Below are 55,331 nucleotides of genomic sequence, written 5' to 3'. Positions count from 1 at the left end.
GTCCGGGCCGGTGACCTGGCCTCCACCGCCCCGCGCAGACAGCCGGAGGACGGCGCCGCGGCGGGCGGCGAACTGCCGCGCACCTCCCCGGCGGAGACCCTCGCGACCGTGCAGGCCGCCGTCCTGACCGGCGAGGCCGTGTGGATCGGGTACGTCAACGCCGAGGGCGCCGCCAGCCGGCGCGTCATCGCCCCGGTCCGCGTGGAGGGCGGCTTCGTGACGGCGTACGACCACACCGCGGACGAGGTCCGCACCTATCCGCTGCACCGGATCACGGGGGTCGCGGAGCTCGCCGACGGCGACCACTGAGCCACCGGGCGCCACCGGGCGGACGGACCGGGCGCCCCGCACGCCCCGGGGCCCGCGCGGGATCACCCGTGCGGGCGTACGCCGGGATTCATGCACGCCACGCCGGACACGTCCCACCCATGGGCGACCTTGCCCGGCGTGCCGCATCGCGCCGCGTGTCGGCGGGCAGCCACCGGGTGTCCTGATCAGGCCCGGACGCCCCACGGGGATCCGGGCGCGCACCAGAGAGGAAGTCCCCCATGCGTGCTGCCCGTCGTGTGGCCGCCGTCCTGACCGCCACCGCCCTGATGCTCGGCGCGTTCGCCGCCGAGGCGGCGGCGGTCGGGATCGACATCGCCGGGTTCGTCCTGGAGACGCCCCAGATCTGACGCGTCCCCGCACCCGCGGGCCGGCCCCGGCGTCCCCGGGCCGGCCCGCCGCGGTCCTCCCCTCCCCCCACGTTCGTGAAAGGCCCCCGACCCGATGCGTTCCAAACTTCCCGAACACGCCCGCAGCGCCGTCGCCGTCTCCGCCGCCGCGCTGGTGACCGCCGCCGCGCTCGTCACGGCGCTCGCGCCCGAGGCCTCGGCGGCGCCGTCCCCGCTGCCGCTGCCCCTGCCGGCCGCGGCGCCCGAGTCCCTGGTCACCGAGGGCCTCACCATCGAGGGCCCGCTGATCAACAACGTCGCTCTGCCCACGCTGCGGTAGCCCGGCGGGCGCGGTAGCTGTCCCCGTCGATCCGCACGGTCTCGGCGTGGTGGGCCAGCCGGTCCACCATCGCCGGGACGGCGGGACCGGCGAAGACCTCCTCCCAGTGCTCCGGCGGGCGGTCGCCGGTCACCAGCAGGGAGGCCCGCTCGTAGCGGTGGGCGACCAGCCGGAAGAACAGCCGGGAGGCGTCCGCGTCGAACGGCACGTAGCCGACCTCGTCGACGATCAGCAGCGCGCAGGCGTCCAGCGCGGCCAGTTCCCCGGCGAGCCGGCCCGCCGCGTCCGCCTCGGCCAGCCGGGCGGCCCACTCGGCGGCGGTCGCGAACAGCACCCGGTACCCGGCCTCGCAGGCGCGCACGCCGATGCCGGTGGCGAGGTGCGTCTTGCCGGTGCCGGGCGGGCCGACCAGGACGGCGTTGCGGCGCGCGGCGACGAAGTCCAGCTTGCCGAGCCGGGCGACGGCCTCCCGGTCGAAGACGCGGGGGTGGCCGGCGTCGAACTCCTCCAGCAGCTTGCGGGAGGGGAACCCGGCCGCCCGGATCCGCTCCTCGCCGCCCTCGTCGGCCGGGGACGGCTCCGCCGGGCCGGGGAGAGGGCCGGTGGCCGGGGAGGGGGCCTGGGCGGTGGCCGGGGAGAGGGTCCGGGGGGTGACCGGGGAGGGGATCCGGGCGGTCGCCTGGGAGGGGGGCTCGGCGGTCACCTGGGCGGGGATCCGGGCGGGGACGGAGGAGGGGACCGGGGAGGGGGCCTGGGAGGGGGCCTGGGCGGCGGCCGGCTCGGGGTGGGGGCCGGCCGCCGCAGTCCCGGGGTCGTGTCCCGCCCGGACAGGCGCGTGTCCGTCCCGCACCAGCATCGGACCCGACATGTACGCCAGGATCGCCGCCGACACGATGAAGGCCATGTGGATCACGGTGCCCCACAGCAGGGAGTGCCGGGAGGTGTGCTCCACGTCCACGAACATCTGGAGCAGGTGCACGGAGGAGATGCCCACGATCGCGGTGGCCAGCTTCACCTTCAGCACGTTGGGGTTGACGTGCGAGAGCCATTCGGGCTGGTCGCGGTGGCCCTGGAGGCCGATGCGCGACACGAACGTCTCGTAGCCGCCGACGATCACCATGATCAGCAGGTTGGCGATCATCACGACGTCGACCAGCTTGAGCACGGCGAGCATCACGTACGTCTCCGTGGCCCGGCCGGTCACGCACCGGAGGATTAACGTCCATAGTTCGTAGAAGAATTTGTAGACGTACACGCCCTGCACGGCCACCAGGCCGAAGTACAGCGGCGCCTGGAGCCACCGGGTGGCGAACAGGGCGTAGCCGAGCGTGGCGGTGGGCGGGGAGGGCGTTCCTGCGGAAGGCTGCACGTCCGCCATTCTTCGGAGGGAACCGCCGTCCGGCTCAACCGGCGCCACCCGCAGGGATGAATAGAGATCCTGTACGACGGGTGGCGCACGCCACCGCGCTTACCCGGGCGATCGGGCACACTGGACGTTTGGCCGCGTCGTCTGGCCGCACGAAAGGGTGCCGCGCGTGAATGGTCCGCTCATCGTCCAGTCCGACAAGACCCTGCTCCTGGAGGTCGATCACGAGCAGGCCGGCGACTGCCGCCGGGCCATCGCGCCGTTCGCCGAGCTGGAGCGGGCGCCGGAGCACATCCACACCTACCGGGTGACCCCGCTGGGCCTGTGGAACGCGCGCGCCGCGGGCCACGACGCCGAGCAGGTCGTCGACGCGCTGGTGCAGTACAGCCGCTACCCGGTGCCGCACGCGCTGCTCGTCGACATCGCCGAGACGATGGACCGCTACGGACGGCTGACCCTCAGCAAGCACCCGGCGCACGGCCTGGTCCTGACCACCACCGACCGGCCGGTGCTGGAGGAGGTCCTGAAGTCCAAGCGGATCACCCCGCTGGTCGGCGCCCGCATCGACGCGGACACCGTCGCCGTGCACCCCTCCGAGCGCGGGCAGATCAAGCAGACGCTGCTGAAGCTGGGCTGGCCCGCGGAGGACCTCGCCGGGTACGTCGACGGCGAGGCGCACCCGATCGAGCTGCGCGAGGACGGCTGGGCGCTGCGGCCGTACCAGAAGCAGGCCGTGGAGAACTTCTGGCACGGCGGGTCCGGGGTCGTGGTGCTGCCCTGCGGCGCCGGGAAGACGCTGGTCGGCGCCGGGTCGATGGCGCAGGCCAAGTCGACCACCCTGATCCTCGTCACCAACACCGTCTCGGCCCGGCAGTGGAAGCACGAGCTGGTGAAGCGGACCACGCTGACCGAGGACGAGATCGGCGAGTACAGCGGGACGAAGAAGGAGATCCGGCCCGTCACCATCGCCACCTACCAGGTGCTGACGACCAGGCGGAAGGGGGTCTACCCCCACCTGGAGCTGTTCGACTCCCGGGACTGGGGGCTGATCGTCTACGACGAGGTGCACCTGCTGCCCGCCCCCGTCTTCAAGTTCACCGCCGACCTCCAGGCGCGCCGCCGCCTCGGCCTGACCGCGACGCTGGTCCGCGAGGACGGCCGCGAGTCGGACGTGTTCTCCCTCATCGGCCCCAAGCGGTTCGACGCGCCGTGGAAGGAGATCGAGGCGCAGGGCTACATCGCGCCCGCCGACTGCGTGGAGGTCCGGGTCAACCTGACCGACTCCGAGCGGCTCGCGTACGCCACCGCCGAGGCGGAGGAGAAGTACCGCTTCTGCGCGACGACCCAGACCAAGCGGAAGGTCACCGAGGCGATCGTCCGCCGCTTCGCCGGGCAGCAGGTCCTCGTCATCGGCCAGTACATCGACCAGCTCGACGAGCTCGGCGAGCACCTGGGCGCCCCGGTGATCAAGGGCGAGACGTCCAACGCCCAGCGCGAGAAGCTCTTCGACGCGTTCCGCGAGGGCGAGATCAACGTGCTGGTGGTCTCCAAGGTCGCGAACTTCTCGATCGACCTGCCGGAGGCGACGGTCGCCGTCCAGGTGTCGGGCACGTTCGGCTCGCGCCAGGAGGAGGCCCAGCGCCTCGGCCGGGTGCTGCGCCCCAAGGCCGACGGGCACCAGGCGCACTTCTACTCGGTGGTGGCCCGGGACACCATCGACCAGGACTTCGCCGCCCACCGGCAGCGCTTCCTGGCGGAGCAGGGGTACGCGTACCGGATCATGGACGCGGACGAGCTCCTGGCCGGGAGCTGACGGGCTCCCGGTCCCGGCCGACGGGCCGGTTCACCTGCGGCGGACGCCGGCCTCCTCGCCGTACTCGCCGAGGACGACCACGTCGAAGGCGGCGCCCGCGAACACCCTGACGGCGCGCAGGACGTCACCGAGCAGGTGGCGCCGGCCGCCGGTCACGGGCGTGGCGCCGGACGGGCGGCCCGGTGCCGGGGCGGGGAAGACGGTTGCTGCGCTCATGCCTCCAGTGTGCGAGTGCGGGTCCCGCGCGGGCATCGGTCTGCGGACGGAACCCGCTCCCCCGTCCCGTACGCCCGCGGACGGACCGGCGCCCCTCAGGACGGAGGGCGGCGTCCCTCGGGGCCCCCGGGGGGCGGGAGGCGGAAACGCGGTGGCCCGCGCCCGTCGCGCTCGCCTAGAATCTCCGCTCTTGCCCGCCTCCCCCCGGAGTGCCGCCGCCCGGACGGAAACCGGTCGGCATCCGCAGCCGCCACCCACCGTGCGGCCGTCCACGCAGCAGGTCTTCACGCAGCAGGTCATCCGGAGGCACCCCCTTGTCCACGCCCGGCCCCACGCCCGTCGACGATCCCCTCGCCCGTGAGCGCGCGCACCTCGCCGCGTCCCGGGCCGCCCTGCGCGTGATGCGCGAGGACGCCGAGTCCCTCGACATCCGCGACGTCACCGCGAACTGGGTGAACGCCCAGGTGCTGGCGCGCCAGATCGAGGAGCGGATCAAGTCCCTGGCCGACCTCGCCGGCACCCCGCTGTTCTTCGGCCGGCTCGACTACCTGCACCCGCCGGGCGCCGAACGGGCCGAGGGGGCGGAGGGGGAGCGCTTCTACATCGGGCGGCGGCACGTGCACGACGCCGAGGGCGACCCGATGGTGATCGACTGGCGCGCGCCGGTGTCGCAGCCGTTCTACCGGGCGTCCGGGAAGGACCCCATGGACGTCGCGCTGCGCCGCCGCTTCGGCTACACCGGCGGCGAGCTGACGGCGTACGAGGACGAGCGCCTCTCCGACCCCGCCGAGCCGGCGAGGACCAGCCGGCTGCTCCAGCAGGAGATCGAGCGCCCGCGCGTCGGCCCGATGCGGGACATCGTGGCCACCATCCAGCCGGAGCAGGACGAGATCGTGCGGTCCGGGCTGGGCGGGACCGTGTGCGTGCAGGGCGGCCCCGGCACCGGGAAGACCGCCGTCGGCCTGCACCGGGTGGCGTACCTGCTGTACGCCCACCGGGAGCGGCTGGCCCGCAGCGGCACCCTGGTGATCGGGCCGAACCGGTCCTTCCTGCAGTACATCGAGCAGGTGCTGCCCGCGCTGGGCGAGCTGACCGTGCAGCAGGCCACGGTGGACGACCTGGTCGCGCACGTGGAGGTGCGGGGCGCGGACGACGCGGCGGCGGCGGTCGTCAAGGGCGACGCGCGGATGGCGCAGGTGCTGCGCCGGGCCCTGTACGCCCACGTGACCCTGCCCACCGAGCCGGTCGTGGTGGTGCGCGGCTCGCGGCGCTGGCGGGTTCCGGCGTACGAACTGGAGGAGATCGTCCGGGAGTTGCTGGACCGGGACATCCGCTACGGCGCCGCCCGGGAGGCCCTGCCGCAGCGCATCGCGCACGCCGTGCTGGTGCAGATGGAGCGGGCGGGCGAGGCGCCCGACGACCGGGTGCAGGACGCGGTGGCCCGCACCAGCGCGGTGAAGGCGGCCGTGAAGGCCGTGTGGCCGGCGGTCGACCCGGCGAAGCTCGTGCTGCGGCTGCTGTCCGACGCGGACTTCCTGGCCGGGCACGCGGAGGGGATCCTCACCGCGGACGAGCAGAAGGCCGTCCTGTGGACGAGGCCCGCGCGGTCGGTGAGGTCGGCGAAGTGGTCGCCGGCGGACGCGGTGCTGATCGACGAGGCCGCCGACCTGATCCAGCGCACGCCCTCCCTCGGGCACGTCGTCCTCGACGAGGCGCAGGACCTCTCCCCCATGCAGTACCGGGCGGTGGGCCGCCGCTGCACCACGGGCTCGGCGACCGTCCTCGGCGACCTGGCCCAGGGCACCACGCCGTGGGCCACCCGGAGCTGGCGGGAGGCGCTGGCCCACCTGGGCAAGCAGGACGCGGTGGTCGAGGAGCTGACGGCCGGCTTCCGCGTCCCGGCGGACGTCATCGCCTACGCCTCCCGCCTCCTGCCGCACATCGCCCCGGGCCTCGCCCCGGTCGAGTCGGTCCGCGAGAACCCCGGCTCCTTCGAGATCCGCGCGGTCGCCTCGGCCGCCGACGTGGTCGACGCCTGCCGGGAGTCGCTGCGCCACGAGGGCTCGGTCGGCCTGATCGCCGCCGACGCCCGGGTCCCGGAACTCGCCGGGGCGCTCACCGCGGCGGGCGTCGGCTACCTCGGCCCCGGCGAGGAGACCACCCCCGGCACCCGCCTGACCCTGGTCCCGGCGTCCCTGGCCAAGGGCCTGGAGTACGACTACGTGGTCCTGGACGAGCCCCGCGCCGTGGTCGACGCCGAGCCCGACGAGCGCACCGGCCTGCGCCGCCTGTACGTGTGCCTGACCCGGGCGGTCTCGGGCCTCCTGGTCACCCACACGGCCCCCCTGCCGGAGCAGCTCGCCTGACCGGCCGGGGCGAGGTCCCGCGCCCGGCCCGCCGGCGCGTCCCGGTCCCCTGCCGCACGGGACCGGGCCCGCGTACGCACCCGTCCGGCGACGGCAGCCGCGCCGCGCACCGCCCGGCACGGGAAGCGGCGCGGCGGCCCCCCGGCTCACGGGCCGGTCCGGTCCGGTCCGCCCGTGCCGGAGGAGGCCGGTCGGCGGGGAAGCCCGGCCGGGCGGCCCCGCCGCCCCGTCCCGCACCCACCCGGCCAGCACGGAGAGCACCACAGCGGCCCCTGGCTCACAGGCGCCGCCGCAGCCCGCCGGGCTCTGGCGGTGTCCGACCGCTTACCGGGCCCAGGCGGTGTCCGAGCGCCTGCCAGGCTCAGGCGGCGTCCGGGACCGCCCGCCGGACTCAGGCAGCGCCCGACCGCCCGCCGGACTCAGACGGTGTCCGAGCGCCCGCCGAGCTCAGGCGACGTCCGATACCACTCACCGGTCTCAGGCAGCGCCCGACCGCCCGCCGGACTCACGCAGCGCCCGACCGCCCGCCGAGCTCAGGCAGCGTCCGGTACCGCCCGTCGGGATCACACGGCATCGGGACCGCCCACCGGGCTCAGGCGGTGTCCGCCCCGCACCGGACTCACACGGCATCCGGTACCGCCCGCCGGACCCGCACGGCATCCAGGCCCCCCACCGGACTCACACGGCATCCAGGCCCGCCCGCCAGGCTCACGCGGCATCCGGGACCGCCCGCCGGACTCAGGCCGCGTCCAGTGCCTCCCGCCACTCGGCGACCGCCTCCGTCGACACCGGTCCCGACCAGCCGTGGGGGCGGGCTGCGCCGCCGATGTGGAAGCCGTCGATGCCGGCCTCCAGCAGGGTCGGGACGTGGTCGAGGCGGAGGCCGCCGCCGACCAGGAGCTGCTGCTCGTAGCCGGGGTCGCCGCGCCGGCCGGCCTCGGCGAGCAGGGTGGGGAGGCCGTCGTCGACGCCTCCGGCCGCCCCCGCGGTGAGGTACGTGTCGAGGCCGGGCAGCCCGTCGAGCTGCTTGCGCAGGGCGTCGCGGTCGGCGGCCCGGTCGATGGCCCGGTGGAAGGTCCACGGGCAGCCCTCCAGGGCGTCGACGACCCGCTCGACCGCGTCGAGGTCCACCGCGCCGTGCACGTCGAGGAACCCGAGCACGAACTCCTCGGCCCCGGCCCGGCGCAGTTCGCCCACGGCGCGCACCAGCCGGCCGACGTCCTCGGCGGCTCCGGCCGCGAAACCGTCCGCGAGCCGCAGCATCACCCGCAGGGGGATGTCCACGGCCTCGCGGATCCCGGCGACGGTCCCGGCCGACGGGGTGAGCCCGTCGGCCGCCATGTCGGTGACCAGTTCGAGGCGGTCCGCGCCTCCGGCCCGGGCGGCGACCGCGTCCTCGACGTCGAGGGCGATCACCTCCAGGACTGCACGCTTGCTCATGGGACCCCATTCATCGACGGTGAGACGGCGGCTACAGGTCTAGTCCAATCCCAGCCTACGCCCCCGGCCCCGCCGGATCCCCCTCACCCGAAGATGTTCAGCTCGCTCTCCCGCGCCCCGGCCAGCTCGTAGGACGCCCCGTCCACGGACCGGCCCGCGCAGAGCCGGACGAGGGTCGGGCCGTCCCCGATGTACCGGGCGGGCGGCCGGTCCCCCGCGAAGTCGCCCAGCCGCAGCGGCTCGTCGGCGTCGTCGAGGTCGGCGTGCAGCGGCAGGAGGCCCCGCTCGCGGGTGACCCGGGCGAGGAGGGCGAGCGCGTGCGGCAGCCCGTCGCCCGCGTACGCCCCGGGCTCCCCCCACGCCTCGCGCACGTCCCCGGCGTGCACCCACTCGCCCAGCGCGATCCCGTCCAGCGCCCCGCCCGCCGCGGCGATCACGGGCCCGGCCGCGGTCATCCCGCGTTCCAGCTCGTCGACGATCCGCCCGTTCGCCAGACCGGCCCGCTCGGCGATGTCCCTGTCGTTCGCGGCGGGCGAGAACACCCCTTCCTCGTACCGCTGTTCCACCACCCGGGTGAGCGCGGCCGCGCAGTGCGCCACCACGTCCCGCACCGTCCAGCCCGGACACGCGGCGACCGGCCGCGCGAAGTCCGCGTCGGACCGGGCCCGCAGCAGGGGGACCAGCGCGTCCCGCTCCACGGCCAGCAGCCGGCCGGGCAGTTCGGGGTCTCGTACGTCGTGCACATCCGCTGGAGTCGTCATGCCCTCCACGCTAGGGGCCCCGCGCCCGGCCGGGGGAGAACACCGGCGGCGGATCCGGGGAGAATGGGCGCATGGCCGATCTCGACGCCCTGCGCGCCCGTTTCGTCCGCTCGCTGGTGGCGGCCCGGGGCGGGCCGTTCCCCGGCGCGGGACCCGCCGACCGCCCCGACCCGGCGCCGTACGCCGACGCCCTGCTGGCCCGCTGGCAGGAGCCGCAGCGCCGCTACCACACGCTCGCCCACCTCACGGCGGTCCTCGACCGCGTCGACGTCCTGGAGGGGTACGCGGCCGACCCGGACGTGGTGCGCCTGGCCGCCTGGTTCCACGACGCCGTCTACCTGCCCGACCGCTCCGAGAACGAGGAGCGCTCGGCGCGGCTGGCCGAACGCGCGCTGCCCGAGGCCGGGCTGTCCGCGCGGAAGACGGCCGAGGTGGCCCGCCTGGTCCGCCTCACCGTCACCCACGACCCGGCCGGCGACGACCCGGACGGCCAGGTCCTGTGCGACGCCGACCTCGCGGTCCTGGCCTCGCCGCCGTCGGCGTACGCCGCCTACACCGCCGCCGTCCGCGAGGAGTACCACTTCGTGCCGAACGACGCCTTCCGGGCGGGCCGCGCCGCGGTCCTGCGCCAGTTGCTGGACCTGCCCGCGCTGTTCCGCACGCCCCACGGCCGCGAGCACTGGGAGGCGACCGCCCGCTACAACCTGCGCGCCGAGCTGGAAATGCTGTCGACCTGACGCGGCCCGCCCCCTAGCCTCGCCGTATGCATGCTGTGGGCGCGGATCAGGTGGACGAGGCGGTCGCGGACTGCGTGGCGCTGCTCGGGACGGTCGTGGACCGGGACTGGCAGGCGGCACGGGCCGGCCGGCTGGAGTGGAGCTGCCACGAGACGGCGGTGCACATCGCGAGCGACCTCGTCTCCTACGCCGGGCAGCTCGCGGGCCGCGCCCAGGACGGCTACGTCCCCTTCGACATCACCCTCGACGAGGGCACCGGCAACGCGGGCCTGCTGGACGTGATCCGCACGACCGGCGCCCTGCTCGCCGCCGCGGTCCGCACCGCCCCGCCCGGGGCCCGGGCGTTCCACCCGTACCCGTTCCGCAGCGCCGACCGCGAGGGCTTCGCCGCGATGGGCGTGGCCGAGGTGCTGCTCCACACCCACGACATCGCCGAGGGCCTGGGCGTGCCCCACGAACCGCCGGCCGGCCTGTGCTCCTTCGTGCTGACCCGGCTCTTCCCGCACGTCCGGCCCGGGCCCACCCCCTGGCCGACCCTGCTGTGGGCCACCGGCCGCGGCGAGCTGCCCGGCCGCGCGCCCGTCACCGCGTGGCGCTGGTGCAACGCCCCGGTGCTCCCCACCGACCGCCTCGTCCTCCAGAGCGTCACCCCGGCGGCCGCCATGGAGCTCGCGGCGGGCGACGACGGCGGCTTCACCTGGGTCGAGGGCGGCCCGGTCGAGGGGACCCGGATGGGCTCGACGCTGGTGGTGAAGCAGTACGAGGAGGGCGTGCTGCGCCCCGAGTGGGGCATGTACGCGCTGGTGCGCCGCGAGGACGGCCGGGCGGTCGGCGCGATGGGCTTCCACGGCATCCCGGACGAGGACGGCCGGGTCGAGGTCGGCTACGACCTCGTGCCGGGCGCCCGCGGCCGGGGCTACGCCACCGAGGCGCTGCGCGCGCTGTCGGCGTGGGCGCTGGCGCAGGACGGCGTCACGGCCGTCCTGGCCGTCGTCGAGCGGTCCAACGTGCCGTCGCAGAACGTGGTCGCGCGCGCCGGGTTCACCCGGGTGGCCGACGACGAGGAGCAGTTCCTCTACGAACTGCGCACGCCCTGGGGCTGACCGCGCCGCTTCGGCCGGCGCAGCCCGGCCTCGTGCAGCAGCCGCACCACCTCGCGGCTGCCGACCTCCACCGCCCCGGCGCGCACCGCGTCGGCGTAGCGCTGCTCGGGCAGGTCGTAGTGGTCGCGGTCGAAGGCCCGCCGGGGCACGCCCAGTCCGGCGGCGAACGCGTGCAGTTCGTCGTAGGAGACGTCGCTGACCAGGTGGGACCACAGCCGCCCGTGGCCGGGCCAGGTCGGCGGGTCGATGTAGATCGTCACCGGTGCCTCACGACGCGGGTCCGCCGAGGACCGCGTCCAGCGCCCCCACCGCCGCGACCTTCACGCCCGACTTGTGGCACACCCAGTGCGGATCCGGGCCGAGTTCGGGCTCGACGTCCAGCGCGTGCGGGTCGCCCGAGCCGCACACCGGGCACAGCGGCCAGCGGCCCTTGCGCTCCAGCAGGGCGTCCTGCACGTCCTGGGCGACCAGCCCGGCGACGTACTCCGCGCCCTCCGGCCACTGTTCGACCCACCAGCGCCGCTGCGCGACGGACTCCTCGACCAGGGACACCACGTCCGCCTCGGCGACCTCGCGCGCGACCAGGTCGGCGAGTACCAGGGCGCGTGCGGCGTGCAACGCCTGCTCCAGAGGGCTCACGGGGCTGCCGGTGTGTTCCATGCACCCCATTGTGCGCACTCTTGACCGGGACGCCGACCCGAAAATAGCTTTCAGGTGTGACCCGGCACGTGAAGGAAAGTTTCCCGGCCGCGCGCGGCGGCCCCGGCGGAGCCGGTGGCGCACCGCCCGCGCCCGCCGCCCTGGCGGCCAAGGTCCGCACGCTGGCGCCGTCGATGACCCGTTCCATGCAGCGGGTCGCCGAGGCCGTCGCGGGCGACCCGGCCGGCTGCGCGGCCCTCACCGTCACCGGTCTGGCCGAGCGCACCGGCACCAGCGAGGCGACCGTCGTGCGCACCGCCCGCCTGCTCGGCTATCCGGGTTACCGGGACCTGCGCCTGGCCCTCGCCGGACTCGCCGCCCAGCAGCAGTCCGGCCGCGCGCCCGCCCTCACCACCGACATCGCGGTGGACGACCCGATCGCCGACGTCGTGGCGAAGCTGGCCCACGACGAGCAGCAGACCCTCGCCGACACCGCCGCCGGACTCGACACCGTCCAGCTCGGCGCGGCCGTCGCCGCGGTGGCCGCCGCCCGCCGCACCGACGTGTACGGCATCGGAGCGTCCGGCCTGGTCGCCCAGGACCTCACGCAGAAGCTGCTGCGCATCGGGCTCGTCGCGCACGCCCCCGGCGACCCGCACCTCGCCGTCACGAACGCCGTGCAGCTCCGGCCGGGTGACGTCGCCGTCGCCATCACGCACTCCGGCTCGACCGGCGACGTCATCGAGCCGCTGCGGGTGGCCTTCGAGCGCGGCGCGACCACGGTGGCGGTCACCGGCCGCCCCGACGGCCCGGTCACCCAGTACGCCGACCACGTCCTGACCACCTCCACCGCCCGGGAGAGCGAGCTGCGTCCGGCCGCGATGTCGTCCCGCACCAGCCAACTGCTGGTCGTGGACTGCCTGTTCGTGGGGGTGACGCAGCGCACCTACGACACGGCGGGGCCCGCCCTGTCCGCGTCGTACGAGGCGCTGGCGCACCGCCACCGCCCGCGCGGCACGACGCGCCGCTAGCCCGGCCCGAGCCCTCGGCCCCCAGCCCCAGCCCTCCGCACGGCAGTACGCACGAGAGAGCCGCCGCCATGACCTCCACGTCCGATCCCCGCGACCTGAGGGACCAGCTGGACACGCTGACCACCGAGGCGTTCCGGCCGGAGCTCGCCGACATCGACCGGCTGCCCACCCTGGACATCGCCCGGCTCATGAACGGCGAGGACGCCACCGTGGCCGGCGCGGTCGCCGCGCGGCTGCCCGAGATCGCCGCCGCCGTCGACGCCGTCGCCGAGCGGATGGCGCGCGGCGGACGGCTGGTCTACGCGGGCGCGGGCACGGCGGGCCGGCTCGGCGTGCTGGACGCCTCCGAGTGCCCGCCGACCTTCGACACCGCCCCCGGGCAGGTCGTGGGCGTGATCGCGGGCGGCCCGCAGGCCCTGGTCGTCCCGGTCGAGGGCGCGGAGGACTCCCGGGAGCTGGCCGAGCGGGACCTCGCCCCGCTGCGGCTGGTCCCCGACGACACGGTGGTCGGCGTCTCCGCCTCCGGCCGCACCCCGTACGCCGTCGGCGCGGTGGAGTACGCCCGGGCGCGCGGCACGCTGACGATCGGCCTGTCCTGCAACCCGGGCAGCGCGCTGGCGGCCGCCGCCGACCACGGCATCGAGGTCGTCACCGGCCCCGAGCTCCTCACCGGCTCGACCCGCCTGAAGGCCGGCACGGCGCAGAAGCTCGTCCTCAACATGCTGTCGACGATCACGATGATCCGGCTGGGCAAGACGTACGGGAACCTGATGGTCGACGTGCGGGCCTCCAACGACAAGCTGCGCGCCCGCTCCCGCCGCATCGTCGCCCTCGCCACCGGCGCGCGGGACGACGCCGTCGAACGGGCCCTGGCCGCCACGGACGGCGAGGTGAAGCCCGCGATCCTCACCCTCCTGGCCGACGTCGACGGCCCCACGGCCACCCGCCTGCTGCACGAGTCCGGCGGCCACCTGCGCGCGGCGCTGGCGGCGGCCACGGGGTGACCGGCGCCGGGTCCCCTCAGCCCGGCGCGTGCTTCGCCACGTACGCGGCGTACGGCTCGATGCCGACGCCCGCGCGCAGCTCGTCCACCCGGTCGGGCTCGGCGCACGGCCAGGGAACCGGGGAGCCGTCGTCGCGGACGCCGGCGATCTGGGTGCCGTAGATCTGCTCGCGGCCCTCGTTGACCAGGGTGCGGTCGCGGAGGAAGGCCAGGTCGCGCGGGGCCGCCTCGCCCCGCCGGACGGCCTGCTCCAGCAGCCCCAGCGCCCGCCGCTGGACGTCGAGCTGTCGGTCGGCGTGCTGGGCGATCAGCCAGGCGGCCCGGGCGGCCTCCTCGCCGACGAGGTCCGCCGTGGGCCAGCCGTACGCGTCCATGATCTCGGTCAGCCGGTCGGCGTGGAGCGCGGTCAGGCGCCGCCACGCGAGCTGCTCGGCCGGGTCCTCGCTGTGGGCGGCCCCGGCCACGGCCAGCCGGTGATCGGCGGCGGCCATGGCCGTCAGCTCCTCCGCGAGGGCCGCGAGGGCCGCGTCATCACGGGTCATCGTCAACTCCCTTGTCACACAGGCAGGTTGAGAAAACCCTAGAACCGCACGCCGCCCTGAAGATCATTCCCCAGGACGGTGACACACGCCCGTGCGCGCTGGGACACTGGACCAACCCCACCGCGCGGCGCCGTCACCCGGGGCTGCCCTCCCGGTTGAGCTGCCGCACCCGCGCCCGCAGCGCCTCCCGCACGGGCAGCGAGCGCAGCACGTCGGTCAGGTGCTCGGCGGTCCGCACGTTGCACCGCCCCAGGTCGACGAGCGCGAACGGCTCTTTGCTCGCGCCGGTCACCGGGTCCACCCCCAGCGACGGCAGCATCACCCCCACACCCGCGAGCGCCTCCCGCAGCGACTCCACGACCTCCTCGGTCGACCGCACCCTTCCCACCTCCACGCAGAGTTTCCGATTCACCACCCAGCGTGTCCGACCCGCCTCTAACCTGGCCATATACGGCGTCCCAACAACCCCGTGTGTACGACGAGGAGTTGCCCATGCCCGGCCCCAAGGACCTCGACCCCGCCTCCTCCCCCCGCGCCCTGCTGGGCGCCGAACTCCGCCACGCCCGCGAGAAGGCCGGCCTGAGCCAGGAGGAACTCGGCCGGCGCCTGTTCGTCAGCGGCTCGTTCATCGGGCAGCTGGAGGCGGGCACGCGGCGGATGCAGCCGGAGTACGCGCGGCTGCTGGACGAGGCGCTGGGAACGGGGGACTTCTTCTCGCGGAACTGCGCGGCGGCGGCGAAGTCGAAGTATCCCGAGCACTTCGCGGAGGCGGCGGACGCCGAGGCTCGCGCTTCGGTGATCAGGCAGTACGCGCCTCTGCTGATTCCCGGCCTGCTGCAGACGCCCGCCTACGCCCGGGCCGTCTGCCGGGCCTACCAGCCGACCGCGCCCGAGGAGGCGATCGAAGAGCTGGTGACCGCCCGGATGGAGCGCGCCCGAGTTCTCGACGATCCAACAGATCCGTTGTTGTGGGCGGTGATCGACGAGGCCGCGCTGCGCAGGGTGACGGGTGGAGCGCGGGTCATGGCGGAGGCCTTGCGGCACCTCGCCGGCCTTGCCCGCCGGAACCGGGCCATCGTGCAGGTGCTGCCGTTCGACGCGGGCGCGCACGCGGCGATGCAGGGTGCCATCAAGCTGATGGAGTTCGAGGACGCCCCTCCCCTGGTCTATTTCGAGGGAGTCGGCACGGGAAGGCTGGAGGACGACCCGGCCACCGTCAGGCACCACCGATTCACCTACGAGCTCCTCACGGCCTGCGCTCTTCCGCCCGGGAAGTCCCTGGCCCTGGTCGAGGCGATGGCGCAGGATTACGCCCATGAGGCGGATGACTGAGTACAGCCTGGACGGGGCCACCTGGCACAAGTCCAGTCACAGCGGCGGCGACGGCGGCGACTGCCTGGAGATCGCCCGCTGGCGCAAGTCCAGCCACAGCGGCGGCAGCGGCGGCGACTGCCTCGAAGTGGCCGACGGCCATCCCGCCGTCGTCCCCGTCCGCGACTCCAAGAACCCCACCGGTCCGAAGCTCGTGTTCCGGGCCGCCGCCTGGGCCGCGTTCGTCGCGGACCTCAAGGACACGGCCGCCTGAGCTCCGGGCACCGGGCTCCGGGACTTCTTTCCGGGGAACGGGGGGTAGGTCTCGGCCCCATCCTCCTCCACCGCGACGTCCCGGCGGAGGGGGAGGCGCGCCGGTGACGGTCACGGCGCACACTGGATACCGCACGACCCGACAGCCCCGCCGACCGACCGGAACCCCACCACGATGAACCACGCCCAGCTCACCGCCCTCGGCCGAGCCCTGCGCCTGCTCGGCGAGCACGGCGAAGCCCTCGCCGCCGACACCCCGGACGCCAAGCTGCACGAGGTCAGGGCGGATCTGCGGCGGGCCCTGGACCTGCTGGAGGAGAGCGTCACGACGACCGCCCCCAGCACACGCTGCCCCGAGCACCCCACCGGTCCGGTCGACGAGAGCGCCCCCGACCTGTGCCTGCTGTGCGAGACCCGCCGGCGGGCGGCCCGCCGCGCCGAGTTCAACGGACCCGCCCCGCGCCCCCCGGCCACCGGCCCCGCCCCGTCCCGCTACGGCGTGCGCGGCGACCGCCCGCAGCCCCAGCAGCGCTGGCTGCCGGAGCTGTGGAACGGCCAGGCGTGGCAGCTGTGCGGCACCCCGCGCCGAGACCGCCGCGAGGCCGAGCTGTACGTCGCCGCCCAGCTCCGCGGGCCCCGGCCCGCCATGGCGTACCGGGTGGTGCACGAGTTCACCGACTACGAGGTGCTGCGCGTGTGGGGGACGCCCGTGCGGATCGACATCGAGCCGATGGGCAACCTGTAGGCGCCGCCCTACAGGAGCGGCAGCTCCGCGAAGTCGTACCCCTCCCACAGGCGGCGGGACGCCTCCTGCGGGTACGCCGTGACGACCGGTTCCGCGTCCAGCACCTGCACCAGCCGCCGCGCGGGGTCGTACGCCGGCCAGCCCGGGTCGCCGCCGCGCGCGAACGCCGTCCAGGACGCCCGCATGCGCCTCGACAGCGCTTCCGCCTCGGGTGAGGACTCGACGCCCGCGAACAGCAGGGCGCCCACGTCGGCCTGGTAGGTGCCGAAGAGCAGGGGCAGGTCCAGGGCGTGGCAGGCGCCGAAGACGCCGCCGTGGGAGGGGGCGGACCAGGTGAGCGCGTAGACGTGCGCGCGTCCGCCGCCCGCGCGCTGCGCGTCGGCCAGGCGGAGGGTGGGCATGGCGAACAGCCAGTCGGTCTGGACGCGCTCGTACAGCTCGCCCGGGGAGGCGTCGGGGAACGCCGCGCGGTAGGCCCGCGCCCCGTCCGGGCCGCCGGGGGCGTACAGGTCCAGGGCCGCCGCGGCCTGCTCGTCGGTGATCCCGCGGAGCCGGCCGGCCAGGGCGACGAACAGGCGGTACTCGTCGCGGTTGTGGCCGGTGAGCAGGTCGACGTCCCGGGCGGCGCCGGACGCCAGCGCCCGCCAGGGGGTGGTGGGCAGCACGTCGCCGTCGACGACGGGCGCGTACGGGGTGACCGTGGGGGCGACCTGGCCCCAGCGGTCCAGGTACTGGGGCATCTTCGCGCTGAGGGTCTGCCCGGCGGAGACCAGGCGGCGCGGGTCGACCGTGGACAGGTCCGCGACGGTCGGCCGCAGGCCGGCCTCGGCGGCGAGGGCGGTGCCGATGTCCCGGGCGAGGGCGTCGGAGAAGTAGGTGCCGGGGAGGCTCTGGGCGATCGCCCGGTGGAACAGTCCGGCCGCGCGCGGCATCGCCAGCAGCGCGGCGACCGAACCGGCGCCCGCCGACTCCCCGAAGACGGTGACCCGGTCCGGGTCGCCGCCGAACGCGGCGATGTTGTCCCGGACCCACTCCAGCGCGGCGACCTGGTCGAGCAGGCCCCGGTTGGCGGGCGCGCCGTCGACGTGCGCGAAGCCCTCCATCCCGACGCGGTAGTTGAAGCTGACGACGACCACGTCGCCGTCCCCGGCTATCAGGCGGGCGTCGTAACCGGGGCTGCCGGAGTGGCCGAGCTTGTAGGCGCCGCCGTAGATCCACACCATCACGGGACGCCGGGCGGCCGGATCGGGCTCGGGCGTCCACACGTTCACCGTCAGCCAGTCGTCGCCCTCCGCCCGGTCCGGCAGAGCGGCCCCGCCCGTCAGACCGGTGTCCTGCGGAGGCGGCGGCCCGAACGCGAACGCGTCCCGCACCCCGTCCCACCCCCGCACGGCCCGCGGCGCCCCGAACCGCCCCTGTCCGACCGGCGGTTCGGCGAACGGCATCCCCCGGAACACCACCAGCCGGTCCTCGACCCGCCCCCGCACCGCCCCGGCCCGCGTCCGCACGACGACTTCCCCGCTCACCGCAGTCTCCCCTCACACCAGGCCACGCCGTCCTCCAGAGATCACCAGGACCTTACGCGGCTTGCGGGGACGGGCAGTTGGGGCCCCGGGGATACGGCAGCCGGAGCGCGGGCCGGGGCGCGAGGAGCACCTCTCGGCCCGCCGCTCCGGACGGGTGGGCGGGCGAAGGTCAGGACAGCGACTTCAGCGCCGCCGGGTCATAGGCGGACAGCTCCCCGAACCGCCCGTCCAGCACCTTCTCCGCCCAGTGGGGGTCCTGCAGCAGCGCCCGCCCGACCGCGACCAGGTCGAACTCCTCCCGCTCCAGCCGGTCGAGCAGGTTGTCGAGGCTGCCCACCGCCGCCCCCTCCCCCTGGAACGCCTTGAGGAAGTCCCCGTCGAGCCCCACCGAGCCGACCGTGATCGCGGCCCGCCCCGTCAGCTTCTTCGTCCACCCGGCCAGATTGAGATCCGACCCGTCGAACTCCGGCACCCAGTACCGCCGCGTCGACGCGTGGAACGCGTCCACCCCGGCCGCCGCCAGCGGGGCGAGGATCGCCTCCAGCTCCTGCGGCGTCTCCGCGAGCCGCGCGTCGTACGCCTCCTGCTTCCACTGCGAGTACCGGAAGATCACCGGGAACTCCGCCGACACCCTCTCCCGCACCGCCGCGACGATCTCCGCCGCGAACTTCGTCCGGGCCACCGCGTCCCCGCCGTACGCGTCCGTACGCCGGTTGGTGCCCGCCCACAGGAACTGGTCGACGAGGTACCCGTGCGCCCCGTGGATCTCCACGCCGTCGAAGCCGATCCGCTCGGCGTCCGCGGCGGCCTGCGCGAACGCCCCGATCACCGCGTCCAGGTCCGCCTGCGTCATCGTCTTGCCGGCCCCCTCGGTGCCGTCCGGCCGCACCCCGGAGGGCCCGACCGCCGGCGCGTCCGGGAACGGCGGCTCACCCTGCTTGCGCACCATGCCGATGTGCCAGAGCTGCGGCACGATCCGGCCGCCCGCCGCGTGCACGGCCTCGGCGACCTTCGCCCACCCCGCCAGCTGCTCCTCGCCGTGGAAGCGCGGCACCCGGTCGCTCTGCCCGGCCGACTCGTGGCCGACGTACGTGCCCTCGGTGACGATCAGCCCGACCCCGGCCGCCGCGCGGCGGGCGTAGTACGACACCACGTCCTCGCCGGGCACGCCGCCCGGGGAGAACATCCGGGTCATGGGCGCCATGGCGATGCGGTTGCGGAGGGTCAGGCCGTTGATGGTGGCGGGCCGGGAGAGGATCTCGGCCGCCCGGGAGGCGGCGGACTCGGAGGCGGTGACAGTCACGTGGGGGCTCCTCGACGCTTGACCAGTCGGTATGTGCGCGTGCATTGATACTGCCCCTGCGTCAACTGCCGGGTCCCTGCCCGCATTCCGCCCGCCCGGTCCGCACCCGTGTGATCCCGGACACGCCCGAGGGCGGCACCCCCTGTCTCCAGGGAGTGCCGCCCTCGGTCTCGTGCTGCGGTGGACCGCCGATCCTCGGAAGGATCAGAAGTCCATGTCACCGCCCGGCATGCCGCCACCGGCGGGCGCGGCGGCCTTCTCCGGCTTGTCGGCGATGACGGCCTCGGTGGTGAGGAACAGCGCGGCGATGGAGGCGGCGTTCTGCAGGGCGGAACGGGTCACCTTCGCCGGGTCGATGATGCCCTCGGCGACCAGGTCGACGTACTCGCCGGTCGCGGCGTTCAGGCCGTGGCCCGGGGTCAGGTTGCGCACCTTCTCCACCACGACACCGCCCTCGAGGCCGGCGTTGACGGCGATCTGCTTCAGCGGGGCCTCCAGGGCCAGCTTCACAGCGGCGGCACCGGTGGCCTCGTCGCCCTCCAGCTCCAGCTTCTCGAAGACCTGGGAGGCCTGCAGCAGGGCCACGCCACCACCGGCGACGATGCCCTCCTCGACGGCGGCCTTCGCGTTGCGGACGGCGTCCTCGATGCGGTGCTTGCGCTCCTTGAGCTCGACCTCGGTGGCGGCACCGGCCTTGATGACGGCCACGCCGCCCGCGAGCTTCGCCAGGCGCTCCTGGAGCTTCTCGCGGTCGTAGTCGGAGTCGCTGTTCTCGATCTCGGCGCGGATCTGGTTCACGCGGCCCTGGACCTGGTCGGCGGAGCCGGCACCGTCGACGATGGTGGTCTCGTCCTTGGTGATGACCACCTTGCGGGCCTTGCCCAGCAGGTCGAGGGTGGCGTTCTCCAGCTTGAGGCCGACCTCCTCGGAGATGACCTCGCCGCCCGTGAGGATGGCGATGTCGCCGAGCATGGCCTTGCGGCGGTCGCCGAAGCCCGGGGCCTTGACGGCGACGGACTTGAAGGTGCCGCGGATCTTGTTGACGACCAGGGTCGACAGGGCCTCGCCCTCGACGTCCTCGGCGATGATCAGCAGCGGCTTGCCCGACTGCATGACCTTCTCCAGGAGCGGGAGCAGGTCCTTGACGTTGGAGACCTTGGAGTTCGCGATCAGGATGTACGGGTCGTCGAGGACGGCCTCCATACGCTCCATGTCGGTGGCGAAGTACGCCGAGATGTAGCCCTTGTCGAAGCGCATACCCTCGGTGAGCTCCAGCTCCAGACCGAAGGTCTGGGACTCCTCGACGGTGATGACGCCTTCCTTGCCGACCTTGTCCATGGCCTCGGCGATGAGCTCGCCGATCTGGGTGTCGGCGGCGGAGATGGAGGCCGTGGAGGCGATCTGCTCCTTGGTCTCGACGTCCTTCGCCTGCTCCAGCAGGGCGGCGGAGACGGCCTCGACGGCCTTCTCGATACCGCGCTTCAGGGCCATCGGGTTGGCGCCGGCGGCGACGTTGCGCAGGCCCTCGCGGACGAGCGCCTGGGCCAGGACGGTGGCGGTCGTCGTGCCGTCACCGGCGACGTCGTCCGTCTTCTTCGCTACTTCCTTGACCAGCTCGGCGCCGATCTTCTCGTACGGGTCCTCGAGCTCGATCTCCTTGGCGATGGAGACGCCGTCGTTGGTGATCGTGGGCGCGCCCCACTTCTTCTCGAGGACGACGTTGCGGCCCTTCGGGCCGAGCGTCACCTTCACGGCGTCCGCGAGCTGGTTCATGCCGCGCTCGAGGCCGCGCCGCGCCTCCTCGTCGAACGCGATGATCTTGGCCATGTGAAGTGGTCCCTCCAGGACTGGGGGTGATTCCTTCGGACCGCGCCCGCGCCCGCGACGGACGGCTCGCCGGCCTTGTGGTTCCTTGCCCCACCCGGCCCGCGGGCCTCACCGACCCGGTCCTTCGTTGTCACTCTCACCTTCAGAGTGCTAACGCCAATGATTAGCACTCGACCTAGGCGAGTGCAAGCGCCTCTCGGGCTTCGGGCGGGGCGCTCAGCCCCGGGCGAACAGCTCCCGGCCGCCCCGCGGGGGCGGCGCGACCGTCCCCGGGCAGGCCGAAGGGCCCGCGCCCCGGGAGGCACGGGCCCTTCAGAGAAGACCGGTCGCTTGCGGTTGCTCGCTGTCGCGCGTTCAGGCGGTGACGCGAACCATGTCGGCCTGCGGGCCCTTCTGGCCCTGCGAGATCTCGAACTCGACCCGCTGGCCCTCTTCCAGGGTGCGGTAACCGTCCATCTGGATCGCGCTGTAGTGGACGAAAACATCCGCACCACCGTCGACCGCGATGAAGCCGTACCCCTTCTCCGCGTTGAACCACTTGACGGTGCCCTGAGCCATGCCTAACTCCCCTATTACTGGCCCTTGCACAGATCCACACTTCGCGGATCCGGGTCAGACCTCACCCCCCACGACGGGGGCGTGCGCCGGAACGCGTCGACCGCGGCTGAATGTATCTGTCCAACTGCCGTCTGCAACAGGTCAATCGGACGAGAAATCTGGACGCGCCCGGTCCGGAATCTGGCGAGAATTCGCCATCATTCGGGGCAAGTCGGGCTGCACAAAGGGAACAAAAGCCGCAAAGGACGTGCACACTTTGGCTGCATCTCGTCGGACCTGCGGCAGGAATGCGGAGTTCACGATCAGGAGATCGGGATCGCGTTCCCCAACTGTACCGCGCTCAATCACATGGAATTGCCCCCTCCGCTTCTCTCACGGAGGGGGCAATTCGACGAACTCGGCGTCACCGGCATTACCAGAGGTAACGAACCGGCCGTGGAAACGGGCGATCAGCCGCCCGCGACCGCCGGGATGATGGACACGCCGGCACCGTCCGGGGTGGCGGTCTCCAGGCCCTGCTCGAAGCGCACGTCGTCGTCGTTGACGTACACGTTGACGAAGCGGCGCAGCTTGCCCTGGTCGTCCAGGACGCGGGCGGCGATCCCCGTGTGGTTCTTCTCCAGGTCGGCGATGACCTCGCCGAGGGTGGCGCCCTGCGCGCTGACCTCGGCCTGACCGCCGGTGTAGGTGCGCAGGATGGTGGGGATGCGGACGGTGACGCTCACTTTCGACCTCCGGTCGGTACGACGCCCCGGGGGCGCGGGGCAGGGGGGATCTGCGGCTGCCGCCGTGCGGGCGCGGCCGGCACGGGCGGCCCGCAGGCGGAGACGGCGGACGGGCCCGTCAGACGAGCCCCGCCTCGCGGAACGACTCCAGACTCGGCCGGATCGTCGCGGTGAGCCCCGTGCCCGCCACGGCGTCGAGCGTCTTGAGCCCGTCGCCGGTGTTGAGCACGACGGTGCTCTTCGTGGGGTCGAGGGCCCCGCTCTCGATCAGCTTGCGGGTCACCCCCACGGTCACCCCGCCGGCGGTCTCCGCGAAGATCCCCTCGGTCCGCGCCAGCAGCTTGATCGCGTCGACGACCTGCTCGTCGGTGACGTCCTCCACCGCCCCGCCGGTGCGGCGCGCGATGTCCAGGACGTACGGCCCGTCGGCCGGGTTGCCGATGGCCAGCGACTTGGCGATGGTGTTCGGCTTCTGCGGGCGGACCACGTCGTGCCCGGCCTTGAACGCCGTCGACACCGGCGAGCAGCCCTCGGCCTGCGCACCGAAGATCTTGTACGGCCGGTCCTCGACGAGCCCCAGCCGGATCAGCTCCTGGAGACCCTTGTCGATCTTCGTGAGCTGCGAGCCGGAGGCGATCGGCACCACGATCTGGTCCGGCAGCCGCCAGCCGAGCTGCTCGCAGATCTCGTACGCGAGGGTCTTGGACCCCTCCGCGTAGTACGGCCGCAGGTTGACGTTGACGAAGCCCCAGCCCTCGCCGGCCGGGTCGCCGATCAGCTCGGAGCAGAAGCGGTTCACGTCGTCGTAGTTGCCCTCGATGCCGACGAGCTCGCCGCCGTAGACGGCGGCCATGACGACCTTGCCCTGCTCCAGGTCGCGCGGGATGAACACGCAGGAGCGGAAGCCGGCGCGGGCGGCGGCGGCGCCGACGGCGCCGGCCAGGTTGCCGGTGGAGGAGCACGACAGGGTGGTGAAGCCGAAGGCGCGCGCCGCCTCCAGCGCCTGGGCGACCACGCGGTCCTTGAAGGAGTGCGTCGGGTTGCCGGAGTCGTCCTTCACGTACAGCCCGCCGGTGACGCCGAGTTCGCGGGCGAGGTTGTCGGCCCGGACGAGCTTGGTCCAGCCGGGGTTCAGGTTCGGCTTGTCCGCCACGTCCGCGGGGACGGGCAGCAGCGGCGCGTAGCGCCAGATGTTCGCGGGTCCCGCCTCGATCCGCTTGCGGAGCTCCTCGGCGTCGTGGCCGGAGAAGTCGTACGCGATCTCCAGCGGGCCGAAACACTCCTCGCACGCGAAGACCGGGCCGAGGGGCACCCGGTGACCGCACTCGCGGCAGGACAGCGCCGTGGCGGGGCCCAGGTCGACGGGGGCGGCGGATTCGGTGGTGCTTGCAACGGTCTGCACAGCCATGTGAGGCGAGGCCCTTTCTCCTCATCTTCCTCACGACGCATCTCGCCGTGAGACGGATTTGGCACCTTCCCTAGCCGGGAGCCTCGCCACGTCGACGTGACAAGACCGGCTGGAGGGTTGCCGGGGCTTCATCGGGCCGTGTCCCTCTGCCCCTCTGGATGAGCTGTATGTGGTTGTCAGCAGCGGTGGCCCCCGACATGCGATGGTCACCCGCGTTGTCCAAGACTGTAACCGACGGCCAGGACAGTTGAGATAGTCGTCCGAACCGCGAGATGGATCACACGGAGACCACGTGATCCGAACAGTGAGGAGCCGCAGACCGTGCTGGAAGAAGTCGAGCGCTGGCTGAGCACCCGCTCCTGGTCCGTGACCGATCGCCCGCTCCACCAGATCCTCGCCGCCAAGCGCGCCACCGGCCAGTCGGTCAGTGTCGTCCTGCCCGCCCTCAACGAGGAGGAGACGGTCGGCGACATCGTCGCCGTCATCCGCCACGACCTCGTGCAGCAGGTGCCGCTCGTCGACGAGGTCGTCGTGGTCGACTCCGGGTCGACGGACCGCACGTCGCAGGTGGCCGCCGCCGCGGGCGCGAGGGTGGTGCACCGCGACGCGATCCTGCCCCGCCTGCCCGCCGTGCCCGGCAAGGGCGAGGTGCTGTGGCGGTCCCTGCTGGTGACCCGGGGGGACGTCGTCTGCTTCGTGGACGCCGACCTGAAGGAGTTCTCCTCCGACTTCGTCGCCGGGATCGTGGGCCCGCTGCTCACCGACCCGGACGTCGACCTGGTGAAGGCCATGTACGACCGGCCGCTCGGCGGCGCGGCCGGGCAGGGCGGCCGGGTCACCGAGCTGATGGCCCGCCCGCTGCTGAACATGCACTGGCCGCAGCTGGCCGGCTTCGTGCAGCCGCTGGGCGGCGAGTACGCGGCCCGCCGCTCCCTGCTGGAGCAGCTGCCGTTCCCCGTCGGGTACGGCGTCGAGCTCGGCATGCTGGTGGACGCCCTGCACCTGGTCGGGCTGGACGCCCTCGCCCAGGTCGACGTGGGGGTGCGCAAGCACCGGCACCAGGACGGGCAGGCGCTGGGCCGGATGGCCGCCGCGATCTACCGCACCGCCCAGCTGCGGCTGGCCCGCGGGCACCTGATCCGGCCGTCGCTGACCCAGTTCGAGCGGGGCGAGGACGGGTTCGAGCCGCGGACGTACTCGGTGGACACCGAGGAGCGGCCGCCGATGGCGGAGATAGCCGAGTACCAGGCCCGGAAAGCGGCCTGACCGGGCGGTTTCCGGCCGGATGCGGCAGGTCCGCACGTTTGATCGGTTCAGGTCGGGCTAGGTTGAGGCGTATGGCTTCCACGCAGGCTGCTCAGGGTGCCCAGGTGCTGGTCGCGTCCAACCGCGGACCGGTCTCGTACGAGGTGCGCGAGGACGGTTCGCTGCACGCCAAACGGGGCGGCGGCGGACTCGTCTCCGGCCTGTCGGCGATCGGTCCGGACGCGGGTGCGCTGTGGGTGTGCTCGGCGCTGTCCGACGGCGACCGGGAGGCGGTCGCGCGCGGCGTCGGCGAGGACGGCGTACGGATGCTGGACGTGCCGGCCGACGTGCACGCCGACGCGTACAACGGCATCGCCAACTCCGTGCTGTGGTTCGTGCACCACATGCTGTACCAGACCCCGCTGGAGCCGGTCTTCGACACGGAGTTCCGGCGTCAGTGGGCGTCCTACGAGACGTACAACCGGGCCTTCGCCGAGGCGCTCGCCGAGGAGGCGGCGCCCGGCGCGGCGGTGGTGGTGCAGGACTACCACCTGACGCTGGTGCCGGGGATGCTGCGCGAGCTGCGCCCGGACCTGCGCATCGGGCACTTCTCGCACACGCCGTGGGCGCCGCCGGAGTACTTCCGGATGCTGCCCGACGACATCGCCGGGCAGGTGCTGCGCGGCATGCTCGGCGCGGACCGGCTGGGTTTCCTCACCCACCGCTGGGCGGACGCGTTCACCGCGTGCTGCGAGCAGTTCGCGGGCGGCCTCGGCGGCACCCGGGTCGGGGTGCACGGGCTGGGGGCCGACGCGGACTTCCTGCGCCGCCGCGCGCACGAGGCGGACGTCGAGGAGCGGATCGCCGCGCTGCGCGAGGAGATCGGCACGACCCCCGACGGCGCCCCGCGCCGCACGATCGTCCGGGTCGACCGCACCGAGCTGTCCAAGAACATCGTGCGCGGCCTGCTCGCCTACCGGCAGCTCCTGCACGCCCACGCCGAGTGGCGCGAGCGGGTGGTGCACGTCGCCTTCGCCTACCCCTCCCGGCAGGACCTCGCGGTGTACCGCGACTACACGGCCGAGGTGCAGCGGCTCGCGGACGAGATCAACGAGGAGTACGGCACCCCGGACTGGAAGCCGGTCGTCCTGCACGTCAAGGACGACTTCGCCCGCTCGCTCGCGGCGTACCGGCTGGCCGACGTGGCGCTGGTCAACCCCATCCGGGACGGCATGAACCTCGTCGCCAAGGAGGTGCCGGTCGTCTCCGACGCGGGCTGCGCGCTGGTGCTCTCCCGGGAGGCCGGCGCCCACGAGGAGCTCGGCGAGGACGCGCTCACCGTCAACCCGTACGACGTGACCGGCACGGCCCGCGCCCTGCACGAGGCGCTGTCGATGCGACCGGAGGAGCGGGCGGACCGCTCCAAGCGCCTGGCCGCGGCGGCGACCGCGCTGCCCCCGGCGCGGTGGTTCCTGGACCAGCTGGAGGCCCTGCGCGGGCCCGCGGGTGAGTAGGGTCGGCACATGGGCAGCCACACGGAATCCCCCGACCGCGAGGACCCCTTCCCGACGCCCGTGACCCGGGCCGGACGGGACGGGCTCGACGCCCTCCTCGCGCGGCCGGACAGGGCGCTGATCGGCCTCGACTTCGACGGCACGCTCGCCCCGATCGTCGCCGACCCCGAGCAGGCCCGGGCGCACCCCGACGCGGTGCCCGCGCTCGCCGCGCTCGCCCCGAAGGTGGCGGCGGTCGCGGTGGTCACGGGCCGCCCGGCCGGGGTCGCGGTGCGCAACGGCGGCTTCGCGGGCGTCCCCGGACTGGAGCGCCTGGTGGTGCTCGGGCACTACGGCGCCGAGCGCTGGGACGCCGTCACCGGCACCGTCACCGCCCCGGCCCCGCACCCCGGTGTCGCGGCGGTGCGCGCCGAGCTGCCGGGGGTCCTCGACCGGGTCGGCGCCTGGCAGGGCACCTGGATCGAGGAGAAGGGCCGGGCGGTGGCGGTGCACACCCGCCGGGCCGCCGACCCGCAGGCCGCCTTCGAGGCGCTGCGCGCTCCGCTGGCCGAGCTGGCCGCCCGGCACGGCCTGATCGTCGAGCCGGGCCGGCTGGTGCTGGAGCTGCGCCCGCCGGGCATGGACAAGGGCGTCGCGCTCGTCGACCTGGCCCGGGAGATCGGCGCCGGGTCGGTCCTGTACGCCGGTGACGACCTCGGCGACCTGCCCGCCTTCGGCGCGGTGGACAAGCTCCGCTCCGACGGCACGCCGGGCGTCCTGGTGTGCAGCGGCAGCGACGAGGTCGCCGAACTGCGGGAACGGGCGGACCTGGTGGTGGACGGCCCGCAGGGCGTCGTCGCCCTGCTGCGGCTGCTCGCGGCACGGCTGGCCTGAGCCGGGAGCGCGGGGCGCGCCCGGAGGGGCGCGGGGAACCGCGCGACCGGCCACGACGCACCCGCACCCGCACCCGGCGACGCGGACGGGGCCGGAGCGCGGCCCGGCGACACGGGCGGGCCGGAACACACAGCCCGGCGACACGGGCGGGGCCGGAACGCGGCCCGGCGGCGCGAACGGGGCCGGAGCGCGGCCCGGCGGCGGAAGGTCGCGCCGGGGCCGCGTCACCGCTCCGCGCGGCGTGCCTCCCGCACCCGTCGCAGGCGGTTCACGGTGACCGGGTCGTGCGCCAGGGCGCGCGGATCGTCGAGCAGCGCGTTGAGCAGCTGGTAGTAGCGCACGGGCGCCAGGCCCAGCTCCTCGCGTATCGCCCGCTCCTTGGCGCCGGGGCCGGGGAAGCCGCGGCGTTCGAGCGCGAGGATGTCCCGTTCCCTGCGGCCGAGCTGCTCCTGGTCCATGCCTGGCACCGTAGCCCCCGCCACCGACAGCGGGGGCCGGCGGGGCTACTCCCCGCCGCTCTCGGCCCGGGTCGCGGTGGCCTGGAGCTGCTCCAGGACGGCCGCCGGGCTGCCGCTGGAGGTGACCGCCCGGCCGATCCGCTCCTTGACGTCCGCGCTGACCTCGGCCCAGGAGGTCTTGCCGACCGGGTAGAGCTCGGAGGTCGGCAGCTCCTCCAGGAAGGCCCTCAGTTCCTTGTCCTGCTCGGCGGCGGCCATCGTCGTGGACGCGGACGTGGTGACGGGCAGCAAGTTGTACGCGCGGGAGAAGGCGAGCACGTTCTTCTCGCTGTAGACGAAGTCGAGGAAGTCGCCGACCTGCTCGCCGTGGCCGTTCTTCTTGAAGGCCGTCATCCAGTCGGCGACGCCGAGGGTGTTCCTGCTCTCGCCCTCGGCGCCCGGCGTCGGCACCATGCCGAACTTGACGCCCTTCTTGGCGGCGATGCCCATCAGCGAGGGGTGGCCGTTGAGCATGCCGACGTCACCGGCGGCGAACGCGGCGAAGGCGGCGGCGCGGTTGAGCTTGCCGGGCGCGACCGGCCCGGTCAGGCCCTTGCCGACCAGCTCGTCCTTCAGCCAGGTGAAGGTCTTGACGTTGGCCGGGGAGTCGAGGGAGTAGGTGCCGACGTCGTCGGTGTAGCCGCCCCCGCCGCTGAGCATCCACTGCAGGGTCTCGGCCTGCGCCTCCTCCGGCCCGAGCGGCAGGGCGTAGGGGTAGGTCACGCCCTCGGCCTTGAGGGCCTCGGCGGCGGCGGCGAGCTCGTCCCAGGTCCGGGGCGGGGTGATGCCGGCCTTCGCGAACAGGGTCTTGTTGTAGAAGAGCACGCGCGTGGAGGAGGCGAACGGCATGCCGTACTGCACGCCGTGGACCTCGCCCGCGGTGGACAGCTGCGAGACGAAGTCGGCCTGCACGGGTATGGAGAGCAGCTCGTCGGCCTTGTAGAGGAGGTCCGCGGCCGCGTAGTCGGCGTACGCGCCGATCTGCGCCATGTCCGGCGGATTGCCGGCGTCGACCATCTCCTTGACCTCGCGGTCGACGTCGTTCCAGGAGTGGACGGTGACGTCGATCTTCACGCCGGGGTGCTTCTCCTCGTACGCCTCGACGAGGTCGCCCCAGTACTTCTTCGAGCTGTTGGCCGCGCTGTCGCCGTAGTCCGCGGCGACCAGTGTCAGGGTGACGTCGTCCGAGGCGCCGGTGAGGCCGCAGCCGCCCAGGACCGCCGTCAGGCCCAGTGCGGACACCACCGCGATCGTCCCTGCCGTACCCCGCCGCTGCACTGTTGTCCGCCCCTCCGCCGACCGAAACTTTCCGATAACCGGATTAAGGTCTACACCACGTAAGTGGACTAGACCTCTCGCGGGTCCCCGGGTCACACTGTCCCCGTGAGACATGTCATCGCCCTCGACGTGGGCGGCACCGGGATGAAAGCCGCCCTGACCGGGGCGGACGGCACGCTGCTGCACCAGGCGCGGCGGGCCACCGGGCGCGACCGCGGCCCGGACGCCGTCGTCGCGGGCATCGTCGGCTTCGCCGCCGAACTGCGCGCCTACGGCGCCGACCGGTTCGGCGAGCCCGCGGCCGCCGCCGGCGTCGCCGTCCCCGGCATCGTCGACGACACCCGGGGCGTCGCCGTCTACGCCGCCAACCTCGGCTGGCGCGACGTCCCCCTGCGCGACCTGCTGACGGCGGAGCTCGGCGTGCCGGTCGCCCTCGGGCACGACGTGCGCACCGGCGGCCTCGCCGAGGGCCGGGTCGGCGCCGGCCGGGGCAGCGACCGCTTCCTGTTCGTGGCCCTGGGCACCGGCATCGCGGGCGCCATCGGCGTCGACGGCCGGGTCGAGGCGGGCGCGCACGGCTTCGCGGGCGAGATCGGCCACATCGTCGTACGGCCCGGCGGGACGCCCTGCCCGTGCGGGCAGCGCGGCTGCCTGGAGCGGTACGCCTCCGCCGCGGCCGTCGGCCAGGCGTGGGCCGCGGCGTGCGGCGACCCGGACGCGGACGCCGCCGGCTGCGCGAGGGCGGTCGAAGCGGGGAACCCGGAGGCCGTACGGGTCTGGCAGGCGGCCGTCGACGCGCTCGCCGACGGGCTGGTCACCGCGCTCACCCTGCTGGACCCGCGCACCCTGATCATCGGTGGCGGGCTCGCCGAGGCCGGGGAAACCTTGTTCACACCGCTGCGCGAGGCCGTCCGGCGGCGGATCACCTTCCAGAAGCTCCCGTCGATCGTCCCGGCGGCCCTCGGCGACACGGCCGGATGCCTGGGCGCGGGTCTCCTGGCCTGGGATCTCCTCGACCACACCGACCGTTTGGAGGTAACCCCCTGATGGCCAACGCCCCAGGGGCGCGGGGAACTGCGCGACCGACCCCGCCCCACCCGCACCCCGCAGCAGACGGAACGCCCCTGGTGCTCTCCGGCGGCCGCGTGGTGCTCCCCACCGGGACCGTCGACAACGGCCGGGTGGTCGTCGAGGGCACCCGCATCACCCGCACCGCCCCGGAGAACGCCCGGGTCCTCGACGTCACGGGCCACTGGCTGGTCCCCGGCTTCGTCGACCTGCACAACCACGGCGGCGGCGGGGCGTCCTTCACCTCCGGGTCGGTCGACGACGTCCTGAAGGGCATCCACACCCACCGCCTGCACGGCACCACCACCCTGGTCGCCTCGACCGTCACCGGCGACACGGCCTTCCTCGCCCAGCGCGCGGGCCTGCTCAGCGAGCTGGCGGAGCAGGGCGACATCGCCGGCGTGCACTTCGAGGGGCCGTTCATCTCGCCGTGCCGCAAGGGCGCCCACTCCGAGGTGCTGCTGCGCGACCCGGACCCGGCGGAGGTCCGCAAGCTGATCGACGCGGCCCGCGGCCAGGCCCGGATGGTCACGCTGGCCACCGAGCTGCCCGGCGGCACCGACTCCGTGCGGCTGCTCGCCGACCACGGCGTGATCGCGGCGATCGGCCACACCGACGCCACGTACGAGCAGACCCGCGAGGCCATCGACGCGGGCGCGACCGTCGCCACGCACCTGTTCAACGCGATGCCGCCGCTCGGCCACCGCGCCCCCGGCCCGATCGCCGCGCTCCTGGAGGACGAGCGGGTCACCGTCGAGCTGATCAACGACGGCACGCACCTGCACCCGGCCGCCCTGCAACTGGCCTTCCACCACGCGGGCCCGGACCGGGTCGCCTTCATCACCGACGCGATGGACGCGGCCGGCTTCGGCGACGGCCGCTACATGCTCGGCCCGCTGGAGGTCGAGGTCGCCGACGGCGTCGCCCGGCTGGTCGAGGGCGGGTCCATCGCGGGCTCCACCCTCACCCTGGACCGCGCCTTCAAGCGGGCGGTCACGGTCGACGGCCTGCCGGTGCCGGACGCGGTCGCGGCGCTGTCCGCCAACCCGGCCCGGCTGCTGGGCATGGCCGACACGATCGGCTCGCTGGAGCCGGGCCGGTACGCCGACCTGGTGCTGCTGGACGAGGACTTCGACCTCAAGGGCGTGATGCGCCGCGGCGCCTGGGTGGTCGATCCCCGGCTGGCCTGATCCGCCCCCGGTCCCGCGGACGGCGGCCGACCCGGGGACTGGGCCGGCCGCCGTCTCTTTGGCATGATCGGGTTTCCGGAACATGTGACAGGCAACCGTCGATCGGGGGAGGTCGGCCCAGGTGATCCTCACGGTCACGCCGAACACCGCTCTCGCCATCACCTACCGCGTGGCGACCCTGCGGCCGCACACCTCCCACCGTGTCTCGGAGGTGACCGAACGCCCCGGCGGCAAGGGCGTCGACGTCGCCCGGGTCCTGGCGGCCCTCGGCCACGAGGTGGCGGTCACCGGCTTCGCGGGCGGCCCCACCGGGCGGATCGTGCGGGACCGGCTGGCGGCCGTCCCCGGCCTGCTGGACGCCCTGGTCCCGGTGGCCGGCGCCACCCGCCGCACCGTCACCGTCGCCGACGGGCGGACCGGCGACACCACCCGGCTCGACGAGCCGGGCCCGCTGATCACGCCCGCCGAGTGGTCGGCCCTCCAGGAGACGTACCTCGACCTGCTGGGCTCGGCCTCGGCGGTGGCGCTGTGCGGCAGCCTGCCGCCGGGCGTGCCGGTCGGTGCGTACGCCGGGCTGGTGCGCGCGGCCCGGGCCGCCGGGGTCCCGGTCCTGCTGGACACCGGCGGCGAGCCGCTGCGCCGGGGGATCGCCGCCCGCCCCGACGTCATCACGCCGAACGCCGACGAACTGGCCGAGCTCACCGGCTCCCACGAGCCGCTGCGCGCCACCGTGGACGCCCGCCGCCGCGGCGCCCGCGCCGTGGTCGCCTCCTTCGGCCCCGACGGCCTCCTCGCGGCGACCCCCGAGGGCCACTGGCGCGCCGCGCCGCCGGCCCGCCCGCACGGCGGCGCGGCCGGCGCGGTGACGGCGGGCCTGCTGTCGGGCCTGGTGGAGGGCTTGCCGTGGCCGGACCGCCTGGCCCGCGCGGCGGCCCTGGCCGCGGCGGCGGTGGCGGCACCGGCGGCGGACGGGTTCGACCGCGGGGTGTACGAGGAGCTGCTGGGACGGGTGGCGGTGACGGGGGAGGTCAGCGCCGCCTGACCGCCGTCAGCTCGGCGGTTCGGTGGTGAGGGAGAACCGGTCCAGGTTCACGTTGCACTGGTTGCCCTCGTTGCAGGCGAGTTCCAGGGTGTTCGTGCCCTTGGTCAGGTTCACGTTGGCCCAGGTGGTCTGCCAGCCCTTCTCCCAGTCGCCCTCCGGCAGCTTGCCGAAGTTCGCCATGTTCAGGGGCTGGGCGTTGGGCTTGCCGTTGACCACCAGGGTGGCGTCGGCGTCCACGCCCGGGATGCCGTAGCGCACGTACAGCCGGTAGGTGCCGGCCTCGTCGATGCCGTTGACGGTCCAGGTGACCTTGGCGCCGACCTTGTTGAAGCCCGTCACGTAGACCCCGCCGTCGGCCTCCGCGCCCTTGACGTCCGACGCCGTGGTGGCGCCGCCGTCCAGGCGCAGCGCCTTGGCGTCCGCCTCGGGCAGCTCGACCTCCTCGCCGGCGCCGCTGCTGCTCGCCGACGGGGTCGGGTCCGCGCTCTGGGACTGGGCCGGGGCCGTGCCGGCCGCCCGGTCGTCGGTCTTGTCCTCGTCGGAGCCGTTGGTCATCGCCACGCCGATGCCGACGACGACCGCCGCGACCACGGCGATCGCGCCGATCAGCAGGCCCTTGGTGTTGGGCCCGCGGCCGCGCCCGCCGCCCGCGCCGCGCGCCGGCTGCTGCGAGGCGGTGGGGGCACCGCCGGGGAACGTCTCCGGGGGCGCGTAGTGGGCGTTCGGCCGGCCGTAGGCGCCCTGCTGCTGCGGGGCCTGGCCGTAGGGCGACGGCTGGCCCGCGGGGGGCTGCTGGCCGTACTGGCGTGTGCCGACCGTGCGCACCCGGTTGACGGAGTTCGGGTATCCGTAGCCGCCGGACGGCGGCTGCGCTCCGTTGGCCTGCCCGTCGGCGTAGAGATAACCGAACGGGTCGTCGTCCTCGGGCGTGCTCGCGCCGTTGTTGCCGGGCGTCATCCCTTGGTCTCCTCAGTCGGGTGCGGTGCGGATGCGGTTCGAGTGGTGAGAGAGCGAGCCTACCCGCTCCACGTGACCCAAACGGGTGACTCAGACCGCATCGGCTCGCTGACCTGGGGTTACCCCGCGCGTCTGTGTTGTTTGGGACGAGATCGTTTCTCGACGTACATCCGTTCGTCAGCGGACTTCAACACTTCGTCCGCCGTCATTCCGCAGTGCGCCCACCCGATGCCGAAGCTGGCGCCCACCCGCACCGCCCGGCCCTCGGCCCGGATGGGCTGGATGATCTCGTTGCGCAGGCGGACCGCGAGGTCCTGCGCGTCGGCCCGGCCGAGCCCGTCGGCGAGGATCACGAACTCGTCGCCGCCGAGCCGGGCCACGGTGTCCCCGTCGCGCACCCCGTCGCTGAGCCGGCGGGCGACCTCGATGAGGACGGCGTCGCCCGCGTTGTGGCCGAAGCGGTCGTTGATCGACTTGAAGCCGTCGAGGTCGCAGAAGAGCACCGCGAGCCCCTTGGTGCCGTCGTCGCGGTCCCCTTCGGGGGCGACGGTGTGCACGTGGTGGTCGTAGGCGTCGTACGCCTCCGCGCCCGGCGGGAAGTCGAAGTCGTGGCCGACCGGGTCGAAGGCGGCGTGGCCGAAGGCCGCGTCGTGGGAGCCGACGGCGGCGGGGTGCGGGCCCGCGGCGCGCTGGCAGAGGCGGGCGGAGAGCCGGGCGCGCAGCTCGGCGGAGTTCGGCAGGCCGGTGAGGGAGTCGTGGGAGGCGCGGTGGGCGAGCTGGAGCTCGCGGCGCTTGCGCTCCTCGATGTCCTCGACGTGGGTGAGCAGGAAGCGGGGCCCGTCGGCGGCGTCGGCGACGACGCTGTTGCGCAGCGAGACCCAGACGTAGGTGCCGTCCCGGCGGCCGAGGCGCAGCTCGGCCCGGCCGCCCTCGGCGGAGGTCCTGAGCAGGGTGCCTATGTCCTCGGGGTGGACGAGGTCGGAGAAGGAGTAGCGGCGCATCGCGGAGGCGGGCCGGCCCAGCAGGCGGCACAGCGCGTCGTTGGTGCGCAGCAGCCGGCCGTGCTGGTCGCCGCCCATCTCGGCGATGGCCATGCCGGAGGGCGCGTACTCGAAGGCCTGCCGGAAGCTCTCCTCGCTGGCCCGCAGCGCCTGCTGCTCGCGCTCCAGGCGGACCAGGGCGCGCTGCATGTTGGCGCGCAGCCGGGCGTTGCTGATCGCGATGGCGGCCTGGAAGGCGTACATCTGGAGGGCCTCGCGGCCCCAGGCGCCGGGCCGGCGGCCGTTGCGCGGGCGGTCCACGGAGAGCACGCCGATCAGTTCGCCGGACGTGCCGCCGCCCTGCGGGCCGGGCGCGTACATCGGCGCGAAGAGCCGGTCGGCCGGGTGCCACTCGTCCTCGAAGCGGGGCGCGGGCCCGTCGGTGTACCACTGCGGGACGTCGTCGTCGTCGAGGACCCAGCCCTCGGTGTGGGGTATGAACACCAGGTCGCCCCACTGCTCGCCCATGCCCAGGCGGCGCAGCCAGGAGTCGCGGGAGCCGACCCGGCCCGTGATGAGGGCCTCGGCCGCGGGGTTCCCGGCGAACGCGGCGACGACCAGGTCGCCGTCGGGACGCACGAGGTTGACGCACGCCAGCTCGTACCCGAGGGCCTTGACGACGCCGTCGGCGACGGTCTGCAGAGTGTCCGCCAGGCTGCGGGCCGTGTTCATGTCGGCCATGACCTGGTGCAGTTGTCGCAGGGACGCAAGACGGACGTAGGGTTCCGACTCGGTCTCCATGCTCGCCCTCCCCCCGAGTCCTCGCAGCGATTCAAGGGTTGTCTTTCGGCGCCCTATCCGGATGGTGCCCTGTCAGCTTCCCCGCCACTGAATCACAGCGCGCTGCCCACTCGGTACACAGGGTCAACAATTCCTGCCCCTTGTGACTCAAGTCACAGCAAAACATGAACAATTGAGTAAAGGTTCTGCGTTTCCGCGCCCCTTTACCGAACGCAATCTTTGTACGGGTGTGCCCGGGACCGCCTCCGCTCCGCCCGGAGTCCTAGGTCCCCGCTCGGACCGGGGCCCGATGCGGCGGCCCCCGGGCGGAGACTAGCGTTCCCGGCGTGCCGAACTCCTCCGCCCCGTCCCCGATGATCCCTCCGCCCGCCGCCGGGCATGCTGAGGGGGTGAGCAACGACGAGTTCCGCGCCGCCATGTCCCGGCTGGCCGCCGGCGTGGTCCTGGTGACCGCGCAGGAGCCGCCGCTGGACCCGGACGACCCCGGGGCGCCGGCCGGCGAGGACGTCGGCATGACGGCCACCGCGTTCCTGTCGGTGTCGCTGGACCCGCCGCTGGTGCTGGTCAGCCTCCGCGAGGGCTCGCGCATGGACGAGCTCCTCGCCGAGCAGCCGCTGTGGGCGGTGTCCGTCCTCTCCGAGAGCCAGCGGCACATCGCGGGCCGCTTCGCCATGAAGGGCAGGGTCAGCGACCGGCTGCTGTTCCAGGACATCCCGTACACCCGCGGCGGGCGCACCGGCGCCCCGCTGGTGGGCGGCGCGCTCGCGACCGTGGAGTGCCGCACCGAGCAGCGCGTGACGGCCGGGGACCACACGCTGGTCATCGGCCGGGTCCTGACGGCCCGGGTGCCGAGCGCGGACGGCGGACCGCTGACGTACTTCCGGGGCCGCTACCGGCAACTGGGGTGACCCGAGGGCGGGCGGGCGGCCGGGCCGGGAAACCGTGGCCGCCGGTCCTCCTCCCGCCTGGGGTGCCCCCGTGACGCCCCCGCCCCGCCTCGAAGAGATCACGGCGGCGAACCTCGGCGCCGCCCTCGGCATCCGGGTCCGCCCCGGCCAGGAACACGCGGTCGGACCGGTCGGGCGGTCCCCCGCCGAGGCGTACGCGCACCCCGGCGTCACCCGGCCCCGCCTGATCGTCGACGGCGGCCGCCCGGTCGGCTTCCTCACGGCCTTCCCCGGCACCGGCCGGCACGGCGACGGCACCCTGCACCGCTCCGGGCTGTGGCGGCTGGACATCGCCGCCGGGGAGCACGGCAAGGGGCACGGCCGCTTCGCGGTGGAGTCGGTGGCCGCCGGGATCCGCCGCCGCGGCGGCACACGGCTGCCCGTCTCCTGGCACCCGGGCCCCGACAGCCCGGAGGGCTTCCGCCCGGGGCTCGGCGCGGTCCAGCCCCTAGGGGCTGTCGTTCGGATCAGGTCGCGGGGAATCGACTGTAGGTCGTCGGCGCCGGTGAGCGGGGCCCGGTGCGTGTAGCCGCAAGGCGGAGGAGGGCGGCGATGCGGAGCATCGGCAACCGACGACAACGCCGCGGACGCGCGGGCCGGGCCCCGCGTCCGCGGCGTGATCCGAACGACAGCCCCTAGGTCCAGTCCCGCGGGGAGCGGCCCCGCTTGGTCTCCGAGCGCTGCTTCTTCTCCCGCAGCCGGCGCTCGTTGATGCCGCGCGGGACGCGGGTCGGCCGGCGCGGCCTGGGCGGCGGCGCGGTCGCCTCGGCGAGCAGCGCGGCGAGGCGCACGGCGGCGGCCTCGCGGTTGCGCCACTGGGAGCGGTGCTCGGAGGCGCGCACGGTGACGACCCCGTCCACCAGCCGCCCGGCCAGGCGCTCCAGGGCGCGCCGCTTCCACACCTCGGGCAGCGCCTCGGTGCGCGCCAGGTCGAAGCGCAGCTCGACCTGGGTGTCACTGGTGTTGACGTGCTGACCGCCGGGCCCCGACGACCGCGAGAAACGCCACATGAGCTCGGCCTCGGGCAACGAGACGGAGCCGCGTACGACATAGGGACCGGACATGTCCTCCATGTTCCCGCCCGTGATCCGTTCACGTCACGCGAATATCGGGCCCCGCCCGGTCCGGCGGCCGATTCGGTAAAGAAAGTAAAGACACGGGGAACCTATGACACCTCGCCCGGCGTTCCTTGAGGTAGCTGTAGCTTCGTGCCCGTACGCAACGAGGGAAGGGACTCCCAACAATGGCTGTAAGCCTGTCCAAGGGTGGCAACGTCTCGCTCACCAAGGAGGCCCCGGGCCTGACCGCCGTCACCGTGGGCCTCGGCTGGGACGTCCGCACCACCACCGGCACGGACTTCGACCTCGACGCGTCCGCGATCGCGGTCAACCCGCAGGGCAAGGTCTACTCGGACGCCCACTTCGTCTTCTTCAACAACAAGCAGACCCCGGACAACACGATCGTCCACACCGGTGACAACCGCACCGGTGAGGGCGCCGGCGACGACGAGGCGATCAACGTCAACCTCGCCGCGCTCCCGGCCGACGTCGAGAAGGTCGTCTTCCCGGTCTCGATCTACGACGCCGAGAACCGCAACCAGAACTTCGGCCAGGTCCGCAACGCCTACATCCGCATCATCAACCAGGCCGGCGGCGCCGAGATCGCCCGCTACGACCTGTCGGAGGACGCGGCCACCGAGACCGCCATGGTCTTCGGCGAGCTCTACCGCAACGGCGCCGAGTGGAAGTTCCGCGCCGTCGGCCAGGGCTACGCCTCGGGTCTGGTCGGCATCGCCCAGGACTTCGGCGTGAACGTCTGACGGACGCCGCCGTCCCCGCCCGAGCCCCCGGCCGTCCGCACGGTCCGGGGGCTCGGGCGTGCCCGGCGGCCGGTGACCGACGCGGGCGGCGGCAGCGTCCGTGTGCGGTGCCGCGCGAGGAGCGGTGCGGGCGGGGAGGTGCCGGGGCGCGTCCGGCGGGACACCCCGGCGTCACGGCCGCCGGGGCCTGCCCTCCCCGTACAGCCACTCGTCCCAGATCGCGCCGAAGTCCTCCCCCGGCGCGCGCTTCTCCACGTACGCCGTGAAGTCGCCGGTGTCCGCGTTGCCGTGGCGGTGCGCGGACGCCCAGCCGCGCAGCAGGGCGCGGAAGGCGCCGTCGCCGATCCGCTGCCGGATCTTGTGCAGGACCATCGCGCCGCGCTGGTAGACGGGCGGGCCGGACAGGTGCGCGGCGCTGGTCGGCCGGGCGGGCGGGAACGCCCAGATCCCGTCGTCGAAGCCCTGGTAGAGCGCGTCGAAGGTCTGCTGCGCGGTGTCGCCGCCGTGGTCCTCCCGCCACAGCCACTCGGCGTACGTGGCGAACCCCTCGTTGAGCCACATGTCCCGCCAGGTGCGGGGCGTGACGGAGTCGCCGTACCACTGGTGGGCGAGTTCGTGGACGAGGAGGCCGGTGTCGGGGGCGCCGGGGAAGAAGGGGCGGGTCTGGGTCTCCAGCGCGTACCCGGCGTCGCCCGGGCGGTCGACGACCGCCCCGGCGGTGGAGAAGGGGTACGGGCCGAAGGTCTCGCGGGCCCACGCCAGGACCTCGGGGATCCGGGCGAGGACCGCCCGGCTCGCCGCCGCCTGCTGCGGGTCGACGGCCGTGTGCACGGGCAGGCCGTCGGGGGTCCGGGTGCGGGTGAGGGTGTAGTCGCCGATCGCGACCGTGGCGAGGTAGCTCGCCATCGGCTCGGCGGTGTGCCAGGTGAAGGCCGTGCGGCCCCGCTCGGTCCGCCGGCCGGTCAGCTCCCCGTTGGAGACGGCCTCCAGCCCCTGCGGCACCGTCACCACGAGGTCGTAGACCGCCTTGTCGACGGGGTGGTGGTTGCCGGGGAACCAGACCGCCGACCCGTTCGGCTCGCCGAGCGCGACCGCGCCGTCGGCCGTGTACAGCCAGCCCTCCCGGGAGCCGTCCGGGTCGGTGAGGGTCCGCGGGGTGCCGGAGTAGCGGACGGTCACGCGGAACCGCTCGCCGTCGGCGAGCCCGTCCCGCGGGCGCACGGTCAGCTCCTGGCCGTCCCGGCTCCAGCGGGCCGCGTCGCCGCCGACGGTGACCTCCTCGACCTCCAGGCCGATGAGGTCGAGGTTCAGGGCGGACAGCTTCCGCGTCGCGCGGGCGGTGACCGTCGCGGTGCCGGCGAGGTGCCGCCGTCCGGGGTCGTAGGCCAGCCGCAGCCCGTAGTGCGTGACGTCGTACCCGCTGTTGCCGGCCTTCGGGAAGTACGGGTCGCCCACGCCGGAGCCGCCGGGCGTGCCGGGCCCTCCGTCCCCGCAGGCGGTGAGGGCGGCGAGGGCGGTGAGGACGGTGAACGCGGTGACGGCGGCGGCCGGGCGGTGAGGACGGCGCATCCCGCGATCCTATGAGGCGTTTGCGGGGAAATGACTCACCCCGCCGGAGAGGCGGAGCCCGGACGCGCCGCACGCGCCGGTCCGCCCGGAGGCGCTGTCCGCCACGCTCCGCGCCGTCGCCCGGGGCCGTACGGCACTCTCCCCGCCGCCGGCCGGGTCCCGTCGGGCCCGCGCAGCCCGTGCCGCGCCCACGACGAGCGCGGCGCGGGCACCCGGGCGGGCGCGGCGGCGGGCACGATGGCGGTGACGGGCGCGGTGACGGTGACGGGCGCGGCGGGCGCGGTGGCGGTGACGGCCGCGAAGGAGCGGTGCCTGCCGCCATGAGGGCACCGCCCGCGCCGGAACCCGCCCGGCCGCCATGACACCATCACCCCGTGCTCGACATCGGCTACGCCCTCTCCAACCGCTTCCCCGACCCGCCGCAGACGGACTACCGCCGCGCGGACGTGCGCGCCCTGCGCCACGACCTGTTCTGCGGCGACGTCTACCTCGCCGACACGCGGACGGACCGGGAGATCTCCACGGCCTGGGGATGGGTGCCCGTGCTCGACTTCGCCTGGGCGCTGTGCGACATCGTGGAGCGCCTCGACCGGGACCCGGCCGGCTCCCGCGCCTCCCGCCCCCAGCGGGCCGAACTGGACTTCACCGAGTCGACCGACCGGCTGCTGTTCGAGCGGCGCTTCGGCTGGGTCGACATCGCCTCGGACTGGATGCCCGCGGAGGAGCCCCCGCTGTCCTTCTCCCACTCCGAACTGCGCCGCGAGGCCCGGGACTTCCTGCACGACCTCGTCGCCGACCTGTGCGACCTGCACGAGGACCTGGCGGAGAACCCGGCGGTCTGGACGCTCCAGGCGCGTTTTCCCCGGGTTTCGTGACCGGGTTCCACGGCTCGGGGCTCAGCCCGCGTCGAAGGTGGCCCCACCCAGCAGCCACACGTCGTCCGGCGCGGTGTCCGGCGGCAGGCCCTCCCGGGACAGGTGGGTGTAGCCAGTGCTGAGGCGGGACGCGTCGAGGGACAGCAGCGCCAGCACGTCGCAGTGCTGGGCGTCGGCGAAGACATAGCGGCCGTCCTCGCCGTCCTCCGGGTCGAGCGGCACGCCGCGCAGCACGGACTCCAGCGCAGGGAGGTCCACCGGACCCGCGGCCAGGGGAAGGAAGGCCCCAGGGTCGGCGCCGAGAGGCGCGGGCCAGTCGAAGTCCGCGTCCTGCTCGTCCTCGCCGTCCTCCGCCCCTCCCCTGTCGTCCTCGTCGAAGTAGCCGGGGCACGAGTCGTAACCGTGCCTCAGCTCCCCGTCCTCGTACACCCGCATCACCAGCACGTCCGAGTCGAAGAGGTACGTGCCCAGTGCGGGGGCCCCGAGCAGCCGGCTCAGTGTGCCCGCCCACTCCAGCGCCCCGGTCTCCTCCTCCGGGTGGATCACGGCGTGACGCGGGCCCACAGCCATCGCGTAGCCCCGCAGCACCTCCCCGTCCGGTCCGCTCACCCCGGCGAGCAGCGGCACCACTTCCTCGCACGCCCGCGCCACCAGCACGTTCCCGTAGAACGCTCCCACCTGCTCACCCCTCCACCCGGATCCCCAGCTCCCCCGCCAGCACCGGTGCCAGATCCAGCAGCTGTCCCGTGCTGATCACCGCCCCCGCCAGCCGGTCCAGCCCGCGTGCGATCTCCAGCGGGGCCGCCCCGCGCAGGTCCACGTCGGTCAGGGTCGCCGAGGACAGGTCGGCGTCCTTCAGCGCGCAGTCCACGAACTCCACGCGCTCCAGACGCGCGCCCCCGAAGTCCGGCTCGACCAGGACGCAGCCCTCGAAGACGACGTCGCGGAGCCGGGCCGCGCGCAGGTTCAGGTAGTCGATCTTGCCGCCGCGGATCAGCACCCGCTCCAGCACGGCGCCGTGCAACTGGGTCCCGCCGAGCCGGGCGCCGGTCACCTCGACGTCCCGCAGGGTGGCCTCGGAGAGGTCGGTGCCGACGCCGCGCGGGCCGGTGAGGACCGAGTCGAGGAAGCGGGCGCGGTGCAGCCGGGCCCCGTCCAGCGCGCACCCCGTCAGCGCGCAGTCCATGAAGCGGGCCCCCGCCCCGTCCTGCCCGGAGAGGTCGGCGTCCCGGAACTCCAGCCCGTCGTAGTCCCCGTCGGGCTCCAGCCCGCCGCCCCCGTACGGCTCCGGGGACGGCAGCCGCACCTGCGGGCGCCGCGCCGCCCGCACCCTCGCACCGCCGGAAGCCCCGGTCCCGCCCGCCGCTCTCCTCGCCATGCCCCCATGCTGCACCCCGGCACTGACAACCGGCGCCGACCTGCGCGGACACCGCCGGGGTCACGGCCGATGTCACGTTCCGGGCCCGCCGGCCGGTCGTACGCACGAAGGACCGAGAAACCGAAGGCGACCCCGACCGAGGGAGAACCCCAGCCATGCACCGCATCACCGTCATCGGCGGCGGCCTCGCCGGCCTGACCGCGGCCATCACCGCCGCCGAGGCGGGCGCCCGGGTCACCGTGTACGAAGCCCACCACACCCTCGGCGGCCGGGCGCGCACCGCCGACGGGCCGTACCGGACGAACGAGGGCCCGCACGCCCTGTACAACGGCGGCCCGCACTGGGCCTGGCTCAAGCAGCGCGGCCTGCTCGGGCCGCTCGCCCCGATCCCGCCCCTGGAGGCCGCCCGGCTGCGGCTCAGGTACCGGGGCGCCCTGCGCCGCACCCCGCCCTTCGCGATGCTCAGGCTGCTGCGCCGCGGCCTGGGGCCCGCACCCGTCGACGTGGACTTCCGGACCTGGGCGACCGGCGTGGCGGGCGAGGAGGGCGCCCGCGCCGCCGCCCACTACGCCGCCGTCGCCCTCTTCCACCACGACCCGGGCGCGCTGTCCGCCGCGTTCGTGCAGGAGCGGCTGCGCCGCGCCACCAAGCTGCCGCCCGAGGCGCACTACCCGCGCGGCGGCTGGGGCGCCCTCGTCGACCGGATGGCCGCCCGCGCCTGGAACCTGGGCGTGCGGATGGAGACCCTGGCCCGCGTGGACACGCTGCCCACGGACACCCCGGTCGTCGTGGCGACCTCCCTGGACGCCGCCCGCCGGCTGCTGAGGGACGACTCCCTGACCTGGCCCGGCGGCCGTACCGTCCTCGTCGACCTCGCGGTGCGCGCCCGGCGCGGGGACGCCTTCGCCGTGTCCGACCTCGACCACCCGGGCTGGATCGAGCGGTTCACCGCCCAGGACCGCACCCTCGCCCCGGCCGGCGAGCAGCTGATCCAGGGCCAGATCCCGATCGGGCCGGGGCAGTCGAAGGCCGACGGCGTGGCCCGCGCCGAACAGCTCCTCGACCTGGCGTTCGAGGGCTGGCGGGACCGCGTCACCTGGCGGCGCGAGGCCGTGGCCCAGAACCGCACGGGCGCCGTCGACCTGCCGGGCACCACCTGGCGCGACCGGCCCGCCGTGGACCGCGGTGACGGCGTCTACCTCGCCGGCGACCAGGTCGCCGCCCCCGGCGTGCTGTCGGAGGTGTCCTTCACCAGCGCCCTGACCGCGGTGTCCCTGGCGCTCGGCCGGCAGGGGCTTGACCTCAAGCACGCTTGAGGCCGAAGAGTGGGCCCCGGCGGCGGGCGAACGGCCCGCCGCCGCGCCGGGCCCGCCGCCCGCGCGAGGACCCGTGAACGGGGAGCCCGCATGTACGCCATCCGCCTGCACGCCTTCGGCCCGGCCGAGAACCTCGTCCACGAGCGGGTCGAGGACCCCCGGCCGGGCCCCGGCCAGGTCCGCGTCGCCGTCCGGGCGGCCGGCGTCCACCTCCTGGACACGGCCCTGCGCGAGGGCGTGCGGGGCCCGCTGCCCGAGCTGCCCGCCCTGCCCACGGTGCCCGGGCGCGAGGTCGCCGGCGTCGTCGACGCCCTCGGCGACGGCACCCCCGGCCACTGGCTCGGCCGGCGGGTCGTCGCCCACCTCGGGTTCGCGCCCGGCGGCTACGCCGAGCTGGCCGTCACCGACGCCGAGCGCCTCCACGAGATCCCCGGGCGCCTCGGCTTCGCCCAGGCCGTCGCCATGATCGGCACGGGCCGTACGGCCCTGGGGATCGTGCGGTTCGCCGAGCTCGGCCCGGACTCCGTCGCCGTCGTCCCGGCGGCGGCCGGCGGCATCGGCACCCTCCTCGTGCAGTACGCCAAGAACGCCGGCGCCACGGTCGTGGGGCTCGCGGGCGGCCCGGAGAAGACCGCGCGCGTGCGCGCCAACGGGGCCGACCTCGCCGTCGACTACACGGACCCGTCCTGGCCGCGGAAGGTCCGCGCCGCCCTGGGCGGCCGCGCCGCCACCGTCGTCTTCGACGGCGTCGGCGGCGACGCGGCCCGCGAGGCCGTCGCCCTGCTCGGCCCCGGCGGGAAGCACCTGGTCTTCGGCTGGTCCGGCCAGGGCCTGCGCGACGGCGCGCCGTACCTGGTCGACGGCGTCTCCGAGCAGGTCCTCGGCCCCGCGCTGCTGGCCAGGACCGGCGGCCCCCACCCCCTGCGGACCCTGGAGACGCGCGCCCTCGCCGAAGCCGCCGCGGGCCGCCTCACCCCGGCCGTGCAGCGCTTCCCCCTCGCGCAGGCCGCCGCGGCGCACCGCGCGCTGGAGACCCGGGGCACGACCGGGAAGGTCGTCCTGGAGCCGTGACGGTCCTCCGTCCGCCCGCCCGGAGGTGCCGTACGTCCCCTTCCATGGTCTTCTGGCGCCATGAGCGTCGCCCGGACCGGCGAGGCCGCCACTCCCCCGCACGCGGACCCTCGCCGCTGGTGGGGCATGGCGGTCATCGCACTCGCCCAGCTGATGGTCGTGCTCGACGCGACCATCGTGAACATCGCCCTCCCCTCCGCCCAGCACGACCTGGGCATGTCCGACGGCAGCCGCCAGTGGGTGATCACCGCCTACACCCTGGCCTTCGGCGGGCTGCTGCTGCTCGGCGGGCGGGTCGCCGACCTGGTCGGCCGCAGGCGGACCTTCGTCGTCGGGCTCGCCGGCTTCGCCGCCGCCTCCGCGCTGGGCGGCGCGGCCGCCACCCCGGGCATGCTCATCGGCGCCCGGGCCCTGCAGGGCGTCTTCGCGGCCCTGCTGGCCCCCTCCGCGCTCAGCCTGCTCACCACGACCTTCACCGACCCCAGGGAGCGCGGGAAGGCCTTCGCCGTCTACAGCGTCCTGGCCGGCAGCGGCTCGGCGCTGGGCTTCGTCGTCGGCGGACTGCTCGCCGAGTACCTGAACTGGCGCTGGTGCCTGTACGTCAACGTGCCCATCGCGATCGGCGCCGTCGCCGGCGCCCTCACCCTGCTGCACCACCGCCCCGCCCTCCCCGGCGCGCGCCTCGACGTGCCCGGCGTCCTGCTCGGCTGCGGCGGCCTGGTCGCCCTCGTGTACGGCTTCAGCGAGGCGGAGTCGCGGGGCTGGATGGCCCCGTACGTCCTGCGCCTGTTCGCGGCGGGCGCCGTCCTGCTGATGGTGTTCGTGTGGTGGCAGTCCCGGGCGGTCAGGCCGCTGCTGCCGCTGCACGTCGTCCGCGACCGCACCCGCGCCGGCTGCTTCCTGACCATGATGCTGGCCGTCGTCTCGATGTTCGGCCTGTACCTGTTCATGACGTACTACCTGCAGACCGTCCTCGGCTACTCGCCCGTGCGGGCGGGCCTGGCCTTCCTCCCGCTGACCCTCTCGACCCTCACGACCTCCACCCAGATCTCCGCCCGGCTGCTGCGCCACGTGCCCCCGCGCGCGCTGCTGGCCCCCGGCATGGTCCTGGCGGCCGGCGGGATGATGCTCCTGACGCGCATGACGGTGCACTCCTCGTACGCCGCCGACCTCCTGCCCGCCCTGATCCTGATCGGCCTCGGCATGGGCCTGACCTTCACGCCGGTCTTCTCCACCGCGACCGCCGGCGTCGCCCCGCAGGACTCGGGCGTGACCTCGGCGACCGTCAACACCTCCCAGCAGGTCGGCGCCTCCATCGGCACGGCCCTCCTCAACACGATCGCCACCACCAGCGGCTCCGCCTACGTCGCCGCCCACCTGAACGACCCGGCGCAACGGGCCCGGATCGTGCAGGAGGGCACCGTCCACGGCTACACCGTCGCCCTCTGGTGGGCCGCCGGCATCATGCTGCTGGCGGGCCTGATCGCGGGCCTGATGGTGACGGCCGGGGCCCCGAAGCCCGGCCTCCGGGCCGGGACGCGGACGCCGGAGCCGATGGCCCGCTCGTAGGGGCCGTCGTTCGGAACAGGTCGCAGGGAATCGACGGCATGCCGTCGGCGCCGGTGGGCGGAGCCCGGTGCGTGCGGCCGCAGGGCGGAGGAGGGCGGCGGTGCGGGGCACCGGCGACCGATGACGACGCCGCGGACGCGCGCACCGGGCCCCGCGTCCGCGGCGTGACCCGAACGGCAGCTCCTAGTGCCGCCCCGCCACCAGGTCCGCCACCCGCGCCAGCCGCGAGGACCGCTCGGCGCCCGTCGCCCGCTCCCGCCGGTCGGCCGCGCGGTAGGCGGCGTACAGCCCGTGCACGCCCAGCCACCGCAGCGGCTCCGGCTCCCACTTGCGCACCCGGTGCCCGACCCACGGCAGGGCGGTCAGCCCGGTCCGGCCGCCCTGCCCCGAGTCCAGCAGGACCAGGTCGCGCAGCGTCCGCGCCGCGAGGTTCGCCGTGGCCACGCCCGAGCCGACGTAGCCGCCGGCCCAGCCGAGCCCCGTCGCCCGCTCCAGCGTGACCGTCGCGCACCAGTCGCGCGGCACCCCGAGCACCCCCGACCAGGCGTGCTCGACGCGCACCCCGGACAGGGCGGGGAAGAAGCCGGTCAGCACGGCCCGCAGCGCCTCGACGGTCGCCCGGCCGGTCCGGCCGTCGTGGTCCGTGCGCGACCCGAAGCGGTACGGCACGCCCCGCCCGCCCAGCGCGATCCGCCCGTCCGCCGTGCGCTGCGCGTACATGTAGGCGTGCGCCATGTCGCCCAGCGTCTCCCGGCCGGCCCAGCCGACCGCCTCCCACTGCTCGGCGGTCAGCGGCTCGGTCACGATCATCGAGGAGTTCATCGGCAGCCAGGTCCGCCGCTGGCCCCTCAGGGCGGCCGTGAACCCCTCCGTGCAGCGCAGGACGTACGGCGCCCGGACGGTCCCGTACGGCGTGACCGCCCGCCCGGCGCGCAGCTCCGTCACCGGCGTGGCCTCGTGGATCACCACCCCCAGCGCCTCCGCCGCCGCCGCGAGCCCCTTCACCAGCCGCACCGGGTGCACCCGGGCCCCGTGCGGCGTCCACGTCGACCCGAGCGCGTCCGCGACCCTGATCCGCCCGGCGGTCTCCCGGGCGCCGTACAGCTCCCGGTCCCGCTCCCCGAAGGCGAGTTCGCCCTCGTGGAAGGCCTTCAGCCGCGCCCACTGCGCCGGCGTCCGGGCGACCTCCAGCACCCCGCCCCGGTGGATCCCGGCGTCGAAGCCCTCCTCCCGCGCGACCCGGACCACCTCGCCGACGGTGTCGTTCATCGCCCGCTGCAACCGCACCGCGGCCTCGTGCCCGTGCAGCCGCGCGTACCGGTCGCGCCCCGCGACGCCGTTGTACAGCCAGCCGCCGTTGCGCCCCGAGGCGCCGTAGCCGCAGAACTCCCGCTCCAGGACGGTGATCCGCAGGGCGGGCGCCGCCTTCTTCAGGTAGTACGCCGTCCACAGCCCGGTGTACCCGCCGCCCACGATCGCCACGTCGGCGTCGGCGTCCCCGGCGAGCGGCTCCCGCACCGCCGGCAGGCCGTCGTCCGCGTACCAGAAGGAGACGCCGCCGTTGACGGCGCCGCCGGTCGAGTCGCTCATGGCCGGATGATGACACGCCCCGCCGGGCCCCCGCCGGTACGGTGCGGAAGGTGATCGACGTCCCGCCGGAGCTGGCGGCCACCCAGGCCCTGTACCACAAGGCGGCCGGCCGCGCCTTCGTCGCCGCGCTGCCCGGCCTCGCGGCCCGCTTCCTCGACCACTGGGACCTGCGGCTCGACGGACCGTCGATGTACGGCGTCTGCGCCCTGGTCCTGCCCGTGGTCCGCCGCGCCGACGCCGTCCCCGCGGTCCTGAAGCTCCAGCTCCCCGACGACGAGAGCGCGGGGGAACCGGCCGCGCTGCGCGTCTGGGACGGCGACGGCGCGGTCCGCCTCCTCGCCCACGACGGGCCCACCGGGACCATGCTCCTGGAACGGCTGGACCCGGCCCGCACCCTGGAGCGCCACCCCGGCTCCCGCGAGGCCGCCCTGGTCGTCGCCCGTCTGCTGGCCCGCCTCACCGCCCGGCCCGCCCCGTCCGGCCTGCGCCGCCTCGGCGACGCGGCCCGGGCGCTGCCCGAGCGTGCCGCGCGGGTCCTGGACCGCGTCCCCGACCCGCCCGTCCGCCGCCTGCTCGCCGACTGCGCCGCCGCCCTGCGCGAGGTCGCGGACGAACCCGGCGACCGCCTCCTGCACTGGGACCTGCACTACGGCAACGTGCTGGCCGCCGACCGCGCCCCCTGGCTCGCCATCGACCCCAAGCCGCTGGCCGGCGACCCCGGCTTCGAGCTCCTGCCCGCCCTGGCCAACCGCTTCGACGCCGCCGAGATCCGCTGGCGCTTCGACGCGATGACCGCCGTCCTCGGCCTGGACCGGGACCGTGCCCGCGCCTGGACCCTCGCCCGGGTCCTGCAGACCTGCCTGTGGCAGCTGGAGGACGGCCTGCCCCTGTCGGACGGCCACCTGGAGATCGCCCGCCGCCTGCGCCGCCCCGGACATGACTGAGCCCGGGCCGGAGAGGATCCGGCCCGGGCGGGAAGAGCCCCCTGTCGGATTCGAACCGACGACCTGCTGTTTACAAGACAGCTGCTCTGACCAGCTGAGCTAAGGAGGCCTGCGCCCGGAACCACGCAGGGCGCCCGTGCAGTGTACCCAGGTCCCCCCGCCGCCCCGTCGAAAATTTCCGCGAAGTTCACAGCCCCGCGGGTGCTGACAGACGAGGTGAACGGCAGGTACCGTCTCGATCCAGTTCACCCTCGTGGACTACACCACAACGGAACACCCGTCGTGGCACCACCTTCCTACAACGGATCGTCCGGCACGTTCCTGCCGGTAGAAGGGGGCCCATTCACCATGGCCACTGTTACGTTCGACAAGGCGACCCGTGTCTACCCGGGTTCCACCAAGCCCGCCGTCGACGCCCTGGACATCGAGATCGCGGACGGCGAGTTCCTCGTCCTGGTCGGCCCGTCCGGCTGCGGCAAGTCCACCTCCCTGCGGATGCTCGCCGGCCTGGAGGACGTCAACGGCGGTGCCATCCGCATCGGCGACCGCGACGTCACGCACCTGCCGCCGAAGGACCGGGACATCGCCATGGTGTTCCAGAACTACGCCCTCTACCCGCACATGACGGTCGCCGACAACATGGGCTTCGCGCTCAAGATCGCCGGCGTCAACAAGGCGGAGATCCGGCAGAAGGTCGAGGAGGCCGCGAAGATCCTCGACCTCACGGAGTACCTGGACCGCAAGCCGAAGGCGCTCTCCGGCGGTCAGCGCCAGCGTGTCGCCATGGGCCGCGCCATCGTGCGCGAGCCGCAGGTGTTCCTCATGGACGAGCCGCTGTCCAACCTGGACGCCAAGCTGCGCGTCTCCACCCGTACGCAGATCGCCTCGCTCCAGCGCCGCCTGGGCATCACCACCGTCTACGTCACCCACGACCAGGTCGAGGCCCTGACGATGGGCGACCGCGTCGCGGTCCTCAAGGACGGTCTGCTCCAGCAGGTCGACAGCCCGCGCAAGATGTACGACAAGCCCGCCAACCTGTTCGTGGCCGGCTTCATCGGCTCCCCCGCGATGAACCTCATCGAGGTGCCGATCACCGACGGCGGCGTGAAGTTCGGCAACAGCGTCGTCCCGGTCCAGCGCGAGGCGCTGTCCTCCGCCACCGACAAGACGGTCACCGTCGGCGTCCGCCCCGAGCACTTCGACGTCGCCGGCCCCGACTCCGACCAGGGCGTCGAGGTCGTCGTGAACGTGGTCGAGGAGCTCGGCTCCGACGCGTTCGTCTACGGCACCTCCCAGATCGGCGGCGAGTCCAAGGACATCGTGGTCCGCGTCGGCGGCCGCGAGGTCCCGGAGAAGGGCAGCACGCTGCACGTCGTCCCCCGCGCCGGCGAGACCCACGTGTTCTCGACCTCCACGGGCGCGCGCCTCTCCGACTGAGGGAGAACGCCCCGGCGCCCCGGCGCGGGGCGGCACGAGGAGACGCATGACCCCGGGTGACGCACCCGGACCGACGAAGAGGGCCCCGCAGACCGCTGCGGGGCCCTTCTCGTTGTCGACAAATACCCCGGCAGACCGGTCATTTCGAGCAGCGTGCGTCAACGCGCCACCCGAATCCCCGTGCTCCCCCGTCCCTCGAACCGGTGACGGAATGTCTCCATATCACTACCGGACGCTACCCTCACACGCGTGAAGCACTCCACCACCCCTCAGACGCGACGCGGCCGGGGCCCCGCCCGCCGGATCGGCCGCTCCCTCGCCCTCGTCCTGCCCGTCGTCCTGGTGCTCTCCGGCACCCTCGCGGTCACGCGGGTCAATTGGTCGGGGAACCCCGCCGACAGCCCCGTGCTGACCGCGGCGGACACCACCGCGCGGAAGGACTCCCCGCGGGCCGCCGAGCGCGCCCCGCAGGACGTGCTGCGCGACCGGCTGCTGACCGAACTCCAGGAGGAGGACCCGGGCGTCGCCCTCACCCACCTCCAGCAGGCCGTCAACGGCCGTCCCTCCCTGGCCCGGCACTGCACCTCGATCGCCCGCGCCCTCGGCCGCGCCGCGGTCCGGGTGTACGGCCCCACCCGCGCCCAGTCCTACGCGCGCCCGGTCTGCGACACCTCCTTCGCCACGGGCGTCGCCGCCGCGCACGGCTGACCGGGACCCGCCCGGTTCCCGGCACGGCGACGACCGGTCGGGCACGGGCTTCCGCCGCGGCCACGGGCGGGGCGCCACGTACAGTTCGGTCATGACCGATCCGAGTGCCGCGTCCCGCCCCGTCCAGGCCGTCGTCCTGGCCGGCGGTCAGGGTTCCCGCCTGCGCCCCTACACCGACGACCGGCCCAAGCCGATGGTCGAGATCCCCGGCACGGGGACGCCGATCATCGGCCATCAGCTCTCCTGGCTCGCCGCGGAGGGCGTCACGGACGTGGTGGTCTCCTGCGGCCACCTCGCCGAGGTCCTGCAGACCTGGCTGGACGGCGCCGACCTGCCCCTCTCCGTCACCACGGTCGTCGAGACGGAGCCCCTCGGCCGCGGCGGCGGACTCAAGTACGCCGCCGCGCACCTCCCGCACCCGGACCGGCCCTGGTACGCCACCAACGGCGACATCTGGACCCGTTTCTCGCTGCGCGACATGGCCGACTTCCACACCGAGCGGGACGCCGTCGCGACCCTCGCCCTGGCCCGCCCGCGCATCCCGTGGGGCGCCGTGAAGACGGACGGCTTCGGCCACATCACGGACTTCATCGAGGCCCCGCCCTCCACCTTCGAGATCAACGCGGGCGTGTACGTCTTCTCCCCCGAGTTCGCCGGCCTGCTCCCGGAGCGCGGCGACCACGAGCGCACCACGTTCCCGCACCTGGCCCGCGAACGCCGCCTGGCCGGCTTCCCCATCCCGCAGGGCTCCTACTGGCGCGCCATCGACACGGCGAAGGACCTGACCGAGGCCGCGAAGGAGCTGACCGGACAGGGCCGCTGACGCCCCGGCACGGCGGGCGAGCCGCTGCCCGCCCCGGACACCTCCGGTGCCCTCCGCGTACGCCGACGGGTCCCGCACACCGTGTGTGCGGGACCCGTCGGCGTACGCGGGCGGCCGGGCGCTACCCCAGGAGGCCGCCCACCAGGCCCGGCTGGCCGGAGGACGAGGAGCCGCTCCCGCCGCCGCTGCCGCCGCCGGTCGAGCCGCCGGTGCCACCGCCGGTCGTCCCGCCGCCGGAGGTCGGGCCGGAGCTGGTGCTCGGCGCCTGGCCGGCCGGGGAGGACTGCTGCTGGGGCGGGGCCTGGCCGGCGCTGCCCTGGGTCTGGCTGGGCGCGCCGCCGGTGACGGTGCCGGTCTCCCGGGCCGCGCCCGGGGTGGTCGCCGCGCCGGTGGACGGGCTGGCCGAACCGGCCGTGGCGCCGCCCCGGGCGGGCGCGGTGGCCGAGGCCGACGGGGTCTTCTTGTGCTGCCGCGCGCCGGGCTTCTGCGGGAGCGGGGAACCGGGCAGCTCGTTGCGCGGGGCCTCGCCGGGTCCGGGGACGACCACCCGGTCCGCGTCGCGGACGGCACCGCCGAGCAGGGAGCCGACCAGCAGGGTGAGCCCGGTGACGATCGCGGTGACCAGGGCGCCGCGGCGCAGCACGTAACGGCGCAGGTCCCACAGGTCGGCGCGGGGGCCGAGGCGGCGCCAGGCACTGCCGGCGAGGCGGCCGTCGACGGAGTAGACCGGGGCGCCGGCGATGATCAGCGGCGACCAGGCGGCGAGGTAGATGATGTCGGGGGTCTCGTAGGCGGGGACGCTCTTCCAGCTGACGGTGACCAGCAGCGCGGCCGACAGCAGCGCGCCCACCACGGCCGCGACCCGCTGCCAGCAGCCGAGGACCGTCAGCACGCCGACGATGACCTGCAGGAAGGCGATGACGAGCCCGGAGCCGACCGGGTGCTGCAGGGCGAACTGGCGCAGCGGCTCGGCGACTTCCCAGGGGTGCAGGGTGTTGAGCCAGGTGACCATGGAGCCGCGTGCGCCGCCGTCGAAGTAGACGGGGTCGCACAGCTTGCCCATGCCGGCGTAGAGGGAGATGAAGCCGAGGAAGACGCGCAGCGGCAGCAGCACGACCCCGAGGTTCATGCGGCGGCCCGGGTAGTAGGCGTGGCGCGCCGGGTCGTCGGCGTGCCGCCTGGACGACGGCTCGGTCCCGTCGCCGGCCGCCGGGTGGGCGCCGGTGTCCTGGAACTCCTCGTCGGCGTAGGCGGGTTCGTCGTAGGCGCTGCCCACCGTGCGCATGGGCGGCAGCAGCCGGGGCTCGCCGGCGCCGTGGGTGCGCTGGGGGCCGACGACGGGGGTCTCGACGGTCGTGGCGAGCTCGTCCTCGTAGCCGGTGCCGCCGTAGCCCGCGCCGCCGTAGCCGGTGCCGACGCGGGGGATGACCTGGGTGGCCCCGGCGTCGGAGGACGGCTCGTCGGCGTGCCGGACGCTCTCGCTCCGCACGGCCTGCAGGAGCCGGTGGGCGCCGGTGTCGTCCGGGGCGGACCGGCCGCTCCAGACGACGGGCCGGCGGCGGGCCCCGGTCGCGCCCGCCGGGCCCGCGCCCACCACGGGCATGCGGGCGGTGTCCTCGGCGGCGATCACGTGCCGTGCGATCCGAGGAGATCGGGTGCGCCGCGTCGAGGCGCCCAGCTGCACGCGGAAGCTCGCGTGGCTGACGATGACCTGCGCCGGATCGCTCGGCACCTTCACCATGCTCAGCGCGGGAGCGTCGTCGAGTCCCGACGAGCGGTCCCCCGTGGGTGTGCGGGGTGTTCTGGTGTCCACACTCATCTAACCGAGTGACGTGAGGTTAGGACACTGCCTTGACCCGCCGGATCTGTCCGGACCGCGTCAAGCCTGCCGGTACCTCCCGGAACACCCCGTACGGGTGATGTCGCCGAACGTCCGTGTCAGGCGCGGCGGCGGGCCGCCTCGTACAGCACGATGCCCGCCGCGACACCGGCGTTGAGCGACTCGGCGCCGCCCGGCATCGGGATCCGCACGCGGAAGTCGCAGGTCTCGCCGACCAGTCGGGACAGTCCCTTGCCCTCGCTGCCGACGACGACGGCGACCGGACCGGCCAGCGCGTCGAGCTCCCCGAGCTCGACCTCGCCGTCGGCGGCGAGCCCGACCACGGTGATGCCGGCCTTCTTGTACGCCTCCAGGGTCCGCGTCAGGTTCGTGGCCCGGGCGACCGGCGTCCGGGCGGCCGTACCGGCGGACGTCTTCCACGCACCGGCGGTCATGCCGGCGGCGCGCCGCTCGGGCACGACGACCCCGTGCCCGCCGAACGCGGCGACGGACCGCACGACGGCACCGAGGTTGCGCGGGTCGGTCACCCCGTCGAGGGCGACGATCAGCGGGTCCTCGCCCTCGTCGGCGGCGGCCTCGGCGAGGTCCTCCGGGTGCGCGTACTCGTACGGCGGGACCTGGAGGACGAGCCCCTGGTGGTTCAGCCCGTTCGTCATCCGGTCGAGCTCGGGGCGGGGCGCCTCCATGAGGTTGATCCCGCCGCGCTCCGCGGCCAGCTGGAGCGCCTCGCGCACCCGCTCGTCGTTGTCGATGAACTGCTGGACGTAGAGCGTCGAGGCGGGCACGCCCTCGCGCAGCGCCTCGACGACCGGGTTGCGGCCGACGACGAGCTCGGAGGTGCCCTTGGCGCGGGGTCCCTTGGTGCGGCTCTGCGCGCGGCGGGCCTTGGCCTGGGCGACGCGCTGCTTGACGTGGCCCTTGCGCATCTCGGCGGGCGGGGTCGGGCCCTTGCCCTCCAGGCCCCGGCGCCGCTTGCCGCCACTGCCGACCTGCGCGCCCTTCTTGCCGGACATGCGGCGGTTGTTCGCGGCCATGAGCTACCCGTCTCCGTGAGGTGTGCGTACGTACGTGTCTATGCAGTGTGCCGCCCGGGGAGCCGGGCGGCACAATCGATCTTGCCCGGCCCCGCCCGGGCGCCGCGCTCAGCGCGAGCCGAGCGTCCAGCGCGGTCCCTGCGGGCTGTCCTCGATGACGAGCCCGGACTGGTTCAGCTGGTCGCGGATGGCGTCCGCGGTGCCCCAGTCCTTGCGCGCCCGGGCGGCCTCGCGCTGGTCGAGCACCATGCGGACGAGCGTGTCGACGACACCGTGCAGGTCCTCGCCCCGGTCGTTCTCCCCGGCCCACTGCGGGTCGAGCGGGTCCAGGCCGAGGACGCCGAGCATCGCGCGCACCTCGGCGAGGCGGGCGACGGCGGCCTCCTTGTCGTCGGCGGCCAGCGCGGAGTTGCCCTGCCGGACGGTGGTGTGCACGACGGCGAGGGCCTGCGGCACGCCCAGGTCGTCGTCCATCGCCTCGGCGAAGGCGGGCGGCACCTCGGCGGCGGGCTCGACCGCGCCGGCCTTCTCCACCACGCGCTGCACGAACCCCTCGATCCGCGCGAACGCGGACTCGGCCTCGCGCAGGGCCTCCTCGCTGTACTCGATGGTCGAGCGGTAGTGCGGCGTGCCCAGGTAGTAGCGGAGCACGATCGGCCGCCACTGCTTGACCATCTCGCTCACCAGCACCGAGTTGCCGAGCGACTTCGACATCTTCTCGCCGCTCATGGTGACCCAGGCGTTGTGCACCCAGTACTGGGCGAAGTCGTCGCCGTACGCCTTGGCCTGCGCGATCTCGTTCTCGTGGTGCGGGAAGATCAGGTCGAGACCGCCGCCGTGGATGTCGAACGCGCTGCCCAGGTACTTGTGCGCCATCGCGGAGCACTCCAGGTGCCAGCCCGGACGGCCCCGTCCCCACGGCGTCTCCCAGTCGGGCTCGCCGGGCTTGGCGGCCTTCCACATGGCGAAGTCGCGCGGGTCCCGCTTGCCGGTGATGCCCTCCTCGGCGGGCTGGCGCAGCTCGTCCAGGTCCTGCTTGGACAGCTCCAGGTACGAGGGCCAGGACCGTACGTCGAAGTACACGCTCCCGTCCGCCTCGTACGCGTGCCCGCGCTCGATCAGGGTGCGCATCATCTCGACCATCTCGGTCACGTGCCCGGTGGCCCGCGGCTCGTAGGTCGGCGGCAGGCAGCCCAGCACGGAGTAGCCGTCGTTGAAGGCGCGCTCATTGGCGTACCCGATGGCCCACCAGGGGCGGCCCTGCTCGGCCGACTTGG

General features: G+C 74.4%; 55 protein-coding genes, 1 tRNA gene and 1 riboswitch (2 of these 57 cut by a window edge). Of the genes, 29 read left to right on the top strand and 27 right to left on the bottom strand.

The window, feature by feature from the left end:
• The 3 genes from ACIF8T_RS12760 to ACIF8T_RS12750 all read left to right on the top strand — a co-directional run.
• On the top strand, positions 1-309 hold the 3' portion of the coding sequence (locus ACIF8T_RS12760) for a helicase-associated domain-containing protein (protein ID WP_400034146.1). Its footprint begins 2,235 nt before the window's first position; 309 of the gene's 2,544 nt are visible here — the last part of the coding sequence; its start codon lies beyond the left edge, outside the window; its stop codon occupies positions 307-309.
• 239 nt (positions 310-548) lie between these two features.
• Positions 549-677, top strand: coding sequence for a hypothetical protein (locus tag ACIF8T_RS12755; RefSeq protein WP_400034144.1), 129 nt, complete (start codon positions 549-551; stop codon positions 675-677).
• A gap of 94 nt (positions 678-771) precedes the next feature.
• Entirely contained in the window at positions 772-996 is a 225-nt protein-coding gene (locus ACIF8T_RS12750) for a hypothetical protein (RefSeq protein ID WP_400034142.1), read from the top strand.
• Here the strand turns inward: ACIF8T_RS12750 and istB are convergent.
• Positions 965-2,374 carry an IS21-like element helper ATPase IstB gene (istB, locus tag ACIF8T_RS12745; RefSeq protein WP_400034140.1) on the bottom strand — a complete coding sequence of 470 codons (1,410 nt, stop codon included), beginning with the start codon at positions 2,372-2,374 and terminating at the stop codon, positions 965-967. The genes ACIF8T_RS12750 and istB overlap by 32 nt on opposite strands.
• Positions 2,375-2,531: 157 nt before the next feature.
• Between istB and ACIF8T_RS12740 the strand changes: the two genes are divergently transcribed.
• Positions 2,532-4,175 carry a DNA repair helicase XPB gene (locus tag ACIF8T_RS12740; protein WP_400034138.1) on the top strand — a complete coding sequence of 548 codons (1,644 nt, stop codon included), beginning with the start codon at positions 2,532-2,534 and terminating at the stop codon, positions 4,173-4,175.
• Positions 4,176-4,205: 30 nt separating this feature from the next.
• Here ACIF8T_RS12740 and ACIF8T_RS12735 read toward each other — a convergent pair whose 3' ends face one another.
• Positions 4,206-4,391 carry a hypothetical protein gene (locus ACIF8T_RS12735; RefSeq protein ID WP_400034136.1) on the bottom strand — a complete coding sequence of 62 codons (186 nt, stop codon included), beginning with the start codon at positions 4,389-4,391 and terminating at the stop codon, positions 4,206-4,208.
• 314 nt (positions 4,392-4,705) lie between these two features.
• Between ACIF8T_RS12735 and ACIF8T_RS12730 the strand changes: the two genes are divergently transcribed.
• On the top strand, positions 4,706-6,757 hold the full coding sequence (locus ACIF8T_RS12730; protein ID WP_400034134.1) for a HelD family protein: 2,052 nt from the start codon (positions 4,706-4,708) through the stop codon (positions 6,755-6,757).
• 738 nt (positions 6,758-7,495) lie between these two features.
• On the opposite strand, the gene ACIF8T_RS12725 is transcribed toward ACIF8T_RS12730, so the two are convergent.
• Positions 7,496-8,197, bottom strand: coding sequence for a copper homeostasis protein CutC (locus tag ACIF8T_RS12725; protein WP_400034132.1), 702 nt, complete (start codon positions 8,195-8,197; stop codon positions 7,496-7,498).
• An 83-nt stretch (positions 8,198-8,280) separates the two neighbouring features.
• On the bottom strand, positions 8,281-8,958 hold the full coding sequence (locus ACIF8T_RS12720; RefSeq protein WP_400034130.1) for a maleylpyruvate isomerase family mycothiol-dependent enzyme: 678 nt from the start codon (positions 8,956-8,958) through the stop codon (positions 8,281-8,283).
• Positions 8,959-9,029: 71 nt separating this feature from the next.
• Here ACIF8T_RS12720 and ACIF8T_RS12715 point away from each other — a divergent pair, with 71 nt between their 5' ends.
• Together ACIF8T_RS12715 and ACIF8T_RS12710 are read left to right on the top strand one after the other, a co-directional pair.
• Complete coding sequence (locus ACIF8T_RS12715; protein WP_400034128.1) at positions 9,030-9,695, top strand: hypothetical protein; 666 nt, start codon at positions 9,030-9,032, stop codon at positions 9,693-9,695.
• A gap of 50 nt (positions 9,696-9,745) precedes the next feature.
• Entirely contained in the window at positions 9,746-10,798 is a 1,053-nt protein-coding gene (locus ACIF8T_RS12710; protein WP_400034711.1) for a GNAT family N-acetyltransferase, read from the top strand.
• Here the strand turns inward: ACIF8T_RS12710 and ACIF8T_RS12705 are convergent.
• Positions 10,771-11,058 carry a DUF4031 domain-containing protein gene (locus tag ACIF8T_RS12705; protein ID WP_400034126.1) on the bottom strand — a complete coding sequence of 96 codons (288 nt, stop codon included), beginning with the start codon at positions 11,056-11,058 and terminating at the stop codon, positions 10,771-10,773. The genes ACIF8T_RS12710 and ACIF8T_RS12705 overlap by 28 nt on opposite strands.
• A 7-nt stretch (positions 11,059-11,065) precedes the next feature.
• Positions 11,066-11,458 (bottom strand): hypothetical protein, encoded by a 393-nt coding sequence (locus ACIF8T_RS12700; protein ID WP_400034124.1) that lies wholly within the window; start codon positions 11,456-11,458, stop codon positions 11,066-11,068.
• A gap of 56 nt (positions 11,459-11,514) precedes the next feature.
• On the opposite strand from ACIF8T_RS12700, the gene ACIF8T_RS12695 reads away from it, so the two are divergent.
• Together ACIF8T_RS12695 and murQ are read left to right on the top strand one after the other, a co-directional pair.
• Complete coding sequence (locus ACIF8T_RS12695; protein WP_400034122.1) at positions 11,515-12,468, top strand: MurR/RpiR family transcriptional regulator; 954 nt, start codon at positions 11,515-11,517, stop codon at positions 12,466-12,468.
• A 68-nt stretch (positions 12,469-12,536) separates the two neighbouring features.
• Positions 12,537-13,472 (top strand): N-acetylmuramic acid 6-phosphate etherase, encoded by a 936-nt coding sequence (gene murQ, locus ACIF8T_RS12690; protein WP_400034120.1) that lies wholly within the window; start codon positions 12,537-12,539, stop codon positions 13,470-13,472.
• A gap of 16 nt (positions 13,473-13,488) precedes the next feature.
• Here murQ and ACIF8T_RS12685 read toward each other — a convergent pair whose 3' ends face one another.
• Both ACIF8T_RS12685 and ACIF8T_RS12680 read right to left on the bottom strand, forming a co-directional pair.
• Positions 13,489-14,013 (bottom strand): DUF6624 domain-containing protein, encoded by a 525-nt coding sequence (locus tag ACIF8T_RS12685; RefSeq protein WP_400034118.1) that lies wholly within the window; start codon positions 14,011-14,013, stop codon positions 13,489-13,491.
• 133 nt (positions 14,014-14,146) lie between these two features.
• Positions 14,147-14,392 (bottom strand): hypothetical protein, encoded by a 246-nt coding sequence (locus tag ACIF8T_RS12680; protein WP_400034730.1) that lies wholly within the window; start codon positions 14,390-14,392, stop codon positions 14,147-14,149.
• 113 nt (positions 14,393-14,505) lie between these two features.
• On the opposite strand from ACIF8T_RS12680, the gene ACIF8T_RS12675 reads away from it, so the two are divergent.
• The 3 genes from ACIF8T_RS12675 to ACIF8T_RS12665 all read left to right on the top strand — a co-directional run bounded on the left by ACIF8T_RS12675 (position 14,506) and on the right by ACIF8T_RS12665 (position 16,342).
• Positions 14,506-15,345: a helix-turn-helix domain-containing protein gene (locus ACIF8T_RS12675; RefSeq protein ID WP_400034116.1), complete on the top strand. Its 840-nt coding sequence runs from the start codon at positions 14,506-14,508 to the stop codon at positions 15,343-15,345.
• The gene (locus tag ACIF8T_RS12670; protein WP_400034114.1) at positions 15,329-15,598 is read left to right on the top strand and encodes a DUF397 domain-containing protein; all 270 of its coding nucleotides are present in this window, start codon (positions 15,329-15,331) and stop codon (positions 15,596-15,598) included. Before ACIF8T_RS12675 ends, ACIF8T_RS12670 begins: the two co-directional genes overlap by 17 nt.
• A 174-nt stretch (positions 15,599-15,772) precedes the next feature.
• Positions 15,773-16,342 carry a hypothetical protein gene (locus ACIF8T_RS12665; RefSeq protein WP_400034112.1) on the top strand — a complete coding sequence of 190 codons (570 nt, stop codon included), beginning with the start codon at positions 15,773-15,775 and terminating at the stop codon, positions 16,340-16,342.
• Between the two features lie 8 nt (positions 16,343-16,350).
• On the opposite strand, the gene ACIF8T_RS12660 is transcribed toward ACIF8T_RS12665, so the two are convergent.
• From ACIF8T_RS12660 to thrC, 6 genes are all read right to left on the bottom strand, one after another.
• Positions 16,351-17,868 carry a carboxylesterase/lipase family protein gene (locus tag ACIF8T_RS12660; RefSeq protein ID WP_400034110.1) on the bottom strand — a complete coding sequence of 506 codons (1,518 nt, stop codon included), beginning with the start codon at positions 17,866-17,868 and terminating at the stop codon, positions 16,351-16,353.
• Positions 17,869-18,037: 169 nt separating this feature from the next.
• A complete protein-coding gene (locus ACIF8T_RS12655) occupies positions 18,038-19,171 on the bottom strand; it encodes an NADH:flavin oxidoreductase (protein WP_400034108.1) in 1,134 nt (377 codons plus the stop codon).
• A gap of 204 nt (positions 19,172-19,375) precedes the next feature.
• On the bottom strand, positions 19,376-20,998 hold the full coding sequence (groL, locus tag ACIF8T_RS12650) for a chaperonin GroEL (protein WP_400034106.1): 1,623 nt from the start codon (positions 20,996-20,998) through the stop codon (positions 19,376-19,378).
• A 354-nt stretch (positions 20,999-21,352) separates the two neighbouring features.
• Positions 21,353-21,556, bottom strand: coding sequence for a cold-shock protein (locus ACIF8T_RS12645; protein WP_004986573.1), 204 nt, complete (start codon positions 21,554-21,556; stop codon positions 21,353-21,355).
• A 449-nt stretch (positions 21,557-22,005) separates the two neighbouring features.
• The gene (locus tag ACIF8T_RS12640; RefSeq protein ID WP_400034104.1) at positions 22,006-22,281 is read right to left on the bottom strand and encodes a MoaD/ThiS family protein; all 276 of its coding nucleotides are present in this window, start codon (positions 22,279-22,281) and stop codon (positions 22,006-22,008) included.
• Between the two features lie 118 nt (positions 22,282-22,399).
• A complete protein-coding gene (gene thrC / locus ACIF8T_RS12635; protein WP_400034102.1) occupies positions 22,400-23,689 on the bottom strand; it encodes a threonine synthase in 1,290 nt (429 codons plus the stop codon).
• Positions 23,690-23,707: 18 nt separating this feature from the next.
• Positions 23,708-23,854, bottom strand: a riboswitch (SAM riboswitch).
• 156 nt (positions 23,855-24,010) lie between these two features.
• On the opposite strand from thrC, the gene ACIF8T_RS12630 reads away from it, so the two are divergent.
• The 3 genes from ACIF8T_RS12630 (at position 24,011) to otsB (ending at position 27,321) form a co-directional block, all read left to right on the top strand.
• The gene (locus tag ACIF8T_RS12630) at positions 24,011-24,955 is read left to right on the top strand and encodes a glucosyl-3-phosphoglycerate synthase (protein WP_400034100.1); all 945 of its coding nucleotides are present in this window, start codon (positions 24,011-24,013) and stop codon (positions 24,953-24,955) included.
• A gap of 71 nt (positions 24,956-25,026) precedes the next feature.
• Positions 25,027-26,448, top strand: a complete 1,422-nt coding sequence (locus ACIF8T_RS12625; RefSeq protein ID WP_400034098.1) for a trehalose-6-phosphate synthase — start codon at positions 25,027-25,029, stop codon at positions 26,446-26,448.
• Between the two features lie 9 nt (positions 26,449-26,457).
• Positions 26,458-27,321 (top strand): trehalose-phosphatase, encoded by an 864-nt coding sequence (gene otsB / locus ACIF8T_RS12620; protein WP_400034096.1) that lies wholly within the window; start codon positions 26,458-26,460, stop codon positions 27,319-27,321.
• A gap of 224 nt (positions 27,322-27,545) precedes the next feature.
• On the opposite strand, the gene ACIF8T_RS12615 is transcribed toward otsB, so the two are convergent.
• Complete coding sequence (locus tag ACIF8T_RS12615; protein ID WP_400034094.1) at positions 27,546-27,779, bottom strand: DUF3263 domain-containing protein; 234 nt, start codon at positions 27,777-27,779, stop codon at positions 27,546-27,548.
• Between the two features lie 45 nt (positions 27,780-27,824).
• Positions 27,825-29,096, bottom strand: coding sequence for an ABC transporter substrate-binding protein (locus ACIF8T_RS12610; protein ID WP_400034092.1), 1,272 nt, complete (start codon positions 29,094-29,096; stop codon positions 27,825-27,827).
• A 105-nt stretch (positions 29,097-29,201) separates the two neighbouring features.
• Between ACIF8T_RS12610 and ACIF8T_RS12605 the strand changes: the two genes are divergently transcribed.
• The 3 genes from ACIF8T_RS12605 (at position 29,202) to ACIF8T_RS12595 (ending at position 32,396) form a co-directional block, all read left to right on the top strand.
• The gene (locus ACIF8T_RS12605) at positions 29,202-30,143 is read left to right on the top strand and encodes an ROK family protein (protein ID WP_400034090.1); all 942 of its coding nucleotides are present in this window, start codon (positions 29,202-29,204) and stop codon (positions 30,141-30,143) included.
• Between the two features lie 80 nt (positions 30,144-30,223).
• Complete coding sequence (nagA, locus tag ACIF8T_RS12600; protein WP_400034088.1) at positions 30,224-31,354, top strand: N-acetylglucosamine-6-phosphate deacetylase; 1,131 nt, start codon at positions 30,224-30,226, stop codon at positions 31,352-31,354.
• 121 nt (positions 31,355-31,475) lie between these two features.
• Positions 31,476-32,396: a 1-phosphofructokinase family hexose kinase gene (locus ACIF8T_RS12595; RefSeq protein ID WP_400034086.1), complete on the top strand. Its 921-nt coding sequence runs from the start codon at positions 31,476-31,478 to the stop codon at positions 32,394-32,396.
• 6 nt (positions 32,397-32,402) lie between these two features.
• Here the strand turns inward: ACIF8T_RS12595 and ACIF8T_RS12590 are convergent, their stop codons facing one another.
• Entirely contained in the window at positions 32,403-33,353 is a 951-nt protein-coding gene (locus ACIF8T_RS12590) for a CBM35 domain-containing protein (protein WP_400034084.1), read from the bottom strand.
• Between the two features lie 119 nt (positions 33,354-33,472).
• Complete coding sequence (gene cdgB, locus ACIF8T_RS12585; RefSeq protein ID WP_400034082.1) at positions 33,473-35,134, bottom strand: diguanylate cyclase CdgB; 1,662 nt, start codon at positions 35,132-35,134, stop codon at positions 33,473-33,475.
• Between the two features lie 353 nt (positions 35,135-35,487).
• Here cdgB and ACIF8T_RS12580 point away from each other — a divergent pair, with 353 nt between their 5' ends.
• Positions 35,488-36,042: a flavin reductase family protein gene (locus tag ACIF8T_RS12580; protein WP_400034709.1), complete on the top strand. Its 555-nt coding sequence runs from the start codon at positions 35,488-35,490 to the stop codon at positions 36,040-36,042.
• 70 nt (positions 36,043-36,112) lie between these two features.
• On the top strand, positions 36,113-36,610 hold the full coding sequence (locus ACIF8T_RS12575; protein WP_400034080.1) for a GNAT family N-acetyltransferase: 498 nt from the start codon (positions 36,113-36,115) through the stop codon (positions 36,608-36,610).
• A 106-nt stretch (positions 36,611-36,716) separates the two neighbouring features.
• Here the strand turns inward: ACIF8T_RS12575 and arfB are convergent, their stop codons facing one another.
• Entirely contained in the window at positions 36,717-37,154 is a 438-nt protein-coding gene (arfB, locus tag ACIF8T_RS12570; protein ID WP_400034078.1) for an alternative ribosome rescue aminoacyl-tRNA hydrolase ArfB, read from the bottom strand.
• A 170-nt stretch (positions 37,155-37,324) separates the two neighbouring features.
• On the opposite strand from arfB, the gene ACIF8T_RS12565 reads away from it, so the two are divergent.
• On the top strand, positions 37,325-37,900 hold the full coding sequence (locus tag ACIF8T_RS12565) for a TerD family protein (protein ID WP_400034076.1): 576 nt from the start codon (positions 37,325-37,327) through the stop codon (positions 37,898-37,900).
• A gap of 171 nt (positions 37,901-38,071) precedes the next feature.
• Here ACIF8T_RS12565 and ACIF8T_RS12560 read toward each other — a convergent pair whose 3' ends face one another.
• Complete coding sequence (locus ACIF8T_RS12560) at positions 38,072-39,469, bottom strand: M1 family metallopeptidase (RefSeq protein ID WP_400034074.1); 1,398 nt, start codon at positions 39,467-39,469, stop codon at positions 38,072-38,074.
• Between the two features lie 374 nt (positions 39,470-39,843).
• On the opposite strand from ACIF8T_RS12560, the gene ACIF8T_RS12555 reads away from it, so the two are divergent.
• The gene (locus tag ACIF8T_RS12555) at positions 39,844-40,344 is read left to right on the top strand and encodes a hypothetical protein (RefSeq protein WP_400034072.1); all 501 of its coding nucleotides are present in this window, start codon (positions 39,844-39,846) and stop codon (positions 40,342-40,344) included.
• 21 nt (positions 40,345-40,365) lie between these two features.
• Here ACIF8T_RS12555 and ACIF8T_RS12550 read toward each other — a convergent pair whose 3' ends face one another.
• Positions 40,366-41,022 carry a hypothetical protein gene (locus tag ACIF8T_RS12550; RefSeq protein ID WP_400034070.1) on the bottom strand — a complete coding sequence of 219 codons (657 nt, stop codon included), beginning with the start codon at positions 41,020-41,022 and terminating at the stop codon, positions 40,366-40,368.
• 4 nt (positions 41,023-41,026) lie between these two features.
• Positions 41,027-41,722, bottom strand: a complete 696-nt coding sequence (locus ACIF8T_RS12545) for a pentapeptide repeat-containing protein (protein WP_400034069.1) — start codon at positions 41,720-41,722, stop codon at positions 41,027-41,029.
• A gap of 155 nt (positions 41,723-41,877) precedes the next feature.
• Between ACIF8T_RS12545 and ACIF8T_RS12540 the strand changes: the two genes are divergently transcribed.
• The 3 genes from ACIF8T_RS12540 to ACIF8T_RS12530 all read left to right on the top strand — a co-directional run bounded on the left by ACIF8T_RS12540 (position 41,878) and on the right by ACIF8T_RS12530 (position 45,678).
• Entirely contained in the window at positions 41,878-43,038 is a 1,161-nt protein-coding gene (locus ACIF8T_RS12540; protein WP_400034067.1) for an NAD(P)-binding protein, read from the top strand.
• Between the two features lie 90 nt (positions 43,039-43,128).
• The gene (locus tag ACIF8T_RS12535; protein ID WP_400034065.1) at positions 43,129-44,109 is read left to right on the top strand and encodes a zinc-binding dehydrogenase; all 981 of its coding nucleotides are present in this window, start codon (positions 43,129-43,131) and stop codon (positions 44,107-44,109) included.
• Between the two features lie 60 nt (positions 44,110-44,169).
• Entirely contained in the window at positions 44,170-45,678 is a 1,509-nt protein-coding gene (locus ACIF8T_RS12530; RefSeq protein WP_400034063.1) for an MFS transporter, read from the top strand.
• A gap of 183 nt (positions 45,679-45,861) precedes the next feature.
• Here ACIF8T_RS12530 and ACIF8T_RS12525 read toward each other — a convergent pair whose 3' ends face one another.
• The gene (locus ACIF8T_RS12525) at positions 45,862-47,268 is read right to left on the bottom strand and encodes an NAD(P)/FAD-dependent oxidoreductase (protein WP_400034061.1); all 1,407 of its coding nucleotides are present in this window, start codon (positions 47,266-47,268) and stop codon (positions 45,862-45,864) included.
• A gap of 41 nt (positions 47,269-47,309) precedes the next feature.
• Here ACIF8T_RS12525 and ACIF8T_RS12520 point away from each other — a divergent pair, with 41 nt between their 5' ends.
• Positions 47,310-48,212: an aminoglycoside phosphotransferase family protein gene (locus tag ACIF8T_RS12520; protein WP_400034059.1), complete on the top strand. Its 903-nt coding sequence runs from the start codon at positions 47,310-47,312 to the stop codon at positions 48,210-48,212.
• 35 nt (positions 48,213-48,247) lie between these two features.
• Here the strand turns inward: ACIF8T_RS12520 and ACIF8T_RS12515 are convergent.
• Positions 48,248-48,321: transfer RNA gene (locus ACIF8T_RS12515), tRNA-Thr, on the bottom strand.
• Positions 48,322-48,560: 239 nt separating this feature from the next.
• On the opposite strand from ACIF8T_RS12515, the gene ACIF8T_RS12510 reads away from it, so the two are divergent.
• From ACIF8T_RS12510 to ACIF8T_RS12500, 3 genes are all read left to right on the top strand, one after another.
• On the top strand, positions 48,561-49,649 hold the full coding sequence (locus tag ACIF8T_RS12510) for an ABC transporter ATP-binding protein (protein ID WP_400034057.1): 1,089 nt from the start codon (positions 48,561-48,563) through the stop codon (positions 49,647-49,649).
• Between the two features lie 249 nt (positions 49,650-49,898).
• The gene (locus ACIF8T_RS12505) at positions 49,899-50,357 is read left to right on the top strand and encodes a hypothetical protein (RefSeq protein WP_400034055.1); all 459 of its coding nucleotides are present in this window, start codon (positions 49,899-49,901) and stop codon (positions 50,355-50,357) included.
• Positions 50,358-50,448: 91 nt separating this feature from the next.
• Positions 50,449-51,180 (top strand): NDP-sugar synthase, encoded by a 732-nt coding sequence (locus ACIF8T_RS12500; RefSeq protein WP_400034053.1) that lies wholly within the window; start codon positions 50,449-50,451, stop codon positions 51,178-51,180.
• A gap of 121 nt (positions 51,181-51,301) precedes the next feature.
• On the opposite strand, the gene ACIF8T_RS12495 is transcribed toward ACIF8T_RS12500, so the two are convergent.
• From ACIF8T_RS12495 to cysS, 3 genes are all read right to left on the bottom strand, one after another.
• Positions 51,302-52,999 (bottom strand): DoxX family membrane protein, encoded by a 1,698-nt coding sequence (locus ACIF8T_RS12495; protein ID WP_400034051.1) that lies wholly within the window; start codon positions 52,997-52,999, stop codon positions 51,302-51,304.
• 119 nt (positions 53,000-53,118) lie between these two features.
• Positions 53,119-54,054: a 23S rRNA (guanosine(2251)-2'-O)-methyltransferase RlmB gene (gene rlmB / locus ACIF8T_RS12490; RefSeq protein ID WP_400034049.1), complete on the bottom strand. Its 936-nt coding sequence runs from the start codon at positions 54,052-54,054 to the stop codon at positions 53,119-53,121.
• 108 nt (positions 54,055-54,162) lie between these two features.
• Positions 54,163-55,331, bottom strand: the 3' portion of a protein-coding gene (cysS, locus tag ACIF8T_RS12485; RefSeq protein WP_400034047.1) for a cysteine--tRNA ligase. The gene runs 229 nt beyond the window's last position; 1,169 of the gene's 1,398 nt are visible here — the last part of the coding sequence; the start codon falls outside the window, past its right edge; its stop codon occupies positions 54,163-54,165.

Source organism: Streptomyces sp. NPDC085946, assembly GCF_044540485.1.
GTDB lineage: Bacteria > Actinomycetota > Actinomycetes > Streptomycetales > Streptomycetaceae > Streptomyces.
The sequence above is the reverse complement of the archived record's forward strand: the minus strand, read 5'-3'. Positions and strand labels throughout refer to the sequence as shown.

Excerpts from the sequence above, each read along its gene's own strand:
- ACIF8T_RS12535 (WP_400034065.1), top strand. The coding sequence starts at position 43,129 with ATGTACGCCATCCGCCTGCACGCCTTCGGCCCGGCCGAGAACCTCGTC.
- ACIF8T_RS12530 (WP_400034063.1), top strand. The coding sequence starts at position 44,170 with ATGAGCGTCGCCCGGACCGGCGAGGCCGCCACTCCCCCGCACGCGGAC.
- ACIF8T_RS12670 (WP_400034114.1), top strand. The coding sequence starts at position 15,329 with ATGAGGCGGATGACTGAGTACAGCCTGGACGGGGCCACCTGGCACAAG.
- ACIF8T_RS12685 (WP_400034118.1), bottom strand. The coding sequence starts at position 14,013 with ATGACCCGTGATGACGCGGCCCTCGCGGCCCTCGCGGAGGAGCTGACG.
- groL (WP_400034106.1), bottom strand. The coding sequence starts at position 20,998 with ATGGCCAAGATCATCGCGTTCGACGAGGAGGCGCGGCGCGGCCTCGAG.
- ACIF8T_RS12725 (WP_400034132.1), bottom strand. The coding sequence starts at position 8,197 with ATGAGCAAGCGTGCAGTCCTGGAGGTGATCGCCCTCGACGTCGAGGAC.
- ACIF8T_RS12615 (WP_400034094.1), bottom strand. The coding sequence starts at position 27,779 with ATGGACCAGGAGCAGCTCGGCCGCAGGGAACGGGACATCCTCGCGCTC.
- ACIF8T_RS12500 (WP_400034053.1), top strand. The coding sequence starts at position 50,449 with ATGACCGATCCGAGTGCCGCGTCCCGCCCCGTCCAGGCCGTCGTCCTG.
- murQ (WP_400034120.1), top strand. The coding sequence starts at position 12,537 with ATGACCTCCACGTCCGATCCCCGCGACCTGAGGGACCAGCTGGACACG.
- arfB (WP_400034078.1), bottom strand. The coding sequence starts at position 37,154 with ATGGAGGACATGTCCGGTCCCTATGTCGTACGCGGCTCCGTCTCGTTG.
- ACIF8T_RS12580 (WP_400034709.1), top strand. The coding sequence starts at position 35,488 with ATGATCCCTCCGCCCGCCGCCGGGCATGCTGAGGGGGTGAGCAACGAC.
- ACIF8T_RS12735 (WP_400034136.1), bottom strand. The coding sequence starts at position 4,391 with ATGAGCGCAGCAACCGTCTTCCCCGCCCCGGCACCGGGCCGCCCGTCC.
- ACIF8T_RS12495 (WP_400034051.1), bottom strand. The coding sequence starts at position 52,999 with ATGAGTGTGGACACCAGAACACCCCGCACACCCACGGGGGACCGCTCG.
- ACIF8T_RS12560 (WP_400034074.1), bottom strand. The coding sequence starts at position 39,469 with ATGCGCCGTCCTCACCGCCCGGCCGCCGCCGTCACCGCGTTCACCGTC.
- ACIF8T_RS12665 (WP_400034112.1), top strand. The coding sequence starts at position 15,773 with ATGAACCACGCCCAGCTCACCGCCCTCGGCCGAGCCCTGCGCCTGCTC.
- cdgB (WP_400034082.1), bottom strand. The coding sequence starts at position 35,134 with ATGGAGACCGAGTCGGAACCCTACGTCCGTCTTGCGTCCCTGCGACAA.
- ACIF8T_RS12510 (WP_400034057.1), top strand. The coding sequence starts at position 48,561 with ATGGCCACTGTTACGTTCGACAAGGCGACCCGTGTCTACCCGGGTTCC.
- ACIF8T_RS12645 (WP_004986573.1), bottom strand. The coding sequence starts at position 21,556 with ATGGCTCAGGGCACCGTCAAGTGGTTCAACGCGGAGAAGGGGTACGGC.
- ACIF8T_RS12540 (WP_400034067.1), top strand. The coding sequence starts at position 41,878 with ATGCACCGCATCACCGTCATCGGCGGCGGCCTCGCCGGCCTGACCGCG.
- ACIF8T_RS12720 (WP_400034130.1), bottom strand. The coding sequence starts at position 8,958 with ATGACGACTCCAGCGGATGTGCACGACGTACGAGACCCCGAACTGCCC.
- rlmB (WP_400034049.1), bottom strand. The coding sequence starts at position 54,054 with ATGGCCGCGAACAACCGCCGCATGTCCGGCAAGAAGGGCGCGCAGGTC.
- ACIF8T_RS12590 (WP_400034084.1), bottom strand. The coding sequence starts at position 33,353 with ATGACGCCCGGCAACAACGGCGCGAGCACGCCCGAGGACGACGACCCG.
- ACIF8T_RS12565 (WP_400034076.1), top strand. The coding sequence starts at position 37,325 with ATGGCTGTAAGCCTGTCCAAGGGTGGCAACGTCTCGCTCACCAAGGAG.
- ACIF8T_RS12625 (WP_400034098.1), top strand. The coding sequence starts at position 25,027 with ATGGCTTCCACGCAGGCTGCTCAGGGTGCCCAGGTGCTGGTCGCGTCC.
- ACIF8T_RS12525 (WP_400034061.1), bottom strand. The coding sequence starts at position 47,268 with ATGAGCGACTCGACCGGCGGCGCCGTCAACGGCGGCGTCTCCTTCTGG.
- istB (WP_400034140.1), bottom strand. The coding sequence starts at position 2,374 with ATGGCGGACGTGCAGCCTTCCGCAGGAACGCCCTCCCCGCCCACCGCC.
- ACIF8T_RS12750 (WP_400034142.1), top strand. The coding sequence starts at position 772 with ATGCGTTCCAAACTTCCCGAACACGCCCGCAGCGCCGTCGCCGTCTCC.
- ACIF8T_RS12700 (WP_400034124.1), bottom strand. The coding sequence starts at position 11,458 with ATGGAACACACCGGCAGCCCCGTGAGCCCTCTGGAGCAGGCGTTGCAC.
- ACIF8T_RS12715 (WP_400034128.1), top strand. The coding sequence starts at position 9,030 with ATGGCCGATCTCGACGCCCTGCGCGCCCGTTTCGTCCGCTCGCTGGTG.
- ACIF8T_RS12755 (WP_400034144.1), top strand. The coding sequence starts at position 549 with ATGCGTGCTGCCCGTCGTGTGGCCGCCGTCCTGACCGCCACCGCCCTG.
- ACIF8T_RS12545 (WP_400034069.1), bottom strand. The coding sequence starts at position 41,722 with ATGGCGAGGAGAGCGGCGGGCGGGACCGGGGCTTCCGGCGGTGCGAGG.
- otsB (WP_400034096.1), top strand. The coding sequence starts at position 26,458 with ATGGGCAGCCACACGGAATCCCCCGACCGCGAGGACCCCTTCCCGACG.
- thrC (WP_400034102.1), bottom strand. The coding sequence starts at position 23,689 with ATGGCTGTGCAGACCGTTGCAAGCACCACCGAATCCGCCGCCCCCGTC.
- ACIF8T_RS12675 (WP_400034116.1), top strand. The coding sequence starts at position 14,506 with ATGCCCGGCCCCAAGGACCTCGACCCCGCCTCCTCCCCCCGCGCCCTG.